The 57,671-nt window shown below is 32.4% G+C and carries 53 protein-coding genes and 1 pseudogene (1 of these 54 cut by a window edge); 41 read left to right on the forward strand and 13 right to left on the reverse strand.

What is annotated here, in order from left to right; translation table 11 throughout:
• From GYW75_RS08720 to ggt, 3 genes are all read left to right on the forward strand, one after another.
• Nucleotides 1–3, forward strand: the 3' portion of a protein-coding gene (locus GYW75_RS08720; protein ID WP_174799076.1) for a hypothetical protein. The gene continues 483 nt to the left of window position 1, outside the view; only the last 3 of its 486 coding nucleotides appear in the window; its start codon lies off the left edge, out of view; it ends in the stop codon at nt 1–3.
• A gap of 14 nt (nt 4–17) precedes the next feature.
• A complete protein-coding gene (celB, locus tag GYW75_RS08725; protein ID WP_065590869.1) occupies nt 18–1,367 on the forward strand; it encodes a PTS cellobiose transporter subunit IIC in 1,350 nt (449 codons plus the stop codon).
• Nucleotides 1,368–2,021: 654 nt separating this feature from the next.
• Entirely contained in the window at nt 2,022–3,683 is a 1,662-nt protein-coding gene (gene ggt, locus GYW75_RS08730) for a gamma-glutamyltransferase (protein ID WP_366940487.1), read from the forward strand.
• 53 nt (nt 3,684–3,736) lie between these two features.
• Here the strand turns inward: ggt and rplI are convergent, their stop codons facing one another.
• Genes rplI through rpsF form a run of 4 tightly spaced genes read right to left on the reverse strand, consistent with a single transcriptional unit; the run spans nt 3,737 to nt 5,116 of the window.
• The gene (rplI, locus tag GYW75_RS08735; RefSeq protein WP_065590871.1) at nt 3,737–4,186 is read right to left on the reverse strand and encodes a 50S ribosomal protein L9; all 450 of its coding nucleotides are present in this window, start codon (nt 4,184–4,186) and stop codon (nt 3,737–3,739) included.
• 22 nt (nt 4,187–4,208) lie between these two features.
• On the reverse strand, nt 4,209–4,436 hold the full coding sequence (gene rpsR, locus GYW75_RS08740) for a 30S ribosomal protein S18 (RefSeq protein ID WP_025314965.1): 228 nt from the start codon (nt 4,434–4,436) through the stop codon (nt 4,209–4,211).
• A 4-nt stretch (nt 4,437–4,440) separates the two neighbouring features.
• Complete coding sequence (gene priB / locus GYW75_RS08745) at nt 4,441–4,749, reverse strand: primosomal replication protein N (protein ID WP_065560729.1); 309 nt, start codon at nt 4,747–4,749, stop codon at nt 4,441–4,443.
• On the reverse strand, nt 4,733–5,116 hold the full coding sequence (rpsF, locus tag GYW75_RS08750) for a 30S ribosomal protein S6 (RefSeq protein WP_034914699.1): 384 nt from the start codon (nt 5,114–5,116) through the stop codon (nt 4,733–4,735). Before rpsF ends, priB begins: the two co-directional genes overlap by 17 nt.
• Nucleotides 5,117–5,517: 401 nt before the next feature.
• Here rpsF and GYW75_RS08755 point away from each other — a divergent pair, with 401 nt between their 5' ends.
• From GYW75_RS08755 to GYW75_RS08770, 4 genes are read left to right on the forward strand one after another with little or no spacing between them, the layout of a single operon-like run.
• Nucleotides 5,518–5,865, forward strand: a complete 348-nt coding sequence (locus tag GYW75_RS08755) for an HIT domain-containing protein (protein ID WP_065560728.1) — start codon at nt 5,518–5,520, stop codon at nt 5,863–5,865.
• A 7-nt stretch (nt 5,866–5,872) separates the two neighbouring features.
• Nucleotides 5,873–6,508, forward strand: a complete 636-nt coding sequence (locus GYW75_RS08760; protein ID WP_174799080.1) for a penicillin-binding protein activator LpoB — start codon at nt 5,873–5,875, stop codon at nt 6,506–6,508.
• Nucleotides 6,508–7,551: a beta-N-acetylhexosaminidase gene (gene nagZ, locus GYW75_RS08765; RefSeq protein ID WP_174799081.1), complete on the forward strand. Its 1,044-nt coding sequence runs from the start codon at nt 6,508–6,510 to the stop codon at nt 7,549–7,551. Before GYW75_RS08760 ends, nagZ begins: the two co-directional genes overlap by 1 nt.
• Nucleotides 7,514–8,773, forward strand: a complete 1,260-nt coding sequence (locus GYW75_RS08770) for a sigma 54-interacting transcriptional regulator (protein ID WP_174799083.1) — start codon at nt 7,514–7,516, stop codon at nt 8,771–8,773. Before nagZ ends, GYW75_RS08770 begins: the two co-directional genes overlap by 38 nt.
• Nucleotides 8,774–8,838: 65 nt before the next feature.
• On the opposite strand, the gene GYW75_RS08775 is transcribed toward GYW75_RS08770, so the two are convergent.
• Together GYW75_RS08775 and GYW75_RS08780 are read right to left on the reverse strand one after the other, a co-directional pair.
• Nucleotides 8,839–9,873 carry a glycosyltransferase family 2 protein gene (locus GYW75_RS08775; RefSeq protein ID WP_174799085.1) on the reverse strand — a complete coding sequence of 345 codons (1,035 nt, stop codon included), beginning with the start codon at nt 9,871–9,873 and terminating at the stop codon, nt 8,839–8,841.
• 13 nt (nt 9,874–9,886) lie between these two features.
• Entirely contained in the window at nt 9,887–10,804 is a 918-nt protein-coding gene (locus GYW75_RS08780) for a hypothetical protein (protein WP_238786448.1), read from the reverse strand.
• A gap of 196 nt (nt 10,805–11,000) precedes the next feature.
• Between GYW75_RS08780 and rfbB the strand changes: the two genes are divergently transcribed.
• Genes rfbB through rfbD form a run of 4 tightly spaced genes read left to right on the forward strand, consistent with a single transcriptional unit; the run spans nt 11,001 to nt 14,360 of the window.
• Nucleotides 11,001–12,062: a dTDP-glucose 4,6-dehydratase gene (gene rfbB / locus GYW75_RS08785; protein ID WP_174799088.1), complete on the forward strand. Its 1,062-nt coding sequence runs from the start codon at nt 11,001–11,003 to the stop codon at nt 12,060–12,062.
• A gap of 13 nt (nt 12,063–12,075) precedes the next feature.
• Nucleotides 12,076–12,942, forward strand: a complete 867-nt coding sequence (gene rfbA, locus GYW75_RS08790; RefSeq protein ID WP_065626154.1) for a glucose-1-phosphate thymidylyltransferase RfbA — start codon at nt 12,076–12,078, stop codon at nt 12,940–12,942.
• A gap of 13 nt (nt 12,943–12,955) precedes the next feature.
• A complete protein-coding gene (rfbC, locus tag GYW75_RS08795) occupies nt 12,956–13,486 on the forward strand; it encodes a dTDP-4-dehydrorhamnose 3,5-epimerase (RefSeq protein WP_174799090.1) in 531 nt (176 codons plus the stop codon).
• Nucleotides 13,487–13,493: 7 nt separating this feature from the next.
• Nucleotides 13,494–14,360: a dTDP-4-dehydrorhamnose reductase gene (gene rfbD / locus GYW75_RS08800; protein ID WP_174799092.1), complete on the forward strand. Its 867-nt coding sequence runs from the start codon at nt 13,494–13,496 to the stop codon at nt 14,358–14,360.
• Here the strand turns inward: rfbD and GYW75_RS08805 are convergent.
• Nucleotides 14,352–15,245 carry a glycosyltransferase family 2 protein gene (locus tag GYW75_RS08805; RefSeq protein WP_065610264.1) on the reverse strand — a complete coding sequence of 298 codons (894 nt, stop codon included), beginning with the start codon at nt 15,243–15,245 and terminating at the stop codon, nt 14,352–14,354. The genes rfbD and GYW75_RS08805 overlap by 9 nt on opposite strands.
• A gap of 494 nt (nt 15,246–15,739) precedes the next feature.
• On the opposite strand from GYW75_RS08805, the gene GYW75_RS08810 reads away from it, so the two are divergent.
• From GYW75_RS08810 to GYW75_RS08820, 3 genes are all read left to right on the forward strand, one after another.
• The gene (locus GYW75_RS08810; protein WP_174799093.1) at nt 15,740–16,690 is read left to right on the forward strand and encodes a UDP-glucuronic acid decarboxylase family protein; all 951 of its coding nucleotides are present in this window, start codon (nt 15,740–15,742) and stop codon (nt 16,688–16,690) included.
• A gap of 15 nt (nt 16,691–16,705) precedes the next feature.
• On the forward strand, nt 16,706–18,004 hold the full coding sequence (locus GYW75_RS08815) for a UDP-glucose dehydrogenase family protein (RefSeq protein WP_174799095.1): 1,299 nt from the start codon (nt 16,706–16,708) through the stop codon (nt 18,002–18,004).
• Between the two features lie 246 nt (nt 18,005–18,250).
• Complete coding sequence (locus GYW75_RS08820) at nt 18,251–19,369, forward strand: glycosyltransferase (RefSeq protein ID WP_174799097.1); 1,119 nt, start codon at nt 18,251–18,253, stop codon at nt 19,367–19,369.
• Between the two features lie 495 nt (nt 19,370–19,864).
• On the opposite strand, the pseudogene GYW75_RS08825 reads toward GYW75_RS08820, so the two are convergent.
• Nucleotides 19,865–21,014, reverse strand: a pseudogene (locus GYW75_RS08825) (IS3 family transposase).
• Between the two features lie 148 nt (nt 21,015–21,162).
• Here GYW75_RS08825 and msbA (GYW75_RS08830) point away from each other — a divergent pair.
• The 9 genes from msbA (GYW75_RS08830) (at nt 21,163) to tsaB (ending at nt 33,123) form a co-directional block, all read left to right on the forward strand.
• Nucleotides 21,163–22,899, forward strand: coding sequence for a lipid A export permease/ATP-binding protein MsbA (gene msbA / locus GYW75_RS08830; protein WP_174799098.1), 1,737 nt, complete (start codon nt 21,163–21,165; stop codon nt 22,897–22,899).
• A gap of 44 nt (nt 22,900–22,943) precedes the next feature.
• Nucleotides 22,944–24,683: a lipid A ABC transporter ATP-binding protein/permease MsbA gene (gene msbA / locus GYW75_RS08835; RefSeq protein WP_174799165.1), complete on the forward strand. Its 1,740-nt coding sequence runs from the start codon at nt 22,944–22,946 to the stop codon at nt 24,681–24,683.
• Nucleotides 24,684–24,766: 83 nt separating this feature from the next.
• A complete protein-coding gene (locus GYW75_RS08840; RefSeq protein WP_174799100.1) occupies nt 24,767–25,843 on the forward strand; it encodes a glycosyltransferase family 10 domain-containing protein in 1,077 nt (358 codons plus the stop codon).
• 23 nt (nt 25,844–25,866) lie between these two features.
• Nucleotides 25,867–26,847: a glycosyltransferase family 8 protein gene (locus GYW75_RS08845; protein WP_174799102.1), complete on the forward strand. Its 981-nt coding sequence runs from the start codon at nt 25,867–25,869 to the stop codon at nt 26,845–26,847.
• 89 nt (nt 26,848–26,936) lie between these two features.
• The gene (locus GYW75_RS08850) at nt 26,937–27,926 is read left to right on the forward strand and encodes a glycosyltransferase family 2 protein (protein ID WP_174799103.1); all 990 of its coding nucleotides are present in this window, start codon (nt 26,937–26,939) and stop codon (nt 27,924–27,926) included.
• Nucleotides 27,927–27,976: 50 nt separating this feature from the next.
• Nucleotides 27,977–28,930 carry a glycosyltransferase family 8 protein gene (locus GYW75_RS08855; RefSeq protein WP_174799105.1) on the forward strand — a complete coding sequence of 318 codons (954 nt, stop codon included), beginning with the start codon at nt 27,977–27,979 and terminating at the stop codon, nt 28,928–28,930.
• A 21-nt stretch (nt 28,931–28,951) separates the two neighbouring features.
• The gene (locus GYW75_RS08860; protein ID WP_174799106.1) at nt 28,952–30,142 is read left to right on the forward strand and encodes a glycosyltransferase family 9 protein; all 1,191 of its coding nucleotides are present in this window, start codon (nt 28,952–28,954) and stop codon (nt 30,140–30,142) included.
• 367 nt (nt 30,143–30,509) lie between these two features.
• A complete protein-coding gene (locus tag GYW75_RS12650) occupies nt 30,510–32,420 on the forward strand; it encodes a helicase C-terminal domain-containing protein (protein ID WP_174799108.1) in 1,911 nt (636 codons plus the stop codon).
• Between the two features lie 22 nt (nt 32,421–32,442).
• Complete coding sequence (gene tsaB, locus GYW75_RS08870) at nt 32,443–33,123, forward strand: tRNA (adenosine(37)-N6)-threonylcarbamoyltransferase complex dimerization subunit type 1 TsaB (RefSeq protein ID WP_174799110.1); 681 nt, start codon at nt 32,443–32,445, stop codon at nt 33,121–33,123.
• A gap of 60 nt (nt 33,124–33,183) precedes the next feature.
• Here tsaB and GYW75_RS08875 read toward each other — a convergent pair whose 3' ends face one another.
• On the reverse strand, nt 33,184–33,450 hold the full coding sequence (locus GYW75_RS08875) for a GrxA family glutaredoxin (protein ID WP_034912061.1): 267 nt from the start codon (nt 33,448–33,450) through the stop codon (nt 33,184–33,186).
• Between the two features lie 511 nt (nt 33,451–33,961).
• Between GYW75_RS08875 and GYW75_RS08880 the strand changes: the two genes are divergently transcribed.
• The 7 genes from GYW75_RS08880 (at nt 33,962) to GYW75_RS08910 (ending at nt 39,787) form a co-directional block, all read left to right on the forward strand.
• The gene (locus tag GYW75_RS08880) at nt 33,962–34,153 is read left to right on the forward strand and encodes a hypothetical protein (protein WP_174799111.1); all 192 of its coding nucleotides are present in this window, start codon (nt 33,962–33,964) and stop codon (nt 34,151–34,153) included.
• Nucleotides 34,143–34,313, forward strand: a complete 171-nt coding sequence (locus GYW75_RS08885; protein ID WP_238786449.1) for a hypothetical protein — start codon at nt 34,143–34,145, stop codon at nt 34,311–34,313. The genes GYW75_RS08880 and GYW75_RS08885 overlap by 11 nt, the downstream gene beginning before the upstream one ends.
• Nucleotides 34,314–34,629: 316 nt before the next feature.
• Nucleotides 34,630–36,234: a hypothetical protein gene (locus GYW75_RS08890; RefSeq protein ID WP_174799115.1), complete on the forward strand. Its 1,605-nt coding sequence runs from the start codon at nt 34,630–34,632 to the stop codon at nt 36,232–36,234.
• Nucleotides 36,235–36,875: 641 nt separating this feature from the next.
• Nucleotides 36,876–37,571: a DUF2884 family protein gene (locus GYW75_RS08895; RefSeq protein ID WP_081296753.1), complete on the forward strand. Its 696-nt coding sequence runs from the start codon at nt 36,876–36,878 to the stop codon at nt 37,569–37,571.
• Between the two features lie 63 nt (nt 37,572–37,634).
• Entirely contained in the window at nt 37,635–38,486 is an 852-nt protein-coding gene (gene folD, locus GYW75_RS08900; RefSeq protein WP_065560709.1) for a bifunctional methylenetetrahydrofolate dehydrogenase/methenyltetrahydrofolate cyclohydrolase FolD, read from the forward strand.
• Between the two features lie 64 nt (nt 38,487–38,550).
• Complete coding sequence (ppiB, locus tag GYW75_RS08905) at nt 38,551–39,042, forward strand: peptidylprolyl isomerase B (protein ID WP_065589345.1); 492 nt, start codon at nt 38,551–38,553, stop codon at nt 39,040–39,042.
• Nucleotides 39,011–39,787, forward strand: coding sequence for a UDP-2,3-diacylglucosamine diphosphatase (locus tag GYW75_RS08910; RefSeq protein WP_065589344.1), 777 nt, complete (start codon nt 39,011–39,013; stop codon nt 39,785–39,787). Before ppiB ends, GYW75_RS08910 begins: the two co-directional genes overlap by 32 nt.
• Here GYW75_RS08910 and modC read toward each other — a convergent pair.
• The 3 genes from modC to modA are packed head-to-tail and all read right to left on the reverse strand — an operon-like array spanning nt 39,766 to nt 41,925.
• Nucleotides 39,766–40,446: a molybdenum ABC transporter ATP-binding protein gene (modC, locus tag GYW75_RS08915; protein ID WP_065589343.1), complete on the reverse strand. Its 681-nt coding sequence runs from the start codon at nt 40,444–40,446 to the stop codon at nt 39,766–39,768. The genes GYW75_RS08910 and modC overlap by 22 nt on opposite strands.
• Before the next feature lie 5 nt (nt 40,447–40,451).
• Nucleotides 40,452–41,141 carry a molybdate ABC transporter permease subunit gene (gene modB, locus GYW75_RS08920; RefSeq protein WP_085163823.1) on the reverse strand — a complete coding sequence of 230 codons (690 nt, stop codon included), beginning with the start codon at nt 41,139–41,141 and terminating at the stop codon, nt 40,452–40,454.
• A gap of 28 nt (nt 41,142–41,169) precedes the next feature.
• On the reverse strand, nt 41,170–41,925 hold the full coding sequence (modA, locus tag GYW75_RS08925; RefSeq protein ID WP_446719042.1) for a molybdate ABC transporter substrate-binding protein: 756 nt from the start codon (nt 41,923–41,925) through the stop codon (nt 41,170–41,172).
• Nucleotides 41,926–42,205: 280 nt separating this feature from the next.
• Between modA and GYW75_RS08930 the strand changes: the two genes are divergently transcribed.
• From GYW75_RS08930 to GYW75_RS08980, 11 genes are all read left to right on the forward strand, one after another.
• On the forward strand, nt 42,206–42,988 hold the full coding sequence (locus GYW75_RS08930) for a TOBE domain-containing protein (RefSeq protein ID WP_174799119.1): 783 nt from the start codon (nt 42,206–42,208) through the stop codon (nt 42,986–42,988).
• 15 nt (nt 42,989–43,003) lie between these two features.
• Complete coding sequence (gene modF, locus GYW75_RS08935) at nt 43,004–44,476, forward strand: molybdate ABC transporter ATP-binding protein ModF (RefSeq protein WP_065560705.1); 1,473 nt, start codon at nt 43,004–43,006, stop codon at nt 44,474–44,476.
• Nucleotides 44,477–44,859: 383 nt separating this feature from the next.
• Nucleotides 44,860–46,863, forward strand: coding sequence for an excinuclease ABC subunit UvrB (gene uvrB, locus GYW75_RS08940; RefSeq protein WP_085163821.1), 2,004 nt, complete (start codon nt 44,860–44,862; stop codon nt 46,861–46,863).
• Nucleotides 46,864–46,888: 25 nt separating this feature from the next.
• The gene (locus GYW75_RS08945) at nt 46,889–47,239 is read left to right on the forward strand and encodes a RidA family protein (protein WP_065589338.1); all 351 of its coding nucleotides are present in this window, start codon (nt 46,889–46,891) and stop codon (nt 47,237–47,239) included.
• Nucleotides 47,240–47,409: 170 nt separating this feature from the next.
• On the forward strand, nt 47,410–47,910 hold the full coding sequence (gene purE, locus GYW75_RS08950; protein WP_034912110.1) for a 5-(carboxyamino)imidazole ribonucleotide mutase: 501 nt from the start codon (nt 47,410–47,412) through the stop codon (nt 47,908–47,910).
• A 1-nt stretch (nt 47,911) separates the two neighbouring features.
• The gene (gene purK, locus GYW75_RS08955; RefSeq protein ID WP_174799120.1) at nt 47,912–48,988 is read left to right on the forward strand and encodes a 5-(carboxyamino)imidazole ribonucleotide synthase; all 1,077 of its coding nucleotides are present in this window, start codon (nt 47,912–47,914) and stop codon (nt 48,986–48,988) included.
• A 41-nt stretch (nt 48,989–49,029) separates the two neighbouring features.
• A complete protein-coding gene (gene dgt / locus GYW75_RS08960; RefSeq protein WP_174799122.1) occupies nt 49,030–50,520 on the forward strand; it encodes a dGTPase in 1,491 nt (496 codons plus the stop codon).
• A 255-nt stretch (nt 50,521–50,775) separates the two neighbouring features.
• Entirely contained in the window at nt 50,776–51,114 is a 339-nt protein-coding gene (gene glnK, locus GYW75_RS08965) for a P-II family nitrogen regulator (protein WP_065560700.1), read from the forward strand.
• Between the two features lie 21 nt (nt 51,115–51,135).
• Nucleotides 51,136–52,416, forward strand: coding sequence for an ammonium transporter AmtB (gene amtB, locus GYW75_RS08970; protein ID WP_174799124.1), 1,281 nt, complete (start codon nt 51,136–51,138; stop codon nt 52,414–52,416).
• Between the two features lie 860 nt (nt 52,417–53,276).
• Nucleotides 53,277–54,209: a hypothetical protein gene (locus GYW75_RS08975; protein WP_238786451.1), complete on the forward strand. Its 933-nt coding sequence runs from the start codon at nt 53,277–53,279 to the stop codon at nt 54,207–54,209.
• Between the two features lie 893 nt (nt 54,210–55,102).
• Nucleotides 55,103–56,551 carry a hypothetical protein gene (locus GYW75_RS08980; RefSeq protein WP_238786452.1) on the forward strand — a complete coding sequence of 483 codons (1,449 nt, stop codon included), beginning with the start codon at nt 55,103–55,105 and terminating at the stop codon, nt 56,549–56,551.
• Between the two features lie 502 nt (nt 56,552–57,053).
• Here GYW75_RS08980 and GYW75_RS08985 read toward each other — a convergent pair.
• Entirely contained in the window at nt 57,054–57,530 is a 477-nt protein-coding gene (locus tag GYW75_RS08985; protein ID WP_065589334.1) for a hypothetical protein, read from the reverse strand.
• Nucleotides 57,531–57,671: the final 141 nt, after the last annotated feature.

Consider the following 57,671-nt stretch of genomic DNA (forward strand, 5'->3'; position numbering starts at 1 on the left):
TAAAAGAGGACAATAAAATGAATACGGGATTTGTTATTTTGCAGAAATATCTGATGACGCCCATGGCTAAAATATCGCAATTTAAAATTGTTCGAGCAGTAATGGCTGCGGGGATGGCGTCTGTACCTTTTTCTATTGTAGGTTCAATGTTTTTAGTATTTAACACATTGCCAATGACATTTACGGGATTAGAAGTTTTTTTTGAAAATACTTTTTTTAGAGTGAGTGATCTTTATATGATTGCTAACACAGCGACAATCGGTATTTTGGCTCTTTATTTTAACTTTGTTGTTGGTTATGAACTAACTAAAATCGAAGCAGAAGAAACAGGCCTTAAAGTTAATGCTCTTAATGGTGCGATGTTATCTGTTTTTGCCTTTTTCATGACTTTGCCTGAACTGATCATGCAAAATGGGGTTATTACCTTACTTAATGATCAAAATAATTTAGTCTTTAATGGGCTACGCTTACAACCATTTATCTTTCGCTTGGGTACATCAGGTATATTTATTGCAATAGTTATGGCCATTGTGGCAACTAACCTCTATTTTTTATGTGTTAGACGAAATTGGGTTGTAAAAATGCCTGAAACAGTGCCATTAGGTGTTTCGCGATCTTTTACCGCACTGATCCCAACTTTTGTAATTGCCTTTTTTGTGATCATTGTTAATGGTATTTTCATCTATTTTGGTACTGATATTTTCAATATTATAGCTGTACCGTTTGCTTTTGTAACCAATCTTACCAAAAGCTGGTTGGGTATTATGGTTATCCTATTTTTAATCCATGCGCTATGGGTGGTTGGGATCCATGGTGCCAGTATTATTGGAGCATTTATTACTCCTATTATGTTAACTAATATGACTGAAAATACAGCGGGAGCACATATTCCTTTTGCTGGTGAATTTAATAATTCACTCGTGATTTTAGGGGGATCAGGTTCTACTTTATTAATGACATTTTTTATTGCGTTTTTTGCTAAGTCTAGCCAACTAAAAATCTTAGGGCGAGCATCTGCAGTACCCGCAATATTCAATATCAACGAACCAGTTATTTTTGGTATGCCGATTGTATACAATCCTTATTTAGCTCTCCCTTTTTTCTTAGCACCTATGGCTTGCGGAACATTAGGTTATTTGGCTATTAATACTGGTTTTATTCATCCAATCATCGCATTAATTCCATGGCCATCCCCAATGGGATTAGGGGCATTTATTAGTACTGGCGGTGATTATAAAGCGGCTATTGTTGCCATATTCTCGGCTATTTTAGCTTTGCTAATCTATATTCCTTTTGTCAAATTATATGACAATAAATTGTATAAAGATGAGCAAGGTAAATCAGAAAACCAAATTCAAACAGCTTAATTTTTATATAAGGGCGTATACCTTTTATTAAAGGTTACGCTCTTTTTTAGTTAAAATCATAAATATCAATTATACTTATTTTCTCTGAGATTCAAGAAATCATCCCTACTAAATTCACTACTGTTTTATACTCAAATTTATACTCAAACGTAGTGTTTCCTGAAAGTTTTTAACAAAAATCAGTTTTATTTAGACGGAGAATATTTTATTCGCTAACTGTGTTAAGAAAATACATCATTGTTGACATTTTCAGTTAATTTTGTAAAAAATTTTTTACACCAAACGAAAGTATTTTTTAAAACTTCTAGATGAAATTTTATAACAAATTTTAATTATCATCGATTGCATTTCACATTTAATCATCAGTCTCTATTGAGTAAATTATAATTGCGTTAATTATTTTTTAGTTCTAGTAATCTTTGCTACTCCATTAAAATGGTAAATTAGAGTAAATATGTACTATATAACTGATCAATATTCGATCAGTATTTTTGTTTTCTATGCTATATTGATGGTTACCCTTAACTTATTGTTGCATGATCTATTAATGCGCTTTATGTATTTGGGGATTATGTGGGTACGATAAATGATACTTTAATTTGGAGGTACAAAATGTTTTCTCTTAAACGTAAATTGATAAAGTATTGCTACTTTATGGTATTTTTACTGATAAGCCAACAAGTACTAGCTGTCGAAAACGTAACACAAAAATTAACAGCTGCCGCAGTTGCTTCGCCCGATTATTATGGTGCAAAGGCAGCCGAAGAAGTGCTCGAAAAAGGTGGAAATGCAGCCGATGCTGCGGTGGCCACCGCATTTGCTCTTGCTGTTACTTATCCTGAAGCGGGTAACATTGGTGGGGGTGGTTTTATGACTCTTTGGATGGACGGTAAGCCTTATTTTATTGATTATCGTGAAGTTGCACCAAGTAAAGCTGATAAAGATATGTATCTTGATGATCATAAAAATGTGATTCCTAATTTGAGTTTATATTCTTACAAAGCATCGGGAGTGCCTGGAACTGTTGCTGGTATGTGGGCGGTTCATCAGCGTTTTGGTAAATTACCTTGGAAAGAGGTTATAGCACCAGCTATTCGATTTGCCAATGAAGGATTTGTTGTAGACAAACAACTAGTTAAACGTTATCAAGAGGCACAAGAACTTGCGCCTGCTAATGGTCACTTTAAGCAATACTTTGGTTCAATGCAAGAAGGGAAAATATTTAAACAACCTGAGCTTGGTAAAGTTTTAGATCGTATTGCCCAGCAAGGTAGCGATGGATTTTATAAAGGTGAAACGGCTAAATTAATTGCACAACAGATGGAGAAAAATGAAGGTTTAATTACTGAAAATGATTTAGCAAATTATAAGGTTAAATGGCGAGATCCTTTAATTGCTAACTGGCATGATATGCAGATTGTTACTGCTCCACCGCCAAGCTCAGGAGGTGTTGGTTTAATTCAATTATTATTAATGAAACAATATTTAGCGAATGATTTCAAAGAGGTAAAAGTAAATTCAGCGCAATATATTCACTTGTTAGCAGAAATAGAAAAACGTGTTTTTGCCGATCGAGCCGAATATATGGGAGATCCTGATTTTATCTCTGTACCTGTCACTGAATTGATTGATACTAATTATTTAGCGCAGAGAGCGAAACAAGTTAATCCAAAAGCGATTTCGATTACTGAAAAAGTTAAACCAGGTTTAGATAATAATCGTGAAAAGTTACAGACTACACATTTTTCGATTGTGGATAAATGGGGCAATGCCGCATCGAATACTTACACACTTAATGGTTGGTTTGGATCTGCTGTTGTAATAGAAGGCACTGGTATCATTCTAAATAATGAAATGGATGATTTTAGTAGTAAACCAGGTGTTGCTAATCAATTTGGTGTCGTGAGCAAAGATGCTAATGCAATAGAACCAAATAAACGTCCTTTATCTTCTATGACACCAAGTATTTTTATTAAAGATAACAAAGTTGCAATGGTCATTGGTACACCAGGTGGTTCAAGGATTTTTACTTCAATCTTTCAAGTTGTGACAAATGTTTTTGATAATCATATGTCATTAAAAGCGGCAATGGATGCTCCGCGTTATCATCATCAACTATTACCAGCGAATCTTATCTTTATTGAGCGTTTTCAAAATAAAGTGCCAGAAAAGTTAAAAGATAAACTTAAACAGATGGGTTATCATTTTAAACAGCAAGATTTTAGCGGTGATATTCAAGCCATAAAAATTACCGACAATAAACCCGAAGCCGTATCAGATATTCGAGGTCGAGGTAAATCAATTATTGTGAAATAGATAATAAAAGACCCGCCATAATGACGGGTCTTTTTGTATTTATTGTTGGATAATTATTCAGGAATAATATCAACAATAAGTTTAGCGAATGCTTCGCTGTGTACTTGGAAGAACACTTCATGTTCACCAGTAGTACGCAGTACACCATTTGGTAAGCGAACTTCGCTTTTTGATACTTGAATACCACGAGCTTTAACAGCATCAGCGATATCACGAGTACCGATTGAACCAAATAATTTGCCTTCATCACCGGCTTTAGAAGTAATAGTTACTTTACCAAGTGCATTGATTTGAGCAACACGCTCTTCAGCTGCTTTCAATGTTTCTGCAAGCTTAGCTTCTAATTCAGCACGACGAGCTTCAAAGAATTCGATATTCTTTTTAGTTGCTGATACAGCTTTACCTTGTGGAATTAAAAAGTTACGTGCGTAACCTGCTTTAACATTAACTTGATCACCTAAGCTGCCTAAATTAGCAACTTTATCGAGTAGAATAATTTGCATTATATGTTCCCTCTGTTGCTAATTACTGATGATTATCAGTATATGGTAATAATGCCAAGTAACGAGCGCGTTTGATTGCGCGAGCTAATTGACGTTGATATTTTGCGCTAGTACCAGTGATACGGCTTGGTACGATTTTACCACTTTCTGTGATATAACTTTTTAATAAAGAAACATCTTTATAATCAATTTCTTTAACGCCTTCTGCAGTAAAACGGCAGAATTTGCGACGACGGAAATAACGTGCCATTTGGCTATTCTCCTAATAGTTTAACTTGGTCAGCATGTAAAACAAGTTGGCTTGTTTGGTTGCGTTTAGTATGTGTGCTTATAAAGCCACTAACTAAAACTTTGCTGCCTTTTTTTATGTAACTTAGCTCTTGTTGTCCACTAACAATCACAGGCATTATGCACCATGCTTGTCTTGTAAGTTCTGCTTCGATTTGTTTAGAAACGTGTTCTAAATAAAATTGACAATGCGAGATCCCACTTGGACTGATTTTTCGTATCGGAGTTTTTTTTACAATACCCGATAACATTAAACGATTATTCGTCGGAATCATCGTCCATGTTTACTTCGTTAAAATCTTCTTCAGAACTACGACGTTCATCTTTGGCTTTTAACATAGGTGAAGCTTCAGTTACAGCGTGTTTTGTGCGCATAATTAAACTGCGAATTACTGCATCATTGAAACGGAAGCTATCTTCAAGCTCGTTAACAGCTTCTTGAGTTGCTTCAACATTCATTAACACGTAATGTGCTTTGTGCAGTTTTTCGATAGGATAGGCTAATTGACGACGACCCCAATCTTCTAAACGATGGATTTTGCCACCATCAGTGGTTAACGTACCAGTATAACGTTCAATCATACTAGGTACTTGTTCACTCTGATCTGGGTGAACCATAAATACTATTTCGTAATGACGCATTATCGCTCCCTACGGATTAATCAGCTTTCTGTCGGGGCAACCGCAACCCATTGAAAGCAAGGAACATGAAAAATAGGCGGTTGAAATCGACGAGGCATTATATATCAAGTTATTGGGTTTGACAAATGAATATGCCAAGATTCTTTGTAAGACAGTGTCACTTTTATTTGATAGGAAGTATCTGTTTTTATGACTGTTTTTTATGAAATTCTTTTGAAAAAACGTCAAAAAAAGCAGGAAAAAACTTCAATAAAATCAATACCTTTCCTGACCGATTTTTGTGGTTGTAAAAATGCATTTTAAAATGTAACGATTTCTATACATTTTTGTTATCAAAATATGCTATGCTTATGAGTACCTATCATTTTTACTTATAGACGTATGTATAAAAGGAGTGTTTGATGGTTCAGGAAACTATTTTTAGCAAAATCATTCGAAAAGAAATCCCAGCTGATATTGTTTTTCAAGATGATAAAGTAACGGCATTTCGTGATATTTCTCCTCAAGCGCCGACACATATTCTAATTATTCCTAACAAACTTATCCCAACGGTTAATGATATTAAGGAAGAAGATGAAACCATTATTGGGCATATGATGGTTGTTGCTGCCAAAATTGCAAAACAAGAAGGTATTGATGAAAGTGGATATCGTTTAATCATGAATTGTAATAAAGATGCAGGGCAAGAGGTTTTTCATCTTCATATGCATTTATTAGGCGGTAAAAATTTAGGTAGATTAATAGGTTAATCATGATATGAAACAGATCAAGCGTATATTTGTTGTTAGCTCATTAGCTTTTTTGTTAGCGGGTTGTCATCTTCTTGGAAACTCTCAAAAAACCGAAGTAAAACCGCCTGTTGATGTTAATCAACCTGATGATACCGGTGTGATTGAAATGCCTCCTGAAATTGCTAAACAGACTGATTGGAATTCGGTATTATCACCATTTATCAAGAAATTAGTTAATGTGCCACTTTCAAATTCAGACAATAAACTTATTTTTATTAGTGATATTCAAAACCGGAGTGGTGATTATATTGCAAATAATCAAATAGATGAAGCATTACATCAGTTAATGCATAAGCAAAATACGTTTACAGTAGTAGATAGACAGACAATAAGCCAAGCTAAACAATCATTGGGGATTTCAGCTGATGATAAGTTGGTATCACGAGGTAAGATGATTGGACTGGCTAAATCGATAAATGCTAGCTATGTTCTTTTCACCACAATATATAAAGTACCAAGTGCAAGCAATGATGTCGATCTGGCAATGGAATTAATTTCAACACAAAGTGGAGAAATCCTAACCAGAGTTGCATCTAAAGATTTTCCTAAGCAGCCTGATATCAATAAGGAAACAAATAAAGTTATTGAGGACAACAAATAATGGGACCATTGTTGATTGATGTTGAAGGTTTAGCATTAACTGAAGAAGATAAAAAACTGTTGCAAAATCCATTGATTGCAGGGGTGATTTTATTTAGTCGTAATTATCAAGATCAAGCTCAATTGATGGCATTGATAAAACAGATTCGATCTGCCTCTTCACAGCGTTTATTAATTTCGGTCGATCATGAAGGTGGGCGAGTTCAGCGATTTAGAGAGGGGTTTACGGCAATTCCTCCTGCGCAATCGTTTGCGGCACTTAATAACCTTGAGCAAGCAAAGTCTTTGGCTTTTGATGCCGGTTGGGTTCTTGCTATGGAACTTATTGCTTTTGATATCGATCTTAGCTATGCGCCCGTTTTAGATTTAGGTCACGATTGTCTTGCTATCGGTACACGTTCTTTTCATCAAGATGTCGATATTGCTTATCAAGTTGCTTCCGCTATGATTGATGGTATGCATGCTGCAGGTATGAAAACTACAGGTAAGCATTTTCCTGGGCATGGTCATGTGATTGCTGATTCACATAAAGAAACGCCTGTAGATCATCGCGAAAAGTCGCTTATTGAACTTGATATGCAAATTTTTGCCAAATTGATTGCGGATAAAAAACTTGATGCAATCATGCCTGCTCATGTTATCTATCCTGCTTTTAATAATAAACCTGCTAGCGGTTCGCCATATTGGCTTAAAACAGTGCTTCGTGAGCAATTACATTTTGATGGTGTAATCTTTTCTGATGATTTATCAATGGAAGGTGCTTCAGTAATGGGGAATCATGCTGAGCGAGCCCAAGCTGCGTTAGCTGCTGGTTGTGATCTGCTTTTGGCTTGTAATAATAGGCAAGGGACATTAGCTATTTTAGACCAATTAGCAGCATTAGATAAGATTCATTCCTTAACATCAGATAAAGCAAAATGTTTATTAACCAATACAAAAATCACCTATGTAGAATTAACAAAAAGTTCTGAGTGGCAACATCGTCGTGATAATTTATTAAAACTTAATGAAAAGTGGACAGAGTATGCAAGCAGCAATCATTGAAATGGATAATGACCAACTTCTGGTTGCCTATAATCATGTAGCTAGAGCACTATTTGCTCAAAACGATTTAGTATTAAATCAACCCTTTAATTATAAAAAGGTCTTCAATCTTGATAATACAATAAATATAGATGGACAAGATGATACGATTATTGTGTTAAATTCTCAGCACGTTTTATTGCAAAAAGTGATGGAATCATCTAAAACAATATTTATTTTACAACCAATTGAGTATTTAAAAAAAAGGTTATCAAAAATAAAGGTTGTTGGTTCTCAAGCTTTTGATATTTTTGCCAGCCAAAGTTTAGTCATGCAAAAACTTATCGCTCAAGCTAAAGCATTCTCAATGCAAAGAGAACCATTGCTTATCTCTGGCGAAACTGGTACAGGTAAAGATTTACTTGCTAATGCTTGTCATCAATACAGTTCACGTGGCGATCAGGCTTTTCTAGCATTAAATTGTGCAGCTATGCCTGATGAGGTTGTTGAAAGTGAATTATACGGGCATGCAGCTGGTGCTTATCCTGGCGCTATTGAAGGTAAAAAAGGCTTTTTTGAACAAGCCAACGGTGGCTCAGTATTGCTTGATGGCATTGATGAAATGTCGTTTCAAATGCAAACTAAATTATTACGTTTTATCAATGATGGCTATTTCCGCCGTGTGGGTGATGATGATGAAGTTTATGTCGATGTTAGAATTATTTGTGCAACAAAGGTCGATTTAGCTGATTTGGTTGAACAAGGTAAATTTAGAAAAGATCTTTATTACCGACTTAACGTACTATCGCTTAATTTACCTTCTTTACAACAGCGTAAAGACGATATTGAATCACTTACGCATATTTTTGTAAATGAATATGCCAATAAACAAGGTATCATACCACCAACAATTGATGATAATGTTATTGATAATTTTACCCGTTACTCATGGCCAGGTAATGTAAGGCAACTTAAAAACATACTTTATTCGGCATTAGCGCAATTGACTTCGCCTAGGTTAACGGTCAAAGACATTGTGTTACCGACTCCAATCACATCGCAATTATCATGGGTCAACAATATTGAAAATAAAACTCTTGATGAAATAACTAAACAGTTTGAAAAAGAGATCTTATTAAAATTATATGATCAATACCCAAGCTCAAGAAAGCTGGCCAAAAGATTAGGTGTGTCGCATACAGCGATTGCAAATAAGTTGCGGGATTATGGGATAGGGCGGTAAGTTTATAAAACAAGCAAGAAATATTTGCTTGCTTTATACTTTATGATAAGAGTTTGTTATTAATGTTAATTTAGCAAGGCATTTATTTTGTTAGTTATAAAATTAATGTCTTTATTCAATGAAGCTCTTATAAATATGATAATGTGTTTTAAAGGTATTTTTTTTCTAATCCCATAACGTATTATATACAATATATTGCTCAGTTTTTTTGCATTATTTTTTATAAATAATCGTGTATATATATGCATGTAAATTTCTATTATTGGTGGTTTTTCTTTATATAAATAATAGATATTGATATTAAAAAGGTAATCAGAACGTAGAAAATTTATGTATTGTGTTTTTGTTTTTGGTAATAGATTGGTTTTTTGTACGTACTTTGTGCACTTATTGATGATTTGAGCATATAGTTCAATATATTGTTTACTTATCTTTTTATTGTTAGTTAATGAGTTAGCTCTTTTTCTATAATAATATAAAGGACTTTTTGAGTAATAAGTTAAATTTGCAGATAATAGTACATCCAATGTTATTAAGTGATCTTCGTGATTTCTTCCTTCAAATCGTAAATTGAGCGCTTCCTTTTTAAAAATATATTTCCAACATGCGCCAGGGTATTTTTTATTTTCAATTATATGCGTAAATAGCTCATTACCAGTGTCAAATCTGATTAAACTATTGTCATTATTATTAAATTCTATATTCTCTAATTTTTCAAAGTTTTGGTTTTCAAAATAGAATAACTCAATAACATTACTAATTTTTAAGACTTTTAAAAATGTTGCAAATAAATTAGGATGTAAAATATCATCAGGATCGACGAATTGAATGTATTGCCCTGTTGCTTGATTAATTCCGATATTTCTAGCTTGGCTAACCCCTTGATTAGTTTGATATATATATTTTACACAAGAAAATTTTTGAGCAAAGGCTTGAATAACATTAGCAGTGTTGTCAGTCGCACCATCGTCTATACATATAATTTCCTTAGGTTGAACAGTTTGTTGAACAATAGAATTGAGACACTGTTCAATGTAATTTTCAACATTATAGCAAGGAATAATGATAGAAAGGTTAAGTATTAATTTTTCATTTTCCATAGTAAAATATCTTTTAAGAAAAAATATTGCTGTTAGTTGGTTTGACATCTTTGCCTATGGATGCGTATGAACGAGGATGTTTTTTTGTTATTACACATTTCAATAATTTTAAAAAGCTTTTAAAACTTAAATTGTCTTTTTTCTTCATTTTATAAGCATAAAATAAATTTCGGCGTACTTCAATTTTAGGATTGCGAGCTCGATACATTCGCATTAACATTTTTGCATAAGCAATTTCAAGCCTTGCTCGTTCGCTAAGTTCATCATAGGAGATTTCACAAGTCATATCATGATACATTTTTCCTATACATAAGCCTTTTAACATCGCAGTTTGTGGTGTTGCATGAATTAAATCAAATAATCGATGATCTGTATGATAGAAAGCAAATTTTTCATCAAAAACATAATGATGATTAACTAGTAATTTATCAATTAAATCTTTTGATAATGCGGTACCAGAATTGATGGTTCTGGTATTGCTTAGGCTGAATTCTCCCAAAGGTACAACTTGCTCTCTTTGTTCAAAATCAGAAGGAAAACATTGCTTGCCAATTTTTTGCTTAGGGAAAATTGCTGGGCAAATAATTGCATATTGGCTATTATGATAGATATTTTGGAAGAAAGAAAAATCAACATTAGAATCTTGATCAAAAATAACAAAAAAATCGTAATCTATTTTATTAATAAAATGATTATAAATTTTACTTAATGATAGGTTTCGAACATCTTGATAAATTGATGTTGTTATTCCTTTTTTTTGAGTTGATTTTAGATAATTATTAATATCTTGTTTTTCAAGTAAAGTTGGTCCATTATTCCAAATAATCATATTTAATTTAGTGGATTCCAAATTTGCTTGTAAAATTGAGTTTAACGTTGCAGAATCAGATAAAGTGCAATTATAAAGCACAGTTAATACATTTATTCTCATGTTGATTTTGAACAAACTAAGCGGCAAAAATATTGTAACAATATAACATATAAAGAATTACGAATACAATGTTTGCAAAATGATGAGAAATTCAGCTCTTTTTTGAAAATGTAACGATTAATACCTAATTCTAAATATTGCTATTTATTGACTTTGTTATTATTATTCCGTGCATAAGATTTTAGAGGATTAATTAATGAAAGTGATTGTTACAGGAGGAGCTGGTTTTATTGGTTCTGCTGTTGTGAGACATATTATTGAACAAACTAATGATGAAGTATTAGTTATTGATAAATTAACTTATGCTGGGAATTTAGAATCATTAGATAGCGTATCTGAGAATAAACGATATCATTTCAAACAAATCGATATTTGTGATAGAAAGGAACTTGATGTTGTCATGGCTAGCTTTTGCCCCGATATTATTATGCACTTAGCTGCCGAAAGTCATGTTGACCGTTCTATTGATAATCCTTCTGCATTTATAGACACCAATATAATAGGTACTTATACTCTATTAGAAGCATCTTTAGCTTATTGGAAAACGCTAGAGGCAACCAAACAATCTATATTTCGTTTTCATCATATTTCAACTGATGAAGTATATGGTGATCTGCATGGAACGAATGATTTATTCACTGAAAAAACACCTTATTCGCCAAGTAGCCCATATTCGGCATCGAAAGCTTCAAGTGATCATTTAGTCCGTGCATGGCATAGAACCTTTGGTTTACCTACAGTTATTACTAATTGCTCAAATAACTATGGCCCATACCATTTTCCAGAAAAACTAATCCCATTAATGATACTTAATGCTCTCGAAGGTAAGCCGTTGCCCATATATGGTAATGGTCTACAAATTAGAGACTGGTTATATGTTGAAGATCATGCAAGAGCACTTTATCTTGTTGCAACTAAAGCAAAAGTAGGTGAGACTTATAATATTGGTGGGCACAATGAACAAAAGAATATTGATGTTGTAAATATCATTTGTGAATTACTTGAAGAACTCGTTCCAAATAAGCCAAATGGTGTTAAGTGTTATAAAGATCTGATTACTTATGTTACCGATAGGCCCGGTCATGATCAACGTTATGCTATTGATGCATCAAAGATCTATCAAGATTTGGGTTGGAAACCACAAGAGACATTCCAAACAGGAATGCGTAAAACAGTAGAGTGGTATCTACAAAACAAACAATGGTGTGATCATATTAAAGATGGCTCATATGCAAGATCACGACAAGGAATTATTTAATATAGGTAACTTTATGAAAGGTATTGTATTAGCTGGTGGGTCAGGAACCCGTCTTTATCCCATAACTCGAGGTATTTCAAAACAGTTGTTACCTGTTTATGATAAACCGATGATTTATTATCCTTTATCTGTACTCATGCTTGCCGGAATTCGTGATATTTTAATAATCACAACACCCGATGATTTACCTATGTTTCAACGATTGCTAGGTGACGGTTCCCGTTTTGGTGTCAAACTAAGTTATGCACAGCAACCTAAGCCAGAAGGTTTGGCACAAGCTTTTTTAATCGGTGAGGAGTTTATTCAAAAACAACGCTGTTCTTTAGTGTTAGGTGATAATTTATTTTTTGGCGAAAGCTTTGGCAAAAAATTGGTAAGAGTTGCAGCTCAAAAAGAAGGTGCAACAATTTTTGGTTATCAGGTAGTGGATCCTGAACGATTTGGGGTTGTTGATTTTGATGAAAACTTTAAAGCATTATCAATTGAAGAAAAACCAATTAAACCAAAATCTAATTGGGCTGTAACGGGGCTTTATTTTTATGATGAAAATGTGGTTGAAATGGCAAAACAAGTCAAACCATCTCATCGTGGTGAGCTAGAAATTACAACTCTTAATCAAATGTATTTGGATGCAGGACTGTTAAATGTTGAGATCCTAGGACGCGGTTTTGCTTGGCTTGATACAGGTACACATGACAGTTTGCTTGAAGCGTCATCGTTTGTTCAAGTAATAGAAAAAAGACAAGGACTCAAAGTTGCTTGCCTTGAAGAGATTGCTTATCGTAATGGCTGGCTCAGCGCTGAACAGGTCAAAGAAGAAGCCATTAGTTCAGGTAAAACATTATATGGACAATATTTAGCAAGATTGATAGAACAATAGAATAGGTGGACAAATGGAAGTTATTTCAACTAATATTGCGGATGTAAAAATTATAAAACCGAAAGTGTTTGGTGATGAACGAGGCTTTTTTCTTGAAACTTTCGAACAAAAACGGTATCAAGAAATGTTAGGTATAGAACTTAATTTTGTTCAAGATAATCATTCGCGTTCACAAAAAGATGTATTAAGAGGATTACATTTTCAAAAGGAAAACCCTCAAGGTAAACTAGTTCGAGTTGTTAGAGGTGAAGTTTTTGATGTGGCTGTCGATATTCGTAAATATTCCCCTACTTATGGAAAGTGGGTTGGCGTTACCTTAACAGAAGAAAATAAAACACAGTTGTGGATTCCACCTGGACTTGCTCATGGTTTTGCTGTACTGTCAGATATTGCTGACTTTGAATATAAATGTACTAACTATTATGATCCTAAGTCAGAAGGGTGTTTATTGTGGAACGATCCTACAGTAAATATCAGTTGGCCGATTTCAAATCCATTACTATCGGCAAAAGATAAGTTAGGCAAAAAACTACAGGAGTTATAGTTAATTGATGAAAGTTTTGTTAACTGGTGCTAATGGTCAGTTAGGCCATTGTTTTAAAAATATCTTTCCTTCAGATTGGCAATTACTTGCCACTGACAGCCAGCAATTAGATATAACTGATGGTTTAGTTGTTGATGATTTTGTTGCCTTGCATAGACCTGATGCCATTGTAAATGCCGCAGCATATACAGCAGTGGATAAAGCGGAAGATGAATATGAATTAGCTTATAAAGTTAATGCTGTCGGTCCTAAGAATTTAGCAACAGTTGCTAAAAAATATCATGCAAAACTAGTTCATGTTTCGACCGATTATGTTTTCGATGGGACTAAACGTTCTCCTTATTTAGAGGATGATTTAACCAATCCAGTTAATGTCTATGGTGAGACTAAACGAGTTGGTGAGTTGTCTGCCTTAGACAATTATTCCACTGCAATTGTAATTAGAACCTCTTGGGTTTTTAGTGAGTATGGCAATAATTTTGTCAAAACGATGTTAAAGCTTAGTCAAACTAGACCTGAATTAACCATTATTGATGATCAGTTAGGATGTCCAACTTATGCTGGTGATATTGCTAAAACGATTTTAGAAATGCTAATGAATGATATTCAAGGTGGTATATATCATTATTGTGGCGATAAGTACGTAAGTTGGTTCCAGTTTGCCTCTAAGATATTTGCAACAGCTCATGAATTAAATCTTATGACTAATAGCAACGTAACAATAAAGCCAATTTTAACCTCAGCATATCCAACTAAGGCTAAAAGGCCATTATACTCTGTTTTAAATATGGATAAAATAAAACAGTTAGATATAAAAGCATCTGATTGGAACAAAGCATTAATGGATGTGATTCCTTGCATCTATTTAGAGTAATTGATTCATTGTTAGAGGTATACAAGAACGAGGGTGTTTTTTCCTAAAAAGACATTTAGCTAATTTGAGAAATTCTGAGCATGAATACTCTCTTCTTGTAAATTTTCTAAGTAGGTACAAAAAGACATTTAAACGACTTTTTTTATCATAAAAAATTTTGTTTAATACTTTTGAATATTCCATTTCTAGTCTTCTCATAGGGCTTATTTTTTTTCGATCTTGTAAATTAAAATCTAAAGAATGGCTAATTTTCCCTACACATATTCCTTTAAATTCGGTTTGTTTTAATTCTATCAAATCAAGGAAAAAACTGGTATCTATAGCATAAAGCGCGTAACGTTCGTTAAAAAACTCTTGTTTGCTTTTACTTATGTACTTTATTAATTGATTAGATAGAGTTAATCCAGATGAGATAGACTCAATTTCTCCCATTGCAAAAACTTTTTTATCAAAAAGTTTCCGATTTTCATGATATATTGGAAAACATAATGAGTTTTCTTTTGAAACCCATCCAGCAGAATAAACTTGAGGAACAATGACATCAAAATCATTATTTATCTTAATATTTTGGAAAAAATCATTATTCAATATCGAGTCTTGATCCAAAATAGTGAAAAAATCAAAACTTACTTGGTTGATAAAAAAATTATAGATTTTACTTAAAGCAATATTGTAAAGATTCTCATAGATAGAAAGGTTAATGTTCTTACTGTCACAAATGGATTTATATTGTCTACATTCTTGTAAGTTAAGTGCTTTTGGGCCATTATTCCATATAATTACATTTAAAGTAATATCACTTCTATCTGAATTTAATAATGATTCGAAAGTTTTAGAATTTTTAATATTTTCATTGTATAAAATGATTATAGCCGTAATTTTCATTTATGTAGTTATGAGTATTTATTATAACTCTATTATATTATAACTTTCTATTTTTAGGAAAGATTACTATACAAATTGATAAGATTATACTATTTTAATAAGCTATTTCCTACTTAAAAAAATGTTGATAGAATTTTTATTGATATTTTTATTTAAATTAAAAGAATTAATTCGTTATTGATAGAAATTAGTTATGGATTTCTATAACACTGTATTACTATTACTATAGGTAATTACAAAAAAATTACAAAAAATATTGTCAAAAATACGATAATATAGTTATACTCCCCAACTTATTAAGTTGAATAAGGTCTCGTTTATTTGAAAGGGCATGAAAATAGATTTATTGTTCATTTCAGAATCTGTTAACTTAAAATAAAAAATGTAATTTTTTTTAATTCGTACTTAATCAGAAAGATAAATCAATTTAAATAAAAGATAGTAATTCATTTTTACTAAAAATCATAACGTCTTTATTCAATTGGAGATTATAAATGGCAAGCATTTTGGTAACAGGTGGGAGCGGTTTTCTTGGATCAAATTTATGTATAAGGTTGATCAATGAAGGGAATAAAGTTATTTGTGTTGATAATAACTATACAGGTCGAATGAAAAACTTGTCAAGTATCATCGATCACCCTAATTTTTCATTTATCAACCATGATGTTATTAATCCTATTGAAATTGATGGATATTTAGATGAAATTTATCATTTAGCCTGTCCTGCCTCGCCTCCTGCTTATCAGGGTAAAGCTGCCATAATGACAACAAAAACTTGTGTTTATGGAGCAATTAATCTACTTGAATTAGCAAAAGAGAAAAATGCCAAAATATTGTTATCCTCCACATCAGAAGTTTATGGTGATCCGTTAGTTCATCCTCAAGTTGAAAGTTATCGTGGCAATGTAAACCCTAATGGTATAAGAGCTTGCTATGATGAAGGAAAACGTTGTGCAGAAAGTTTATTTTTTGATTATTCTCGTGAAGAAAATGTAAGAATAAAAGTTATTCGTATTTTTAATACTTATGGTCCTAGAATGGATCCTAAAGACGGAAGAGTAGTAAGTAATTTTATTTGCCAAGCACTACGTGGAGAGGATATCACTATTTATGGACAAGGCACACAAACTCGATCATTTTGTTATGTAGATGATTTAATTGATGCAATCATTAAAATGATGAAAACTTCAGACGATTTTGTGGGACCAGTAAATACAGGTAACCCAAGTGAATTTACGATAAAAGAATTAGCCGAAAAAGTTATAGCCAAAGTCGGGGGAACTTCAAAAATTATTTATTGTGACTTACCCAAAGATGACCCTACTCAGCGTAAACCAGATATATCTCTAGCAAATGAAAAATTATTATGGAAACCAAAGATTGATTTAGATCATGGTTTAGACAAAACGATTGAATATTTTAAATCTGAAATAATAAATGAATAATAGAGGTGAAAAATAATGCAAATAGGTATTATTGGTACGGGATATGTAGGACTACCTACGGGTGTTGGGCTGGCAGAATTAGGCCATAAAGTTATCTGTATTGATAGAGAAAAGTCAAAAATAGAAAAATTACAAAAAGGTGAAGTTACTCTTTTTGAAGATGGTTTAGAAGAACTATTAAAGAAAAACTTAAAAAATGGAAATATTTCATTTACAACCTCTATGCAAGAAGGGGTTGCGGAGGCAGATATTGTTTTTATTGCAGTGGGAACACCACCACATCCAGTGACTAAAGAAGCCGATATGAAATATGTTCATGCGGCGGCTACTGAACTTGCTCAGTATCTAGATGGTTATACGGTTATTGCAACTAAATCAACCGTTCCTGTTGGTACAGGTGATGATATTGAAATGTTAATATCTAAAAGAAATCCAGAAGCAAAATTTGATGTTGTATCTTTGCCTGAATTTTTGAGAGAAGGTTTTGCTGTCTATGATTTTTTCAATCCTGATCGCATTGTAATAGGAACCGATTCAGATGAAGCTAAAGAAGTATTAACTGAGTTATATAAACCATTCGCTGAAAAATCAAAAATTTTATTTGTAAAAAGAAGATCAAGCGAAACGATCAAATATGCTTCTAATGCATTTTTAGCGATGAAAATCCATTATATTAATGAAATGGCTGACTTTTGTGAAAAGGCGCATGCAGATATAGATGAAGTAGCCAAAGGAATGGGGTTAGATTCTCGTATTGGTAATAAATTTTTAAATCCAGGTCCTGGTTATGGAGGTAGTTGCTTCCCTAAAGATACTCATGCCATGTATTTTATGGCTAAGCAAAATGGTGTGGAGCTTACACTGATCGATGCGGCAATAAAAGGTAATGAAAAACGTAAAAAGAATATTGCCGAAAAAATTATTGCGAAAGTAAGCAATGTCAAAAATGCTAAAATTGCTGTATTAGGGCTTGCTTTTAAAGGTGGTACGGATGATTGCCGAGAAAGTCCTGCAATGGAAATTATTACAGAGTTATTAAAATCTGAGATGAAAATTATTGTCTATGATCCTAAAGGAATGGCAAATGCTAAAGAGTTACTTGACGATAAAATCAGCTATGCTGATGACATGTATTCAGTTGCTCATGGGGCAGATATTTTAGTAATTTTAACTGAATGGGATGATTTTAAAGGTTACGATTTAAACCGTATTGCATCAACAATGAGAAATAAAAACATTTTCGATACTCGTAATCTTCTAAATTGCGATATTGCTAATAAGCTTGGTTTTTCATATTGCAGGATAGGTAACTAAATGAAAAACAATATTATTGATAAGGTGGATTGATATGCGGATTTTTGTAGTTGAATGATTAGTAACATTATAAACTTGTTGTCTTGGATAGCTCTATTATTGCTAATAAGCTTGGTTTTTCATATTGCAGGATAGGTAACTAAATGAAAAACAATATTATTGATATGTATATAGAGGCTCGTTTAATTAATTTGTATAATTAATAATAAAATAATAACCATTTTATTTGAATATTATGAGGCTATAATGTCATTAGATATATCAATTATTGTACCTGTTTACAATTGTGATAAATATTTGAAAAAAAGTATAGATAGTTTGTTAAATCAAACAATATCTAACATAGAAATTATTTGTATTGATGATGGATCCACTGATGAGTCATCTAACATTTTAAAAGATTATGCTAATAAGCATTCACATATCGTTTTGTTAAGTCAAGAAAACAAAGGTCCAGCAATTGCAAGAAATAGAGGTCTAGCTATTGCACGAGGTGAATACATCATGTTTTGTGATAGCGATGATTGGTATGAGCCGACTATGTGCGAAAAAATGTTAGAAACAATAAGACTAAAGAATGTCGACATTGTTATGTGTAATTGTAATATAGTGAAATATGATGAATCATATGATGTACGTGATGATGATATTAGTTATCATAAGCTAAATATTTTTGGGTATCACTCCTTAAATTTTGATCTAAAACATAAAGTTAATAGTGTCCTTTGGAATAAAATCTTCAAAAAAAGTATTATCAATGAATTTAATATTGATTTTCCTTCAGGTCATTATCATGATGATATGGCATTTATTTTACAATATCTTTGTTCATCAAAAAATTTGTATGGAATTGATTGTAATCTATATAATTATGTATTTAGAAGCAATTCGATAATGCATCAAACTTATTTTACAGCAAACCATGAAAAAAAATTATTTGATGTAATTGATGCAATGAAATATTTTTATTTCAAATTACTTGAAACTAATAATTTGGTTGGTCATGAGAAGCTTTTTATTTCAAAGTTAGTTTCTATGGCTCAATGGGTAATATTAAAATGTAATAACAATGAAGAAAAAATGGTTAATTTTTTAAATTATTGTAATGATAAGTTAATATTTGATTTAGACCTAAATATTTTTCCTGAAAGTGATGAACGTTATTACTTAAATATGGCAAAAGATAAAAATTATGATTTTTTTAAACGGCTATATCATTTTGAAAAAGAAAACAATATTCCTCGTTTGAAACAGATTAATAAAAGAACCAAAGTTATTAAAGTAATTTTTGGAAAAATATTAGTTATTATTCGTAGTTATTTATTTTTTCCGTACTATATTTATCGAATATATAAGAAATTATAAGAGATTTTTTTAGGTATCAAGAGTTGTTATAATATGATTATTGCTAAAAATTGAATAACTCTTTATACCTAGAAAAATGAAAGAAAAAAGTTTTAATTGGGTTTTCCTTAGTACGTTATAAATAGCATGACGACTGAACATAAAGCATTTAGCTGAATCTGTGACAGTATTTTTATAAGATATGTGTGATAAGGCGTTAATTTTGTTTCTTGGTATATTCATCACAATAGTTTTTCAAATTACTGTAAACAACCTGAGAAATTTCTACATATTATATTTATAAAAATGCTATTATTTTTTAAATAAATAGTTTGGTCGGTTAATAGTCTAAATATTATGATATAAGAAATAAATAACTGCAGTGTTTTTATTATATTGTAGTTATAAATAAAATTTCATCAATAAAATTTAAAAATTTATATAATTTTAGGAAAGTAAGAGTTTTGTGATTTATAAGAAAGTAGAAAAAGGAAATATTTGATCCTCGCCAAAATATTAGACAGTGCACACCTCTATCATTTTTTCGTTTTGGTAATATTGTTGTTCATATTGTTCAAGTGATACCCAGCCATTGGCTGAATGACGGCGTATCCGATTATAATAGATTTCAATATATTCAAATAGTGCTTTATTAGCCAGTTTCCTCGTTTTGTAGTAACAGTCATGAATAATATGGGTTTTGAGTGTATGAAAAAAACTCTCAACAACCGCATTATCAAAGCAGTTTCCTCTTCGACTCATGCTTTGCCTTAGCCCAATTGTAACAATAATTGCTTGAAATCAGCACTGCGATATTGGCTTCTTTGGTCACTATGAATGAGTACATTTTTAGGAAAGTGACGCCGAAATAAGGCTTGTTTTAATGTATTACACACTAAATGACGGTCTATGTAGCGACTGGTTTGCCTAGCAATCACTTTTCGTCCATATAAATCGATAATCACCGACAAATATAACCAACCTTCACCCGTTTTAATATAAGTAATATCGGTTACCCCTGTTTTATTAGGCTTATCAGGGTTAAATTGCCTATCTAACTTGTTGGGCGCAATATTGCGATGAGCCGTGTCTGTTTTATACTTGAATTTACGTGCTGCTTTACTCCGTAATCCCAATTGTTGCAAAACACGGCTAATTGTCCTTTCTGAAACTTGATAGCCTGCTTCTCTTGCATCATGAAGCAGGCTTGGTGCACCCAGATGGGCTTTATGTTGCCAATACTGCTTTTGGATATACTCGCTGAGTTTAGCTGATTTGTTTGCTCTTTTTAACCAAGCATAATAACCCGATGAACTGACACCAAGTAATGAGCATATCCTAGTAACGGGATAGCAGGTTAAATGATTTTTCATATAAGCGTACTTCATCGACTTGGATTGTTGATGATATGCACATGCGCCTTTTTTAGTATATCATTAGCCATTTTCAGTTCTTTAATCTCTTTTTCTAACGCCATAATCCGCTGTTGCTCAGCGGTTAACTCTCGACGGCTGGTTTTATTCGGGGAAAGTTGCCTAATCCATTTATCTAGGGTTGATTTACCCACACCTAGATGATTGGTAAGTTCGCTGATAGAAAGGTGTGCATTAGATAACGCATAATCCACTGATTGTTGTTTAAATTCGATACTAAATTTTTTGACCATGATATTTGTCTCCTATGATTTTTGTTTATATCATAGAGGCGACTTTTGTCCACTTTTTTGGCGAGGATCAGATAATAGTTCAATAATTTAATCAATACGGCTTTTTTATAGTATAATCTATAAAATTTGTTATTTTGTAAAAATTATTATGCCCAAAAAATATAATTCTTTGACTGCGCTTATACAACTATGGCCATTTGTCAAACAATATAAAAAAGCTTTATTTGTTGCTATACTAGGGCTTTTGTTAAATGCAGCTACAGATTCGACCTTAATATCTCTAACCAAACCGTTGCTAGATAATGGTTTAATGAATAAAAACTACATTTTGTTAGTTTACATTGCTATAGCAATTATTGGTTTGATTGCATTACGTGGATTGTCAAATTATGCTTCTACATACTGTCTTTCATGGTTATCTGGTAAAGTTATAACTAAATTTAGGCAAATGATATTTAATCATTTGCTAAAAAGTCCTGTAAGTTTTCATGATAAACATTCTGTGGGAGATCTTGTTTCCATTATTACCTATAATACTCAGATGCTTTCTAAAGCCTCATCCGATGCTTTAATTATTCTTGTTCGTGAAATAACCTATGCGATTGGTTTATGTTTTGTTATGTTTTATGGCAGTTGGAAATTGGCATTAGTGCTAATTTTTCTTATACCATTAATAATTGGTGTTGCTCAATTTATTGCAAAAAAATTTAGAAAAACATTAATGTCAATGCAAAAAGGTATGGGTGAAATAACAACTTCGGCTGATGAAATGTTAAAAGGCCATAAAGATGTTTTAATTTTTAATGCTAAAGAGTATGAAAAAAATAATTTTAATAAAATTACTAATATTTTTCGGCGAGATATGTTGAAGATTGAAATGGTTTCAAGATTATCAACACCAATCATTCAAATGATTGCAACTTTAGGTCTAGCCTTAATATTATATCTTGTTGCAAGTCGGAGTTTAGATATTACTCCTGGCTCTTTTACTGTCGTTTTTTCAGCAATGATAGCTATAATGCGCCCTTTGCGAGAGTTAACAAGTCTACATGTTGAATTACAAAAAGGTGCTGTAGCGTGTGAATCATTGTTCGGGCTTTTAGAAGCTCCACTTGAAGAAGATAAAGGTACAATTGATGCAAATCATATAACTGGAAATATTGAATTTAGAAATGTGACCTATCAATACCCTACAACCAGTACATCTGTACTTAATAATATTAATTTTAAAATTAAAGCTGGTCAAACGGTTGCTTTAGTAGGGCGATCAGGTGCAGGTAAGTCAACTATTGCAAGTTTGATTCCAAGATTTTATGATTTAGAAAAAGGAGAAATACTTTTAGATGGTATTAATATTAAAGATTATACCTTAAAGTCATTAAGAAATCATATAGGGTATGTTTCTCAACGAGTGCACTTATTTAATGGTACCATTGCAGATAACATTGTTTATGGTGAAAAAGGATTACATAGCCAAGAAGAAATAATTAAGGTTGCTGAATTGGCTAATGCCATGGAATTTATAAATAAACTAGAAAATGGAATAGATACGGAAATAGGTGATAATGGTGTTTTATTATCAGGAGGACAACGGCAACGCATTGCTATTGCGAGAGTTTTGTTACGTAATAATCCAATTTTAATTTTGGATGAAGCGACTTCAGCACTAGATAATGAATCTGAAAGGTTAGTACAAGAAGCCATTGAAGTTTTACAAAAAAATAGGACTTCGATTGTTATTGCTCATAGATTATCAACCATTGAAAAAGCGGATCGAATTTTAGTCATTGATAATGGTGAAATTGTAGAAGATGGTAATCATCATAGCCTTATTGAACAAAATGGTATTTATGCCTTAATGCATAAAATGCAATTCAAATCATAATATATTAAATAATGAATATGAATCAAAATAATCATAAAGAAAGTATCAATATTGATAAGGACTCTTCAACTTGGTGTACTTTTACTAAGTTATGGCCCTATATTGCTCAACATAAATTAGTATTATTTATATCAATAATTTTGTTAATAATTAGTGCATTTGCCGATACTTCATTAATAGGCCTATTACGCCCTTTACTTGATCTTGGTTTTTCAATGAATGACCGAGAGTTTTTATATATGGCACCTATCTATATTTTTGGTTTAGTGTTTATTCGTGGTATTGCTAATTATGGTTATTCTGTATTATTAGCATTGATCTCTGGTAAAATTGTCATGCGCATTCGACAGAGGCTTTTCGCACATTTTGTTGATGCACCTGTAAGTTTTTACGATCAATCCTCAACAGGAAGGTTATTGTCGCGAATAACATATGATACAGATCAGGTCGCAGCGTCTTCATCGGATGCTTTAATTACAATAATTCGTGAATCAGCTTTTATATGTGGGCTATTTTATACAATGTTTTATAATAGTTGGCAATTATCACTATCTTTACTTGTTGTCACTCCTATTGTAATTGGATTAATTTCTTTTATTTCAGTAAAATTTAGAAAATTGGCAAAAAACATGCAAAATTCTATGGGAAATGTCACCATGGCAGTTGAGCAAATGCTAAAGGGATATAGGGAAATTATTGTTTTTGGTGCACAGAATGAAGAATCAAAAAATTTTGAAAAAGTTAGCAATAAATTTCGCCGTGATGGAATGCGTTTAGTTTCTATCTCCGCACTATCAACGCCAATAATACAATTGGTGATCTCATTTGCTATTGCTTTTGTGTTATTAACCGCAAGTGATCCTGATTTAAATATTACAGCTGGAGAATTTACTGTCGTTTTTTCATCGCTAGTAGCATTAATGCAACCTATTAAAAATTTAACCAGTGTTAATGCAAATTTTCAAAAAGGAATGGCTGCTTGTCAAACTTTATTTGCAATCTTTGAACAACCTTTAGAAAAAGATAATGGATCTATTAGTGTTGATCGTGTAAAAGGAAATATTGTATTTGATCACGTTACTTTTAGTTATGAAACTAGAAAAGAGCCAGCTCTTAAAGACATTAGTTTTTCTGTCCCTTCAGGAAAAACAATAGCTTTAGTTGGTCGCTCCGGTTCAGGAAAAACGACAATAGCAAGCTTACTTACTCGTTTCTATGATGTACCTAAAGGACAAATTTTAATTGATGGACATAACATTAATGATTTTACATTACATTGTTTACGTGATCAAATAGGTTTAGTATCACAAAACATTCATCTTTTTAACGATACAATTGCTAATAACATTGCCTATGGAAGAATTGGTGAATATACACAACAACAAATAGAAGAAGCTGCAAAAAAAGCCTACGCTTATGATTTTATAATGCAAAGTGAGCATGGATTTAATACTAAAGTGGGAGAAAGTGGAATACTATTATCTGGAGGGCAAAGGCAAAGAATAGCAATTGCTCGAGCGCTATTACGTGATAATCCTATATTGATTTTAGATGAAGCAACATCAGCCTTAGATACTGAATCGGAATATGCAATACAACAAGCGCTTTCTGAACTACAAAAAGGGCGTACTTCAATTGTTATTGCACATCGATTATCAACCATTGAGAATGCTGATGAAATACTAGTTATTGATGCCGGAGAGATTATAGAACAGGGAACACATCATGAATTACTTCTAAAAGATGGTGTTTATAATAAATTATATCAAGCAAATCATTTATAAGCTGTAATGTTGTTATAAGAAATAGTTCATTAATCATTATTAAACTCAATAGAATATAGGCAATTTAGGAGATAAGATATTACATGAGTTTTAAAAGAATTGTTACAGATTGTGCTTGTTTATTTGTGAAAGATAAAAAAAAGAAATATTTTCTAACCAAAAAGTATGGTAGCACTCCACCGTATATTTTGTCTAAAAAGAAAGCTAAAGTATATCAAGATATTTATATTCCTATTTATAAGCATAATGTTCGATTATGTCCTGTTGAGCCTGAAATTTATAATAAAAAGGGAGAAAGATTAAGAGTTATTTTTTTAAGGGATAATTACAAACCGAATGCATCTTCACAAACAAGTAATCTGATATATTGGGATAAATATAATTTTGAACTTCCATTGCATCTTTATACTCATGGACGTATGTTGGAGACAATGGGATCTCCAACAGGCCGTTTTGGTGCTTTGGTTGAAACTAAAGGTATAAAGCCTGATAGTTATGAGATATTTCAAAAATATAGTGGATTAGAAAAAGATTTTGATTTGATTTTTACTTATGATGAACAACTTCTAAATGAAATACCTAATGCAAGATTTGTTCCTTTTTGTGCCGATATAAAGCTTTTTTCTGGTGATTTTGTAATGCTACCGAACTTAGATGAGATATTTCAACAAAATTTGTTTTATGAAAAAAATAAAGATATCTCAATATTATCGTCAAATAAAAAATTATGTGAATTGCATCTAAAAAGAATTTTAACTGCGATTAAATTAAAAAATCATCCTAAGGTTGATACTTTTGGAACTTTTGATGGTGGAGAGTTTGTTAATCCTTATGAAACATTGAAAGATTACCGTTATTCTATTGTGTTTGAAAATGAAATATCTGGGTATTGTTTTACTGAAAAGTTGACAAATTGTTTTGCCACACAAACTGTGCCTATTTATATAGGTGCTAGTAAAATAAATCAATTTTTCGATGAAGATGGTATCATTAGAGTTAAAGAAAGCGAAATTGATAACATCGAAAATATTATTAAACAATGTTCAGAAGCTGATTATATATCCAGAAAAAACGCAATTATGAAAAATTTCATGACTGTTCAACAATTTAGTAATAATGAAGACTATATGTACAAAACATATATAGAAGGTTATTTTTAAATAATTCAAAGTGGTTATTATAGATGATAGATGTAACTAAGTTCATAGAAGGTAAAAAAACTATTATTGATAATGAAAGTAATGATACTAATACACAATGGCATATTTTGCTATGCTTTGATGATAATTATGCTTTACCAGCTGGCGTTAATATGTATTCTATTATTAGCAATAATCCAAATAAAAAATTACATTTTCATTTATTTATGCAAAACGTATCAAATGATAATAAATGTAAAATAGAACAGCTTTCATCAAATCATGTTTCAATAACGCAATACTATCTGAATGATAAATTTAAGATTCACGCTAACAATACAAAATATTTTCCTATTTCTGCTTGTTTGCGAATTATTGCTCCATTAGTTATTCCTAAAGAAGTTACTAAATTACTTTATGTTGATAGTGATACTTTATGTTTGGCATCATTGGATGAACTATTTAGTTTAAATATAGCTGGTAAAGTTATTGCTGCAGTACCTGATGTTGAAAATACACAAAATTCCCAATGTAAAAAATTTCAAATTGAGTATGGTAGTTATTTTAATTCTGGAGTTTTGTTATACAACTTGAAAAAGTGGAATGAGGCTAATATCACAGAAAAAGCACTTAATTTATTAAATGAAGGGATTGCTTATAAATTTCCCGATCAGGATGTGCTAAATATTTTATTAAGTAATAATATTTATTACTTACCCACAAAATATAATTGTCTTACTTTGTTAAGTGTTGGCGGCCATGAGGATCAGCAAAAAGCTGAAAAGGGTGCAGTTTTTATACATTATACTTCGGGAAGTAAACCTTGGTTTAAACTCTATTTGACATCAATTTATCAAAATTTTATTGATGGCTCACCTTGGTATCAAGCCAAGCTAGCCTTAGCAAATAATCTTTCCCCATCTACAACCAGACGTTATGCTAAATTTTTAATCACTCAAAGAAAATATATCTGTGCTTTTCTTTACTACTTGTTATATTTAAAACATAAATTATTTAAAAAATAATCAAACAATGATCATTTTTTTATATTTATCCTAATAAGTAGTTTTAGATAATCAATATATTTATAATTAAAAAGTTACTAAAGGCATATATGAATAATACTCCTCTTATATCCGTAATTATACCAGCATACAATACAAGAGATGTTATTGAAAAAACATTAAAATCAATAGAAGAGCAAACGTATCAAAATTATCAAATAATCATTATAGATGATGGTTCAACTGATGACACAGGTATATTTATAGATGAATACCAACAAAAAAATGCTAAAATTATTGTTTATCATCAGAATAACAGTGGTGTGTCTGCTGCCAGAAATAATGCTCTTAAATATGCGTCAGGTGAGTTTATCTGTTTTTTAGATAGTGATGATACTTATGAATCTTCTTTTTTTGAGAAAATGTTAATTCGCCAACAACAAACCAATTTTAACATTGTTTATTGTGGTTTTTATCGAGTAAAAAAGAATGAAAGTATTAAAGAATATTTACCTTTTGAAGAGGGAAATATACTTAATAGTTTTATCAAAAAAAGTTTTCATATTTCAGGCATGCTAATTAAGCGTTCTTTTTTAATCGATAAAAATATTACTTTTGATACTGATCTTAAAATTTGTGAAGATATTTTTTTTACTATTAAAGCTATAAGCCAATGCGAAGTTGCTGTAGTTAAAGAACATTTATTCAACTATTTATATAGAGAAAAATCAGTAACAAATTCAATTGCTACTATTGAATTATATTTACAGAATATAGTAACTTGGGAACGAATTGAGTTTTATTTGAAGCATAATTACAATAAAAACGACAAAGAAGAGATTCACCAGCGAGTTCAATCTATAGTAATTAAATTAAAAGTAAGACTTCTTATTGAATATTTAAAAAAATTTAATTATAAAAAAATTTATTATTATTTAAATAAAGATCTTAAATTTACTAGTGATATGAAATTGGTAAATAAAAAGTACTTACCAAAAAGTGATATCAAAAAAATGAATATAATAAAAAGTAATTGTCTAGTTATTTGGTTTTGGGGTAGTTTGTACTATCGATATATCAGGCGTGAAACTGGAAAATAACTCAATATATAAACAGTAATTTATTGTTAATGCTATAACAAGGAATTTATATGAAAAATGAAGTGATAAATATAGCCTTTTGTACTGATGGTAATTATCTCGAATATGTAGCTATAGCAATAAAATCAATTCAATTAAATAATTTAGGTAACCATCTTCAATTTCATGTATTTCTTTATGATGTTCCAAAAGAAGCTGTTCATAAATTACAACAATTGAATGTTTCTATTAAAAGTTATTTTATTGAAAACAATGAATTAGATAAATACCAAACTGAACACCAATTACAGCATATCAATCGATCAATGTATATTCGACTTCTTGTGCCTCGATTACTGAAGAATGAAGTTGATAAATTTATATATTTGGATGCTGATATATTATGTTTTCGTGATATATCATTAATTAATCAGATTGATATTGATTCAGTGGTTTGTGCTGTTGTCTCTGACTCTCTAATTTCAAAAAATATTGAAAAAAATATTACTCGTTTGGAGTTAAGTTCAGATAATTATTTTAATTCCGGTTTTCTCTATATTAATACAAAAAATTGGTGTGATTCTGACATAGAAAATAAAGTTAATTTAGTTTTGTTAAATCCGCAACAATATAGACTTGTTTACCCTGATCAGGATGCCTTAAATCTTATTCTTCAAAATAAAGTTAAGTATATTGATTGTAGATGGAATTATTTATTTACATGGATGACTGAAACAGAAAAGAATAAAATCTTTGATAATGAAGATATTCTACCATTTTTTATCCACTTTACTGGTGCTAGAAAACCTTGGTATCAAGAACATAAAGGAATAGCACAAAATTTATATGTATTTTATAAGCATTTTACACCATGGGCTAATAAACCTTTAGAAAGTTATCTACCTAGAATGAGAGTTAATGACTATCGTATATATGCGAAATCATTCTTTAGAAAAGGTGACTTTTATAAAGGAATAAAATTTTTCATTCAATACTTATTATTAAAATACAGAAAAAAGAAATAAAATATCATAGGAATTCTAGTTATGAGTCATTTTTCTTGGCAATTAAAGTTTATTCGAAAAAAAATAAAACTATATTTTTTTAACTTTTTAAATAAAATTCTAATGTGTTTCTTTCCTAAAAGAAAAACGATATTTGAACTGTCAAAAATAAAAACTATTTTAATAGCTCGTAATGATAAAATTGGCGACATGGTTGTAACTACCGCTTTAATAAAAAATCTTGCTCAAGCTGGTTATGATGTTTATGTTTCTTCGCAACAATCAAGTTTAGAAATTCTTAAAAATAATCCTAATGTTATAGAAACATTTAGTTATAATGATTATTCATTAAAGGATTTATTTAAAACTATACAAAAAATCAGAAAGCATCATTTTGATTTAGTAATTGATACAAGACCATTTTATTCATTTGAAATGCGTAAAATTATATTTTGTGCATTTACTAACTCAACTCATTTGATGGGGTTTAATAAAAGTAATGTAAAATCATATAATATTTCAATTCCTTATTATAATAATGTTCATATTACTAATCAATTAAATAAAATATATGAGTATATGAACATTAAAAATTATGGTGAAAACTATGATCTTTATACTTTAGATAATAATAAAAAAAATGTTGATGATTTTATATTAGAAAATAATATAGATAAATTTGTTATTATTAACCCTTTTGGTGGAGCAAGAAAGCGTGAATTGTCTCAATGGCAAATGGAGCATATTGTTTCACTCATGAAAAAAAACAAACCAGATCATAAAATTATTTTTATTGGTGAACCCAATAAACTTAAAAATGTTAAACTTGACTTAGGATTAATATTTAAATCAAACACCATTTTAGATGTCATTGCTTTAATCAAAAAAGCTGAATATGTTATTACTGTTGATACTTCTATAGTGCATATTACAGCAGCATTCAATAAACCATGTTTAACCATTTATTCAGAATCAAATCTATTTGAACAAACAGACGATTTTAATTTAATAATGCGTAAAAAATGGAAAGACTATTACCGACAAACGTGTAATAATTTGGTAGATAGTTCCTATTTGAAAAAAAATAATCTATTAGTAGAAATACCATATTGTTATGATCAAATTTGGTCTCCTAATAATCCGAATGCGAAACAAATTGTATTTTATAAAACTTTTTTAGCAAAAGTAGACAATGATGAATTTAGCAGATGTATATCACCTTATTTAGGATAAATTCACTTAATTAATATACAAAATAGTAATATTGTGATGATCATAATTGTAAAAGAGGATGATGCAATAATTTATTTTTAATTAACTGTTAATAAAATTGGTAATAAATAAAAACTCAAATTTTAATTCTTATGCTATATCTGGCAGTTTCAAGTAGTTAATATACTATGCTTTGTAGATACCTATATTTTGAAAATATTAATTGATATAGTATATTAAGTTTTTTTAATTATTCAATTCAGCAATAATAAATTCATCTCATTTTTGAAATGAGTCATTATATTTTCATAACATTTTATTTTTCTTAGAATATATTTTCTTAATTTTATTGGTGTGTTGAACTTAGCTTTTTATTGGGTATATTTAAGTGATTGATGATTTTGCAGAGGATGGTTTACTTGCTAAGGCTATAGATGGGTTTGTGGCAAGAGAGCCACAACGCAATATGGCAAGTAAAGTCTCTGAATCAATAAAAAAACAGCATGCTCTTGTTGTTGAGGCTGGAACTGGAACAGGTAAAACTTTTGCTTATTTAGTACCCGCACTGCGTAGTGATAAAAAAGTAATACTTTCAACTGGCTCTAAAAATTTACAGGAACAGTTATTCAGCAAAGACTTACCAATAATAAAAAAAGCATTAAATTACACTGGCAAGATATCTCTTCTTAAAGGTAGGTCGAATTATCTTTGTTTAGAACGATTGTATAATCAATATGCAGCTGCAGGAGATCTTGATAAAGATTTACGTGTTGATTTAGTTCGTGTCAAAAATTGGTCAATTAAAACCAAAGATGGAGATATTAGCAAATGTATAACTGTCACGGAAGAAAACCCAATTTGGCCAGTATTGACCAGTACAAACGAAAGCTGTCTAGGAAGTGACTGCGAACATTATAATGATTGTTATGTTGTTAAGGCTCGTAAGCGTGCTTTAAATGCGGATATTGTGGTTGTTAATCACCATCTATTTTTAGCCGATGTTGTGGTAAAAGATACAGGTTTTGGTGAGCTTATTCCTAAGGCTGATGTAATGATTTTTGACGAAGCCCATCAGTTACCAGATCTGGCTTGTCACTATTTTGGACAACAGTTAACTAGTCGTCAGCTACTAGAACTTGCAAAAGAGATAACGCTTAGCTATCGTACTGAAGTAAAAGATATGTCTCAGCTACAGCAGTGTGCAGATAAATTGCAAAAAAGTGTTCAAGATTTGCGTATTGCAATTAATCAGCAACCACCTAAAGGTAATTTGCGAGTGTTATTCAAACAGCAAGCAATAAAAAAAGAGTTATCTTATCTTTTTGATGCATTAGATTTTTGTCGTGAGGTTTTAATGTTGGCAATAGGGCGATCTACAGCATTAGATAATTGCTTTGAACGAGTAAATCAATACATCAGCTTATTAAAAAAATTAAGTGAAACATATGTAACTGGGTTTAGTTATTGGTATGAATGTACTTATAATTATTTTGTTTTTGCGATAACACCATTATCAGTGGCCGATAAATTTTCTGAACTATTAGCACAACGTAAAGGTAGTTGGATTTTTACCTCGGCAACTTTGTCTGTTGATAATAAATTAGATTATTTTACTAAGCGCCTTGGTCTTACAAATGCCGAGTCCCTTATTTTAGAAAGCCCATTTGATTATTTACATCAAACTGTCATGTGTGTTCCGCGTTATATTCCTTCTCCTAATGAACAAGGTAATGCTGAAAAATTGGTCGATATATTATTGCCAGTTATTGAAGCAAACAATGGTCGTTGTTTCTTCCTATGTACTTCTTATGCCATGATGAATGCTTTAGCAAAACAGTTTAAAGAACTCACCAAATTACCAGTATTAGTACAAGGTGAAACAAGCAAAGTAAAATTACTTGAGCAATTTATACATAGCGGAAACGCCTTATTAATTGCTACCAGTAGTTTTTGGGAAGGTATTGATGTTCGGGGCGATACCTTATCTTGTGTTATTATAGATAAATTACCATTTACATCTCCAGACGATCCTTTAATAAAAGCTCGTATGGAGGATTGCCAAATGCAAGGTGGAGATGCATTTAATGATGTGCAATTACCTGAAGCTGTTATTACTTTAAAACAAGGTGTAGGTCGATTAATTCGCCATCATAATGACCGCGGAGCAATTATTATTTGTGACAATCGCTTGGTTATGAGACCTTACGGCGCAACCTTTATTAATAGTTTACCTCCATCGCCAAGAACACGAGATGTAAATAAAGTTATTAATTTTTTATTATCTAAAACTAACTTATAAAATTAAATATTTTGGAAAAGAAATGAGTACTATCTTAGCTATTGATACCTCAACAGAAGCATGTTCGGTAGCTTTACTTTACCGTAATGAAATCACTCATGATTTCATTATATCAGCACGCGATCATACTAAGCAAATATTACCAATGGTGGATAAACTTCTTGCACTTTCAGATTGTTCACTTGCTCAAGTTGATGCCATAGCCTTTGGGCAAGGGCCTGGTAGTTTTACTGGCGTTAGAATTGGCATTGGTGTTGCACAAGGTTTAGCATTAGGCATTGACAAACCAATGATAGGAGTTTCAACGTTGATGACCTTGGCTCAAGGTGTATATCGAACACAAAAAGCCACAAAAGTCATTGCTACAATTGATGCCAGAATGGGTGAAGTCTATTTAGGACAATACTCTTACAGCAATAATCAATGGCAAACAGTTATTTCAGAATGTGTTATTGCACCTGAAAAAGTAATAGAAAAAGTGGAAAATATAGGTAATGATAGTTATTGTGCTGGCACTGGTTGGCAAACTTATCCAGATATGATTAAAGGAATAAGACAGAGTGATATCTTATTACCTCACGCACAGGATCTAGTCGTTCTTGCTAAGAATAAATGGTTAAAGAATGAAGTAGTTAATGTTGAGCAAGTAGAACCAACTTATTTACGTAACGAGGTAACTTGGAAAAAACTACCAGGTCGTTAATAACAAGTAAATATTAAAAAGCCACCAAATGGTGGCTTGAATTTAATACACTCGTTTACATTATTCTTTAAATAAACCTAAATGCTCTTTTGCATAAGCTTCAAAATCGGTACAACCACCGATTGGTTTTTCATCAATAAAGATTTGAGGTACTGTTTCAACAGGTTTACCTACACTTTTAGACAGATCTTCTTTAGTAATGCCTTCTGCGTTAATATCAACATAACGATAAGAAAAATCATCACGTTCTTGAGAAAGTTTTTCAGCTAGTTCTTTAGCTCGAACACAATAAGGACAACCTTGACGCCCAAAAATTACAGTATACATTTTCACCTCGAATAAGTTTTTTACATATAAATACTATACGTTACTTTAAATTAAAGAAAAGTTGTTAAATATAGTTAATTAAATAGATTATATCTATTAATAATGAAATTGAAAAGCTAACGTGGCTACAAGACTTTACAAAAAGTTGGGGAAAGAAGTTTATTGTAAAATAGTCTAGTATCGTTACATGCTATAAAACTATTTAAAAAATCGCAAAATTGATATTAACCGACTTATTTATATTAATAAATTGGTAGAAATAAGTATAAGGAATAATGAAGTTATGATAGAATATAGACTGAAATCATGCACCTTAGAATACTGACGATTTTGTAGATCATTATTTTTTAAAATTACCACGAAATGCTTTATATGCAGTATTTCCTTTTAATGTTAAATCCTTCAATTGTAAATCTAACTTTATTACCAAAATAGCTGTATTCCCCGTTAGTATAAAACTAAAATTCATAAAAACTAGCTTAATCTTACTATCACAATTGGCTATAATTAGTTGCAGCTTGCAATACTAACAGCGACGTCAAGTCGGGTTATTACAGGGAATGCACCGCAAATGGTGGCATTATCGAGTGCAGATAAACATGGTTTTACTGTCAACGATGTTTTTTATAATGAGGTGAGTGGTACTATAAAATCTAGTGAAGTGAAAGGATTTGATAGTAATTTAACGCTTAATGAATTTTAAAGTGGTAATTTATACATCAAACAATTTAGATAGGATTGAGAATTATAATAATATAGATAATGCTGATCCACAGCATCCGTTTAAAGTTGAATCGACTTATTATTGGTGGTATGACAATAGCGGAAGACGCATAACTGATGATGATAAGAAAAAATTATAGGTTGTGACAGCGGCATTTCAATGCCATTAAAACTTACCATAAAAACCAATGTATGTAGCATCAATACCTTACCAATTCTATAAACAGAGGAAAAGTTAACCACACATACAGTGGTTCGATTGGTTAAGGATTTTTATATGCTTAACAAAACTTTACAAAAAAGTAGGTGAAAAATGAAATTTTTATTCTAAAATAAAGTTGAATTATTATACATTATAGTTCCATTTTGGAATTACCAAAAATGATGTTAATTGTTTATTTTATAATAATAAATCAATAAAAATAAGTATGAGGAATAATAAAGTTATGATAAAATATGGACTTAATCGGGCATCGGGCATCGGGCATCGGGCATCGGGCATCGGGCATCGGGCATCGGGCATCGGGCATCGGGCATCGGGCATCGGGCATCGGGCATTTTGTTAATCGTTTTATTTCACCTTTAATATTACGGCAAAACGTTTTATTTTTACTGTTATCTTTTTGTTTTAAACACTTCCGTTGCAAATCTCACTTTGTTGTCAAAATAACGACACTCATAGCTCACTCAAAACCGAAACTTACTCAAATAATGGGTTTAATCTTATTATCACAATGGATACTCGTTGGCTCAGCTAATGCAATACTAACAGCAACTTCGAGTCAGATTATTACAGGAAATGCTCCGCAAGTGCTGGCGTTATCGAGTGCAGATAAACATGGTTTTACTGTCAACGGTGTTTTTTACAGTGAGGCGAGTGGCACTATAAAATCTAGTGAAGTGAAAAAATTTGATGGTAATTTAACGCTTAACGATTTTAAAGTGGCGATTTATACTTCAAAAAACTTAGATAAAGTTGAAAATTACAGCGATATAGATGGTGATAGTGCCGATCCACAGGAGCCGTTTAAAGTTGAATCGACTAATTATTGGTGGTATGACAATAATGGTGTAAGAATAATAGGTAATGATAAGAAAAAAATGATAGGTTGTGGTAGTGGCTTTTCAATGCCATTAAAGCTCATCATAAAAACCAATGTTAGTGCCCATTCAGCATACGGAATACCTGATGTAGGTAAGCAAATTACCCTAGCTAAGACCTACCAAATAGCACCAAAATCGCAAATTTGTTATGCAAAACCGAATGATGTGATTGTTTCACCTAATCTACAATGGCGATCATATGATCCTAATTTGGCATCTAACCCAATTTCAGGACCTTGGGCTTGGAATGGTACGAATATAAGCCGACATCCTAACGCTGGTGGAGGGTATAGCGCTGATTATGTTTATAACTGGGGATTTAAAGCTAATCCAATAGAATCAGGTAAAACATTTCCAACAACTGGCTTTCCTGGAGCTAAATTTCAATTAGTGATGATAGGTGCACAAGATGATTATCGTTATCAAATACTCAATAACCCAGGTGGAGGTGTTTCTGTTGATCAAAATGGGGTGGTAGAACTTAATAGTAAGCCGTCAGGAAATGTTACGGTGAGGACAACGTTAAAAAGAGATACTTCAATCATTCATGATTATATATTTAACCCAACTTCTGTGTGGTTAGAACCTAAAAATAACGACAATATAACTTTATCTAATGCAATCAATTTATGTGGAGGAATGGATAATATACCTTTACGTAAAGATTATACTAATTCTCCAGCTATTAATGTTGCAGAAAATCAGAATTGGAAAATTTATCCCAATAGTTTTACGCGATCAATTGGCGGTTCAGTTATGGGGGAATGGGGCTGGCTATCGAATAAAAACTATCCTAAATCAAATTGGCCTAAAGATAATACTTACTATGTTCTTTTTTGGACTAGAGAAATAGATTACGCTAAGTATAATATTTATTTTACAGTTAACTTATCTGGTTATGTTTCTACACGTGAAGCTGAAAAGGGTGACAATAGTAAAATAGCGTGTAAACGTTAATGATTCTACAATATATGATAATATCGAGTTATATAAAACTCAGGTTAACTGAAACGTAACTCTCTGAATCAGTGACGGCTATTTTTATGATTTTAGCGCCATATTGCCTTCTGGTGATAAGGCGCTATTTTTTTATGTTTTCCATTACCATTGTTTCTCAAATTACGATAAATAACACAACAAGTAGTTCCTACATATTACTCAGTAAACTCACCTCTTTTAAGAACATTAGTTGTATAAAGAATTCACACACTATCATGAAATACTATCTATCATATAACTGTACCATCGGGCGCTAGTCTGCACTTTTTTAATGGTCAAGGCTCGCATATTCATATGAATATCCTTACTGTATTAGTTCTCTAGCCTACTACTCTTTACCATTTAACTTGCGGTGTATAATTTAAGCAAAAACTATGGAGGATGAATTCGATTTTTGTTCAATAGGATAAAAATTGTTTGTCAAAAACTTTCAGATAACTATGTGTTTTAGTATAAAACTACTTATAATTAATTTTGATATCATATAAAGTAATTAAACCGTTTGGCGAGTATTGTTTTTAAAATTATAGTACTTATTTAATTTTATTATGTTTATTTCTTAGTAGACGTTATAATCTTCATGAATTAACTAGCTGGATATGAATATGTTAAAAAAATTGATATTGATTGCTTTGTTGTTACCTATCACCGTATTTGCTGCTAAAAAAGAGTGTGGGATTAAGCCCAGTTATGACATTACGATAAATAGAGAAAGTGTACATATTTTTGATAAAAAAAATGATTTAATTATCATGCCAAATGGTAATGTCATTTTAAATAAAGAAACGATATCACTTAATCCATCATTACAAAAAGAACTGATTCAATTTCAGCAAGATTTACGTCAACAGTTACCGCTACTAGAACAACAATCATTAAGCCTTTTAACTGAAGTTAAAGAAACTTTTGAAAAAGCAATAAAAAATCAATTGGGCGATGATAATGAGCTAAAAAGCGAGTTAAACAAATTATATAAACGTTTAGTCAAGTTGTTACATGCATCAATTATTACTGAAAATGGTAATACGCGATTTTCTTACCGACATTTTAATAATATCAAAAAAGATGGAGAAGATATTGGTCAACGCATTTTTTATAATGTTGTGGGCGGAAGTATTTTGCATTTCGAATTTTTTAAAAATTATGGAGCAATTAAACAAATTTCTAAAAATGAATGGAAGGCTCAAAAACCTAAATTAAAAGCTTTTGATGCTCATATTTGTTCAGTTATTACAGATATTGATGCTCAATACAAACAAATATTGAATCAACTTAATCAATCAATTCATAACTAAATAGACATTAATAAAAACTTTTGCGAAAATGATACCTCTAATAAGATAGTTAAACGGAAGCTTATGACTGCACATATAATTGATGGGAAAGTATTAGCACAACAAATACGAACTGAAATTGCTAATAAAGTCAAAATGCGTATTGAAAAAGGTCTATCAGTCCCAGGATTAGCTGTAATTCAAGTCGGTTCAGACCCTGCATCAAAAATCTATGTTAAAAATAAGCAAAAGGCTTGTGATGATGTTGGTTTTGTTTCATTTGCTTATGACTTTACCTCGACGACCACCGATGAATTATTAGCATTAATTGATGAACTAAATCAACGTTTAGATGTGCATGGTATTTTAGTACAACTGCCTTTACCTGATAATATTGATAAAACAAAGGTTCTTGAACGTATTGATCCAAGTAAAGATGTTGATGGTTTTCACCCATATAATATTGGACACTTGCTACAGCGTGATCCAATCTTGCGACCATGTACTCCTTATGGCGTAGTCAAAATGCTAGAATCCACCGGCATAAATCTGTCAGGTTTAAATGCTACCGTTGTAGGAGCATCAAGCATTGTGGGTCGTCCAATGGCATTAGAGTTATTATTATTAGGTTGCACAACAACCATTACCCATAGTCGTACTATTGATTTAGCAAAACATGTTAGCAATGCAGATATTGTTGTTGCGGGAGTAGGCATTGCTAATTATGTTAAGGGTGAGTGGATAAAGCCAGGTGCAATCGTCATTGATGTTGGTATCAATCGTTTGCCAGATGGTAAACTTGCAGGTGATGTAGAGTTTGATGTTGCTGTTAAAAGAGCTGGATGGATCACACCTGTTCCTGGTGGTGTTGGTCCAATGACTGTTGCTATGTTAATGAGCAATACACTAGAAGCATGTGAAAAATTTGGTAAATAATTTATATTAATCAAGATTTACTAAATTTTATTCAAAAGATATATATTAAAAAAAGGATTATGCAATGATTATATTTCACACTAATTTAGGTGATATTAAAATCAAAACTTTTGATGATAAGGCGCCAGAAACTGTTAAAAATTTTGTTGAATATTGCAAAGAAGGCTTTTATAACAACACAATATTTCATCGTGTTATTAATAATTTCATGATTCAAGGTGGTGGTTTTGAGCCTGGAATGAACCAAAAAAAGACAAAATCACCAATTAAAAACGAAGCAAATAACGGTCTAAAAAATGAACGTGGTACTTTAGCAATGGCACGTACATCAGATCCTCATTCGGCAACTGCGCAATTTTTTATCAACGTGGTTGATAATGATTATCTCAACTTTCGCTCTGCGGACATTAATGGTTATGGCTATTGTGTTTTTGCACAAGTTGTTGATGGGCTTGATGTGGTTGATAAAATAAAAGCTGTTAAAACAGGACGCAGTGGTATGCATTCTGATGTTCCTGTTGAAGATGTTATTATTACGAGTGTCACGGTTGAATAATCCTGTTCGTTATTTTATTGCTGATATCCATTTAGCAGATAATGAGCCTGCTTCAGGTTATATTAATATAACCGCAGGCTTTTTGTCTTTTTTGGATACTTTGCCCGACAACTGCGAGCTTTATATTCTAGGCGACCTTTTTGATTACTGGGTTGGGGATGATGTAAAAACAAACTTACATTATCAAATTGCGCAGGCTTTACAAGCCTTATCAAAACGTAATATAAGAAAATATTTCGTCCATGGTAATCGTGATTTTTTATTGGGAAAAAAGTATGCACAACAATGCGAAATGACCTTACTGCCTGAGATTAATTGCCTTTCTAATCAAGGAAAAAACATCATTTTTTTACATGGTGATTTACTGTGTATTGACGACCATCAATATCAAAATTTCCGAAAAGTTATGCATAATAAATGGCTTCAAAAATTATTTTTATTTTTACCACTTTTTATTCGGTTGAAAATTGCAGCTAAGTTACGAAAAAAAAGTAGTCAACATAATCAACTCAAATCTGAAAATATCATGGATGTGAATCAGCAAGCAGTTATTGAAATGATGGTTAAACATAATGCAGATATTATGGTGCACGGTCATACACATAAACCTGCTGTACATCATTTTCAAATTGAAGGCAACACTGCAACTCGTGCGGTGCTTGGTGCTTGGCATGATGGCGTGACATATATTAAACAAGCGGAAAATAGTAATACTTTAGAACTTTATAACCATTCTTTTAAATAGTCACTTTGTAAAACATGTTCGGTCTTACCAAACTCAATCAGCTTGCCTTGATCTAAAATTGCAACATTATCGGCTATTTGTTTAACTTCATTAATATTATGTGTTACATAAATAATGGGTATATTTAGCTCATTAGTTAATTTATTAATATAAGTTAACAATTCTTTTTTTCTTGGCATATCTAGAGCTGAAAGCGGTTCGTCCATTAATAGTAGTAAAGGGTTGGTTAATAGTGCTCGACCAATTGCTACTCGCTGTTTTTCTCCACCAGATAACATAGCAGGATAACGATTTAATAATGGTCGGACATTAAGTACATTAACTATTTCATCAAATCTTGATTGCTTGAAATTTTTAGCACCATAAATCAGATTTTTAATAACTTTATAATGAGGGAAAAGTAATGCATCTTGAAAAACGGTACCAATATGCCGATTTTCAGGAGTAACAAAAAGGTGTTTATCGCAATCAACTAGTGGTAAGCCATTCAACTGGATTTGGCCTTGATCAGGTTTAATTAATCCATTAACAAGGTTTACTAGTGTGGATTTTCCTGAGCCAGAAACGCCTAAAATAGCAGTAACCCCTTGGCAGGCTATCTCATGATTGAATTGGAACGAAAACGAAGCAAGTTGTTTGCGAACATCTATTTTTAACATATTGATTATCCTGCTAACTTCTTTTTATGCCATCGATTTAACAATTCGGATAAAAAAAGTGCGATTAGCGATAACACAATCGAAATAATACACAGTCGCAATGCACCTTGTTCACCATTGGGAATTTGTAACAACGTATACATTGCTAATGGTAAGGTGCGAGTTTCATCTTGAATATTTGACACAAAAGTGATTGTTGCACCAAATTCCCCTAAGCAACGGGCAAAACCCAATACAATTCCCATAAGAATACCAGGAAAGGCTAATGGTAAAGTAATAGTTATAAAAACTCGCCACTTATGGGCTCCAAGAGTCCGAGCAACGTTTTCAAGGCGTGTATCAATTGATTCAATGGCTAAACGAATTGAACGCACCATTAATGGAAATGCAACTACAGCCGAAGCTAAAGCTGCACCTTGCCAATTGAAGCTAAAACTAATATTTAAATGGCTACTCAACCACTCGCCAATAACGCTACGTCGTCCCATGGTTATTAACAACAAATAACCTAAAACAACTGGTGGTAAAACAAGAGGAAGATGTACGATGCTATCAAATAGCGATTTACCAAAAAATTGACAGCGTGCCAATATCCAAGCGGTTAAAATTCCTATTGGCAAACTAAAACCAATTGCTGTGGCGGCTATCTTTACACTAAGTAGTAAGGTTCGCCATTCAAATTCAGTTAATAACATAGTTTTATAAAATTATTTACTTATTAAATTACTTTGTTATAAATCCATATTTTTCAAAAATAACTTTAGCTTGTGGTGAATTTAAATATTGATAAAAATCAGTTGCTTTCGGATTTAACAAAGTGATGGGATATTCGATAGACTTAAATGTATCTTCAGGAAAGGATCCAATTATTTTTACTTTATTGCTTATTTTTGCATCGGTACTATATACAATACCAAGCGTAGCTTCATTACGTTCAACTAGTACCAAAGCGTCTCTTACATTGCTCGCTGGGGCAAATTGTGGCGATAATTTATTAAATACCCCTAAATTAGTTAATGATTCTTTTGCATACATTCCTGCTGGTACATGATCAGGATCACCAATAGCTATTCTTTCACCTTTAGGTAAAATAATTTCCCAATTGGTATTTTTATTAATTGAAACATTCTCTAAATGTGAATTTTGAGGAGCAATAAGCACCAATGTATTTTTTAATAAATCGTGTTTATTTTTAGTTAAATTATGCTCAATAAGATAAGTCATCCACTTTTGATCAGCTGACATAAATATATCCGCAGGTGCACCTTGTTCAATCTGTTTAGCTAATACTGATGATGAAGCAAATGAGAATACAATATTTGTATCTTTATGTTCTGTTTTATAAGCTGCAGCGATATCTTGCATAGCATTAGTCAATGAGGCAGCGGCAAATATAGTCATTTTTTCAGCAGCTGAAACTGAAAAAGTTATTGCCATCATTAAGATAATTCCAATAATTTTTTTCATTCTGTTCCTCACAATAAAATTGAGTTAATTTTAACTGTTAATATTATTTATCTAATTGATTATTATGGTTTATTAAGTTATTTTGGACATTATTAAATAACCGATATATAAAATATAACATATCGATGCTAGCAGAATTTATATATAAAGTACAATTAAAATTCATTTAAGCTGATACGATATGACAATCAACAAAATTTTTACCAAGTTTTGAAGGAATGCCAAAAAGGGTCTACAATAATCACTATTATCTCTTCCAAATTGATTAGTCGGTTCTTCATGGTGTTAAATTATGTTTTCTCCTGAAATTTTATTAACGTTAAATATAAAACAGCAGTTATTTACTGATCCAAGGCGTATTGCGTTATTAAAAGCAATTGAACAGACGGGGTCATTAAGTCAGGCTGCCAAGCAAATTGGTATTAGCTATAAAACCGCTTGGGATGCCATTAATGAAATAAATAAATTAGCACCTAAACCTTTTTTAATTACCGCAATTGGTGGTAAAAATGGAGGAGGCACTAAACTGAGTGCTTATGCAGTTAGATTTATTCAACTCTATGATCTATTAACTCAACTACAACAAAATGCTTTTAACATACTAAATGATGACAAAGTACCTTTAGATGATATTTTAAAAGCAACAGCTAGACTATCATTACAAACTAGTGCACGAAATCAATTATATGGTACGGTTAAGCAGATTCAAACAAACGATGTCGCTGGTTTTATTACAGTGCTACTTAGTGATAATCAAACTGAGTTAAAAGTTTACATTACTCAGTCAAGTATTGAACGGCTAAAGTTGAGTACGGACAAAACAGTATTGCTGTTAATTAAAGCTCCATTAATTGAATTAAAAAATGAAATCGAGAACGAAAACTGCTTGTCGGTTACCGTTGAAAAAATCACTACTGATGGCAATTGGAGTGAAATTGCTTTTACACTATCTTCTGGCATAGTGCTTTATGCTAACAAATTAGCCAGTGAAGTAAAAAAGTCGGCTTTAGCTACAGGCAAACAATCAAAACTATTTATTAATCCACAAAATATTATTGTTGCGACATTAGTTTAGCAATATGAGGTTATCATGCTACAAATAGAAAACGCACATTTTAAAATTAGTGACTACCTAGTTTTTACCATTGAATCACTTACAATAAATCAAGGAAGTAATGTTGCATTTGTGGGGCGTAATGGCAGCGGTAAATCTATATTAGTTAAAGCATTGGCTGGTGAGCAAACATTATTATCAGGCAAAGTAATTAATCAATTTAACTCCATAGCACACATATCGTTTGAACAGCTACAAAAACTAATTGATGATGAATGGAAACGCAATAATACAGATATGCTAAGCGAAGGTGAAAACGATACAGGATTAACCACTCAGCAAATTATACAAGAAAATAATTTTAATCAAGTACTTTGCCAAAAATTAGCAACACAATTTGGAATTGAACACCTATTAACGAAACGCTTTAAATACCTTTCAACTGGTGAAACACGCAAAGCCTTAATCTGTCGAGTTTTGATGCAGCAACCTGATTTTCTGATATTAGATGAGCCTTTTGATGGCTTAGATGTGACATCACGTGAAAACTTAGCCGAAATACTAGCAGATCTTGCTAAGCAAGGTATCACAATTGTCCTTGTTTTAAATCGATTTAATGAAATTCCTACTTTTATTGAAAATATTGGCATATTAGCCGATTGCCAACTATTGAAAATTGATACAAAAGATACAATCTTAAACGATACAACTGTTAAGCAATTAGCTGATTTGGAAAATATTTCCAATATGCCATTACCAGAAGCCGACGAACCACCAACTCAATTAGCGGATCAATTAGATCGAGTCATATTAAATAATGGTTATGTATATTATGATGATAAAGCAATCATTAATGGATTAACTTGGCGAGTAAAAGCCAAACAAAATTGGCAAATAGTTGGACCTAATGGCGCAGGTAAATCAACGTTATTAAGTTTAATAACTGGCGATCATCCGCAAGGGTATAGCAATGATCTCACTTTATTTGGTCGTAAACGAGGTTCGGGTGAAACGATTTGGGATATTAAACGCCATATTGGTTATGTTAGTAGCAGCTTACATTTGGCTTATCGAGTTAGTTCTAGCGTTAAAACTGTGTTATTGTCAGGCTATTTTGATTCGATTGGTGTCTACCAAGCTACCAGTGATAAACAAGCTAAATTGGCTGATGAATGGCTACAATTACTAGGGTTACAAACGCAGGCGGATAAACCCTTTCAATCGCTTTCTTGGGGACAGCAAAGATTAGTATTGATTGCCAGAGCGTTGGTTAAACATCCGACACTGCTTATTTTAGATGAGCCGTTGCAAGGGCTCGATCATCTTAATCGAGAATTAGTAAAACGTTGGATAGATCGTTTAATTAGTGAAGGGTACACGCAGTTGCTATTCGTGTCTCATCACGCAGAAGATGCGCCAAAATGCATCACTCACCGATTGACTTTCATCCAAAACTTGGATCATAGCTATCAATATCAAATCGAACAGTTAAATCGAATGATTAGTTAAAACTATCAAAAGTAGCGTTAAAGATAGGAATAAACATTAAAATAAAAGGGATTTTTTTTTGAAATTTTATCTTGATAATTGAAAAAAGTTTATAAAGACTATATTTATAAAGTTATCCCCGTTGCCTGTGGATAACTCTGTGAGTATTTTATTGAAAAAAGCGCTAACCTCAGTAACTATCAGGATTTTTCTTAATTTGATTGTAACTTAATCATGAAATATTTTTTTGTTTTATATCAACATGTTATCGTAAATCAAGTTATAAATTAGTTGTCTTTTTTATAAATGAAAATGTTAATTGAACAAAAAATAGTAAATTTTAAAAGGTCAAGTCCTTTTGGGGATAATTTTTATTAATAGGTAAAATATTAGGTTGCGATGTAATGAAAAAATTTAAATTATGTTCCGAATTTAAGCCAGCGGGTGATCAGCCAGAAGCAATAAAAAGGATTAATCAAAATCTTGATGATGGGATTGCGCATCAAACACTATTAGGCGTAACTGGATCAGGTAAAACATTTACCATGGCAAATGTTATTGCTAAACATAATCGCCCTACAATTATTTTAGCACCAAATAAAACATTAGCCGCTCAGCTATATGGCGAAATGAAAGCCTTTTTCCCTGAAAATGCGGTTGAATACTTTGTATCTTATTATGATTACTATCAACCTGAATCTTATGTACCGTCAACCGATACATTTATTGAAAAAGATGCATCAATCAATGAACATATAGAACAAATGCGTCTTTCTGCCACTAAATCACTACTAGAACGACGTGATGTTGTAATTGTTGCTTCGGTGTCGGCAATTTATGGTTTAGGAGCACCAGAAACCTATATGTCGATGATATTACACCTAACAAAAGGCACCATAACCGATCAGCGTTCAATCTTAACTCGATTAGCTGAATTGCAATACACTCGTAATGAAATAGGTTTTAGTCGTGGTACATTCCGTGTTCGAGGAGATGTTATAGATATTTTTCCAGCTGATTCAGACGATCTTGCTGTGCGCGTTGAGTTATTTGATGATGAAGTCGATCGAATTGTTATGTTTGATCCGCTTACAGGTAATAGCATAAATGAAGTATCGCGGATAACAATTTATCCAAAAACGCACTACGTCACACCAAGAAACATTATGGAAAACGCTATTGCCCAAATAAAGCAGGAACTTAAAGAGCGTCAAAAAGTATTGTTAGACAATAATCGTCTATTAGAGGAGCAACGTTTAACTCAGCGGACATTATTTGATATCGAAATGATGACCGAATTGGGGTATTGCTCTGGGATTGAAAACTATTCACGCTTTTTAGCTCAGCGTAATCCAGGCGATCCGCCAGCAACCTTATTTGATTATTTGCCACCTGATGGATTACTGTTTATTGACGAATCTCACGTGGCTATTCCACAATTAGGGGCAATGTATAATGGTGACCGTTCACGTAAACTTAATCTGGTTGAATATGGCTTTCGTTTGCCATCAGCACTAGACAATCGACCGCTAAAATTTGCTGAATTTGAAAACATCATGCCACAAACGATTTATGTGTCAGCAACACCAGCTAAATACGAAATTGAAAAATCAGGTAATGAAATTATTGAACAAGTAGTTAGACCTACAGGTTTATTAGATCCTATTATCGAAGTTCGACCAGTTACGACGCAGGTTGATGATCTATTATCAGAAATCAAAATTCGTATTAATAACGAAGAGCGTGTTTTAGTGACCACATTAACTAAACGTATGGCAGAAAACTTAACTGATTATCTGTCAGAACATAATGTAACTGTAAAATATTTGCATTCAGACATCAATACGGTCGAACGTATGGAAATTATTCGTGACCTACGTTTAGGTAAAGTTGATGTACTTGTGGGCATTAACTTATTGCGAGAAGGTTTAGATATACCTGAAGTCTCACTAATAGCAATATTGGATGCTGATCGCGAAGGTTTTTTACGTTCAGAAAGTTCACTAATTCAAACCGTAGGGCGTGCAGCTCGTAATGTAAATGGTAAAGCCATATTATATGCTGATAGAATAACCCCTGCTATGCAAAAAACGATTGATGAAACTGCCCGTCGTCGTAAAAAACAGGAAGACTTTAATACAGCACACGGCATTACACCAAAATCAGTACGCAAAGAAATTAAAGACGTATTAGAGGCAGGTTTAAGTACCAAAAAATCAACAGCCAAAGTACAAGCATTTGAACCAGGCAAACCTTATCAGTATGTTTCAGTTAAAGAAGTACAGGCAAGAGTCAAAGAGCTTGAAGCAATGATGTACGAAGCGGCTAAGAATCTTGAATTTGAAAAAGCTGGTGTATTGCGTGATGAAATAAAAAAATTGCGTGCTGATTTTATTAAAGTATCTTAATAACTCATCTAACAAGGAAAATATGATGACAATAACACGAATTGATCCAGATAACCGCTGGTCTGAAGCAGTGATCCATAATAACGTTATTTATTACACAAGTGTTCCAGCTGATCTTGAAAATGACGCTTATGTACAGACCAAAAGTGCATTATCTGAAATTGACAAAATATTGGCTCGAGCTAACAGTGATAAATCACGTATATTAGATGTAACATTATTTTTAGTTAATAAAAGTGACTTTGCCGCTATGAATAAAGCATGGGACGAATGGGTAGCTAAAGGTAGTGCACCAGTACGTTGTACAGTGCAAGCTGGATTAATGAAAAAAGAATATTTGATAGAAATTAAAATCGTGGCAGCAGTAAAAGGCTAACTCTTTCTTCACCGCCGATACTATATCGGCGGTATTACTTTGTTTATCATCTTCATTTTTCTGGGAACATGTGTTTTAATTGCTAACAGATAAAATCCTTACTATCCCCATTAATTAAATTTTAGTGTATACTTCGCATACATCTTATTTTAATTATTCATACATTTGCCATGCATACTCAACCTAGAATTGCCATTGTAATGGGTTCCAAAAGCGATTGGACTACTATGCAACACGCAGCCGACATCCTTGATGCGTTAACAATTCCTTATCATGTTGAAATCGTTTCTGCTCACCGTACCCCTGATAAATTATTTTGTTTTGCTGAAGATGCTAAACAAAAAGGCTTTGATGTAATCATAGCTGGTGCTGGCGGTGCGGCTCATTTGCCAGGTATGTTAGCTGCTAAAACGCTGATTCCTGTATTAGGTGTTCCGGTGCAAAGTGCTGCATTAAGTGGAGTAGATAGTCTCTATTCTATTGTTCAAATGCCTAAAGGTATTCCTGTTGGTACTTTAGCAATAGGTAAATCTGGTGCAGCGAATGCGGCATTACTTGCTGCACAGATTCTAGCTCTACATGATAAAGAAATATATCAACGTTTATCAACATGGCGATTAACTCAAACTGATGAGGTACTAAATAACCCAGATCCAAGAGTGAATGCATAATATGAAACTTCAATCTGTTTGTGTACTAGGTAACGGGCAATTAGGGCGAATGCTTAAGCAAGCAGGCGAACCAATAGGTATAAAAGTTTATCCAGTTGGATTAGATGTAGATCCTACCGCCATTCCATATCAACAGTCAGTAATAACAGCTGAAATTGAGCGATGGTCAGATACTCCGTTTACACAAATTTTAGCTAAACATCCGCATTTTGTTAATCGAGATGTCTTTCCTATTATTGCCGACCGTTTAACGCAAAAACAGCTACTTGACGAACTTGGTTTACCGACAGCGAAATGGTTTTCGCTTGATCACCCTCAAGATTGGTCAACGTTATTTACTGAACTTGGCGATCGATTAATTGTTAAACGTCGAACTGGCGGTTATGATGGGCGAGGGCAATGGCGAATTGCTATTAATGGTCCAATAACTGTACCTGATGATATCTATCAACAAGCTATCGTTGAACAGGCTATCCCTTTCGAAAAAGAGATGTCATTAATAGGCGCTCGTAATGCAAAAGGTGAAACAGTATTTTATCCCCTTACCAATAACTTCCACCAAGACGGCATCTTAAAAATAAGTGTTGTACAACCTAACGAATCTCATTCATTACAAATAAAAGCGGAGCAAATGCTATCTGCTATTATGCATAAATTGAATTATATTGGCGTAATGGCTATGGAATGCTTTATTGTTGGTAATGAACTACTGATCAACGAACTTGCTCCACGGGTACATAATAGTGGTCATTGGACGCAAAATGGAGCTTCAATTAGCCAATTTGAATTACATCTTCGGGCTATATTGGGACTTCCTTTGCCTAAGCCAGATGTATTTACGCCATCAGTTATGGTTAACTTAATTGGCACAGAATTAAATTTAAATTGGTTATCAATTGATTTGGTACATCTTCATTGGTATGAAAAAGAAGTTAGAGTTGGACGTAAAGTAGGGCATTTAAATTTAACCCATAACCAAACAAACAAATTGTTAAAAGCGTTAGAGAATTTAATACCGTTATTACCTAATGATTATCAAAAAAGTATTGAATGGGCAAAACAAACATTAGCAATTTGAAAACTTAAAACAATTTGAGTGATTAAATTAAGGATGAAACCATGATCAACTTTAACCAAAAAATTAATTATCAGCGTTATGCTAGCAAACAGCGTGAAGCTCTGTCTGATGAGTACTCAATAGTACGCTGTTTTGAAAGTGATCGTGGACGCATCATAAACTCAGCCGCTATTCGTCGCCTACAGCAAAAAACGCAAGTTTTTCCATTAGAACGAAACTCAGTAGTTAGAACAAGACTTACTCACTCTATGGAAGTGCAACAAGTTGGGCGATACATAGTCAAAGAAATCGTTAATCGCCTTGGCAATGCTGGAAAATTAAAAAAATATGGGCTTGATAATTGTATAATGGCGATTGAAAGCCTAGTTGAAATGGCTTGTTTAATGCATGATATTGGTAATCCTCCATTTGGTCATTTTGGTGAGGCCGCCATTAATAAATGGTTTACTCTACGTTTAGGTCTTGGCAAAGCAACAAATTATCGACTTCTTGAAATAAATGTTAGTGATAAAGAAGAAATAAAAGAACTTAAAACCAAAATCCGCCAAGATTTATCAAGTTTCGAAGGTAATGCACAAGCAATTCGTTTAGTGCATACAATATTACGGCTCAATTTAACTTACTCTCAGATTGCTTCAATTATGAAATATTCTAAACCAGCTTATTGGTCTAAGCCGGTACTGCCAGAATTTTCATATTTAATGAAAAAAGCAGGTTATTATTTATCAGAAGAACCATTTATTGAGTCGCTATCCAAACAGCTTGATATCAAACCATTTCATCGTTATCCATTTACCTATATTATGGAAGCAGCCGACGATATCTCATATTGCATTGCCGATCTAGAAGATGCGGTTGAAAAGAAAATTCTAACGGTAAAACAGCTTTATACTTACTTAGCAGAGGCATGGGGACCGATTAAAAAAGGTGATCTGTTTGATACTGTTGTCAATCGCCCTTATGAAAATCTAAATCAAAATGGATTTGATGCGATAGGCATTGATCAATTTTTTATGTACCTACGTGTCAACACTATTGGCAAATTGGTACCACATGCTGCTGAACGTTTTATTGAAAATATTGAAGAAATTTATCACGGCTCATTTAATCATGCCTTACTTGAAGATCATGGCGCAGAATATAAATTACTTAATATTTTTAAAACAGTTGGACTTGAACATATATTTAATCATGAATCGGTTGAAAATATTGAACTTCAAGGGTACCGAATTATTAGTGGATTGCTCGATATTTATAGCCCATTGCTTGATATGCCTACCAACGACTTTTTGAAATTGGTTGAGGATAAACATCACAAAAATTATCCTATTGAAACTCGCTTATATCATAAATTATCCTCAAAACATTGTGTCGCTTATAAACAAGCAGTTAACAAACTAAATTCAAATAAAGCAGAAAGTTTTGCGTGTATGGAATTCTATTATCGATGTCGCTTATTGCAGGATTATATTAGTGGCATGACAGATCACTTTGCTTATGACGAATATCGCAAGTTAATGGTAACATTCTAAATCCAAGTAATTTTTATAACAGCTAAGCACCACTAATATGCATTGGCACCATATTAGTGCGCTGTTAAATAATAAATCTAATTAACTATTTGTTATCTTTTGTTTTAACCTTCCAATCAAAACAACCGAACTTTAATTTTATGATAGCTATATTTTTATAAATTAAGTTGCAGTAGCAAATTCAATTCAAGTTAATTTTTTTGGCACACTCTTTGCATAATTTAATCTGTAACTCATAATTTTTAGGAGCGATTGATGAAATTAGTTACTGTAGTTATAAAACCTTTCAAATTAGAAGAAGTTCGAGAAGCCTTATCCAATATAGGTGTTACAGGATTAACTGTTACCGAAGTTAAAGGTTTTGGACGACAAAAAGGTCATGCCGAACTTTACCGTGGTGCAGAATATAATGTCAATTTTCTACCAAAAGTTAAAATTGATTTAGCTATTCGTGATGATGAACTTGACCAAGTTATTAGTACAGTTACTAAAGCAGCATATACGGGCAAAATTGGTGATGGAAAGATTTTTGTCACTTCACTTGAACATGTAGTGCGTATACGTACTGGTGAAACCGATGACTCGGCATTGTAATTGATTGTTAAGGAAATCATTATGTTGAAAAAAATTATACCCTTTTTAGTTATTTTATTCTCAAGTTCAGCTTTTGCCGAAGAAGCTGCTGTAGTTGATAAAGCGGATAACGGCTTTATGATGATCTGTACCGCCCTAGTACTTTTTATGTCGGTGCCAGGGATTGCTTTGTTTTATGGTGGATTATTACGTTCTAAAAATGTGTTATCGATGTTAACACAAGTACTAGTAACTTTTTCGTTAATAGCGGTGCTATGGATTGTTTACGGTTATACACTTGCTTTTGGTGAAGGGAACTGGTTTTATGGCAACTTTAACCATTTTCTATTAACAGGGATAGGTATTACAGATGTGTCAGGATCGATTTACGAGCTAATTTGGATAGCATTCCAAGGATCATTTGCTTGCATTACTTGTTGCTTAATTCCAGGTGCTTTTGCTGAACGAATTCGTTTTTCAGCAGTATTAATATTTATGGTGTTATGGTTTACATTTTCATATATTCCCATGGCGCACATGGTATGGGGAGGCGGAATTTTAGGTGATGAAGGAGCACTTGATTTTGCTGGTGGTACGGTAGTACATATTAATGCTGCGATTGCAGGACTAGTGGGTGCTTATCTGATTAGAAATCGTATAGGCTATAATCGTGAACCACTAAAACCATTTAACTTACCTTATGTCTACCTTGGAGCTGCTATTCTTTATATTGGTTGGTTTGGCTTTAATGCAGGATCATCAACGCATGCAGATGAAATCGCAGGTTTAGCCTTTATTAACACTGTTGCAGCAACAGCAGCCGCGGTTTTGGCATGGACGTTCGCAGAATGGTTTTTACGAGGTAAACCATCTTGCCTTGGTTCGGCATCAGGAGTGATAGCGGGATTAGTTGGTGTAACACCAGCGGCAGGTCTTGTTGGTGTAGGTGGTGCTATGTTAATAGGGCTTGTTTGTGGTTTTGCTGGTGTCTGGGGAGTATCAACACTCAAAAGAATTCTAAAAGTTGATGATACATGTGATGTATTTGGTGTACACGGCGTATGTGGAATTGTGGGTTGTATATTAACTGGTATATTTACATCAGAATCGTTAGGAGGTATTGGTTATGCCGAAGGCATTACAATGGCAACTCAAGTAGGAATACAATTGATGAGTGTTATTACCTGCGTAGTTTGGACAACAGTGGTTGCTTATATTGCTTATAAAATTGCAGATATCATTGTTGGCTTAAGAGTATCAGAAGAACATGAAAGAGAAGGTCTGGATATTAATAGCCATGGTGAAAGTGCTTTCAATAGTTAATCACTAACCGAAACAGTCATTAATTAAAAATTAGATATAAAAACAGATTTAAACTCAAAATAATTTACAGGAATTACTCGTGATGTTTACATTAATTTAAGAAACTACTGTAACAAAATAGACATAAAAACAAAATTAACGTCATATCACAAATAAGTGATATGGCGCTTATATTATAAAGAAAAAATAACAGTCACTAATTTTGTTAAATGCTTTATGGTTAGTTATTCAATCATTTATAGCGTGTAAGAATGCCTTGTTGAAGTTTTTTGTTTCCTTAACCAGCAGAACGTTATGTTAGAGCGTGTAATAGCATCGAATCAATCACAAATTTACTAAACCACTTAATCCACAAGCGAATGACAAAGTGGAAAAAGTGATACAAACTTTGAATTGAGATATGACATAATCAGCAAATATTTATCAATTTAAAAGATAAAATGCAAAATCTTAAGCGATTTCGGGAAAGGAACCTTATGAGTTTTTAGAGGATTATTTTAACTATAAAGTATAAACACCTCAGTGTTTTTCTAAAATTTACATTTCTTCACAAAAAATTCCGCCAAAAAACTAGCCAACAATTTTTAAAATGGTTATACTTTTATCGCTATAGGAAAACAAGCTTATTAAATAAGCAAATAATTATAAAAATCCAAATAAAACAAATCACTACTTGACAGGTAAACCATAATGCATTATCATTTTAGACACCAGACACCAGACACCAGACATGGCAAACCTATGTCTTAAATTTATTAAATAATCTTATTCGACGAGTTTTTACACGAAACTTATTTATATCTTCGAAATTATCTCTCAAAGCATTATCGAAATTATCGCTCAAATCACCTAAAACAGCTTTGCTAGTATTAGCATTGTTATTATTGTCATCGTCATGGGATGTACAGGCGAATGGTAAAAAGGCTCGAGCGGGTAATCGTAGTGATGCAATAATAATACCGTCGGCAGTTATCAATTATGTAAGGCCAAATCTATATGTGGGTGAGGGAACATTTGCAGGCCAAGCTGACATATGGAATCCTGATAAGGGCTTTTTAGTTCAATCAATCAATCCTGAATCATACTATCTCAATTTCCCGACCACGGGTGCGCATAATTTATATTTTGATTTACTCATAAGTGGAGTAGATATAAATAAATTGACATGGGAACCGGTCACGCATGAGGGAATCATTGCGACAGTAACAAATGTTGTAGCTAATGATTGGTGGCTTTCTTATGAGGATAGGATAAAAGTTGTTCGCGTAACGCTAACAGGTCCTAGGGCGAGTGATGCTCAGATATATTCAGATAATCCTAGTTCACTTACACGTCCATCTTTGCCGCAGACCTTTGAGTTAGTGGGGAAAGATAGAGATGATGTTGAGGTAGTAAAATATGGATTTGTGTTGAGGCAGTGGTTTGTTAACCGAGGAGGTAAATTCGATACAGCTCCAGCTCACACAACATGGTGTAATAGTCTGGGGTATCGTATGCCTAGGGTAAGGGATTTAACAAATGCGAAGTGTGGTGTAGAACGTTGGTTTCCTTGTATGTATGGCGTATATGGCGCCATGCCGTCGTCTGATTGGAATGGTTATAGGCGTCACATAGGTGCTGGATTTTTTACGGAGTGGGGCGTCATGAACTACTACTCTGGTGCTGGCTTTGCCATGCTCGGCTACTGGACGAGTGACGAAGCAGGTAGCAACCAGTTCCGTGTTTACTCGGACGACGGCTACGCCGACAGCTACACTGTTCGAGACAACTTTGTTGTTTGCACCACACCTTAGTTTCTAGCGTTTAGTTCTGAATCCTTGGGCTGCGGGGTTGGTTATGGTGCTTGAGGGGATAATATAAAAAAGAATAAAGCCCCCGCGTAGTTGGGGCGCTGAGCAGGCAAAGTCTGTGAGCCTTGTGCTTTAATGACAGAAAATCAAAATAGCACCCCGACCGATACGACTTAAAAGCTTGCGCTTTTGTTATTAACTGGCTGTTATTAACAAGTTATTATTAACTAACTATTATCAAATAACAAAAGCGCTTTTATTAAAAAGCCAAATTCAACGTAATAAAAAAATAGCTAGCCTATAAGTGTTTGATTTTATTTAAAAATAAAAAATAAAAACTTCAATAAAATCAATAGTCTACCTGAGCGATTTTAGAGTAAAAACACGCTTATAGCACCACAATGCTAATATGCCTGCCTTATCACAGCATCAAAATATACCGATAACAAAGTAAAGCTAGCACGTCAAACTGGGCTGTTGGGCGTGTTTGTGTTTTAGATGTTATTAGCAATATTAATCATTCCGTAAAAGTCAAAAAGTCCTAAAGGTAACACCCTATTTTAATTATAAAATTAACCTATCTCTAAAACCGAATCGTTTTCATCTTTACATTTCTTTACAAAAAAGTCCGCTAAAAAACTAGCCAACTATTTTTTAAACGGCTATACTCTTATTGCTATAGGAAAATAAGCGAATAATTATAAAAAATTCAAATAAAACAAAATATTACTTGACACGAGGAACGTAATGCAGTATCATTTTTGGCACAAGGCACAAGGCACAAGCACTGGCTAACCTACGTCTTAAATTTATCAAATAATCCTATTCGAAGAGTTTTTGCACGAAACTCATTTATATCTTCGAAATTATCCATAAAATTATTTTCAAAAGTTCCATTGGTATTAGCGCTATTGTTGTTATTGCCATACTCTTTTGAATCGCAGGCATTATCGGCCACGACTTCTAATTACATTCAGGGTACTGCGCCTTATTTAACCTTTGATGGCGGTGCGACTCATGCCGATTCAGTTAGTCCCTTATTATCAGTAACATTGCCCGGAAACAAAATTATTACTGTATCAAATGATAGCTCAAGCATGGAAAACCCATTAGTGTTAGATAAACTTTCGGCCACTTTTGCAGATATTAAGACATTAGTACCTCATGGGGATTATCCAGAAGTATTGGCAGATAAAGTGATTGCTGATAATGGTTATTGGAAGGATGATGATGGCGATACACTTCATCGTGTCAATTCAAGTAAATTAAAAATTAAATGGCAGAATTTATATGGTCAAGATATTACTAATTATGTGAAAGATAACTCAGATAAAGCATTAAATGGCTGTGATGCACCTTATCAATTGACGTTAGAAGTGGAAGATGTGAGCATTAAGACAGAATATGGTATTCCTTCTGAAAGTGATAAATTTACTGGAAATAGGCATACCTATTATCTTTATCCCAAAATGGATAAACCACAATTTTGTTATGCTATGCCTAATTTAGAATATGATTGGCATTCAAATGATATACCTTACGATGGGGCTGTTTCTTCTCTTAACGATCCGAATGGCGAGTGGAATAAATATAGAGGATTTTATGCCTATAATCCAGCGAATCCTGGAGCAAACTTTCCAACCACAGGCTCTCATAATTTATTTTTTTACTTGAGTGTTGCAGGAATGAAAGCACAAGATATCGTTAATACGAATGGTCGAACAATTTCGACAGGAGGGGTAACATTAACGTTAAATGCTGAAAATACGCTACCTACAGGGCTTGTAAAAATTAACTTAACGGGTCCTAAGGAGAGTAATCCTGGTTCTTTTATTCCTTCAACATTTTATTTACACGATAAAAACAATGACCCATTGTATAATTTTAGATTAGAGCGTTGGTATGTAGCTAAAAAAGGTGGTGCAGGCGGTTATCAAAATGCCGTAGCGTTTTGTAATAACTTTAATGGTGGTGGGTATCGTATACCCAAAGTACTTGATTTTACCAATGCAAATAGAAATGATGGTATGCCAAATTGGCAAAATGGTATAATAGACGGAAGCTATTTACGAAAAATTAGTTATAAAGTGAATGGTTATTGGATGGGAGGATTACTTAGCGAATGGGGACGTATGACACAGCTTTACTATAAAGACAGTGATTGGGAGTTTTTTAGGGTAGGAGATCCCGATTGGAATAACATTAATTTGGCGCATTATTGGACTTCAGACCAACGAGTGGACAATGGCATTGTAGAAAATTATGTTGTAGAAGCTAATGTCGGTGTAGTTGGCAGTAGGTTTCATTCGGATCAATACTATAGAGTGGCTTGTGTTACACCTTGATTCCTTACCTTCAAAAATAATTATTTAAAACAAAATACTTAGTATTTTGTTTTAAATAGTAGATTGAACCCTTCTGCTATAAACTCTTTAGATTAATTTAGCTGTAAAAGGTTATGCCCATCCATGGTGAGTAATTCTTACAATTTAGCTATTCAAAAGATAGAGAACAAGAACTTAAGCTATTTATTAACTACTATAATACGATTAAATCGCATAAAGTAATTTCAGAGGAAATCCTTATGCGTTTTTAGAGGATTAATCCAACATTAAGTTTTAATTAACAATATTCCCGATAAACACGTTTGTGATATCCATTGATAGCCTAGCTTTTGAATACGATGAAAACATTTAGAAAAAAATCAGGGTAATGTTTTTTGGCTATCTTGCTAAATATTAAAGTAATTATTGGATCATCTAATAATTTAGGTCGATAATAGTAAGCATAACAGCTTAATTTTACAATAGCACATCACGGCAATTGATTTTTTGTTAACAGCTTTATTTAATCATCCCAAAGCATAATTGCATGATCTTCAGTTAATATTAACGGCGGTGCAAAAAGATACTCTTTGACTTTAGCTGGTAAAACCTGCATGTCATTAAAGTTAAATTGTAACTCAGGATAAACATTAGCAATTTCTTTTATACGGGAATCAAGTAATTCCTTTATTTTATTCGATTCTTTTGTAATAGCTATTTCGTCTTTTAGCATGCCAATTTGTTTTTTATGATGCTCTGACTCAAATATTTCATGAAAAACAAAAGAAAATCCCTTTTTGTTATTGGTTCTGTCACAATTGGGGCATTCTCTATATTCAGGATGATGCAATTTAAGTTCTTTAACACGCAAAGCAATAATTTCGTCGATATGATCGGTATAATAATTTAATGTGGGATCTAAATAAGCTAGCGTTCTGTGTTCAGGTATTGCGCTATTACTATGCACTAAGGTAAATAAAGGTTTTTTTAATATCTTCATTTTTGTAACTTCCTTTTAATTAAAATAAAAAGATAACAAGACCTTAATAAAGAAAATAGGCTGTTAATTTTATGTAAAAAAGTTTTTGGTTGACATAATACTTAAATAGAAAAAACAACAAAAATTAAAATAACTCATTAT

This window comes from Gilliamella sp. ESL0232 (assembly GCF_013346885.1).
GTDB lineage: Bacteria > Pseudomonadota > Gammaproteobacteria > Enterobacterales > Orbaceae > Gilliamella > Gilliamella bombi.

Coding starts and splice junctions, on each gene's coding strand:
- celB (WP_065590869.1), top strand. CDS start 18: ATGAATACGGGATTTGTTATTTTGCAGAAATATCTGATGACGCCCATG.
- ggt (WP_366940487.1), top strand. CDS start 2,022: ATGGTATTTTTACTGATAAGCCAACAAGTACTAGCTGTCGAAAACGTA.
- rplI (WP_065590871.1), bottom strand. CDS start 4,186: ATGCAAATTATTCTACTCGATAAAGTTGCTAATTTAGGCAGCTTAGGT.
- rpsR (WP_025314965.1), bottom strand. CDS start 4,436: ATGGCACGTTATTTCCGTCGTCGCAAATTCTGCCGTTTTACTGCAGAA.
- priB (WP_065560729.1), bottom strand. CDS start 4,749: ATGATTCCGACGAATAATCGTTTAATGTTATCGGGTATTGTAAAAAAA.
- rpsF (WP_034914699.1), bottom strand. CDS start 5,116: ATGCGTCATTACGAAATAGTATTTATGGTTCACCCAGATCAGAGTGAA.
- GYW75_RS08755 (WP_065560728.1), top strand. CDS start 5,518: ATGGTTCAGGAAACTATTTTTAGCAAAATCATTCGAAAAGAAATCCCA.
- GYW75_RS08760 (WP_174799080.1), top strand. CDS start 5,873: ATGAAACAGATCAAGCGTATATTTGTTGTTAGCTCATTAGCTTTTTTG.
- nagZ (WP_174799081.1), top strand. CDS start 6,508: ATGGGACCATTGTTGATTGATGTTGAAGGTTTAGCATTAACTGAAGAA.
- GYW75_RS08770 (WP_174799083.1), top strand. CDS start 7,514: ATGAAAAGTGGACAGAGTATGCAAGCAGCAATCATTGAAATGGATAAT.
- GYW75_RS08775 (WP_174799085.1), bottom strand. CDS start 9,873: ATGGAAAATGAAAAATTAATACTTAACCTTTCTATCATTATTCCTTGC.
- GYW75_RS08780 (WP_238786448.1), bottom strand. CDS start 10,804: ATGAGAATAAATGTATTAACTGTGCTTTATAATTGCACTTTATCTGAT.
- rfbB (WP_174799088.1), top strand. CDS start 11,001: ATGAAAGTGATTGTTACAGGAGGAGCTGGTTTTATTGGTTCTGCTGTT.
- rfbA (WP_065626154.1), top strand. CDS start 12,076: ATGAAAGGTATTGTATTAGCTGGTGGGTCAGGAACCCGTCTTTATCCC.
- rfbC (WP_174799090.1), top strand. CDS start 12,956: ATGGAAGTTATTTCAACTAATATTGCGGATGTAAAAATTATAAAACCG.
- rfbD (WP_174799092.1), top strand. CDS start 13,494: ATGAAAGTTTTGTTAACTGGTGCTAATGGTCAGTTAGGCCATTGTTTT.
- GYW75_RS08805 (WP_065610264.1), bottom strand. CDS start 15,245: ATGAAAATTACGGCTATAATCATTTTATACAATGAAAATATTAAAAAT.
- GYW75_RS08810 (WP_174799093.1), top strand. CDS start 15,740: ATGGCAAGCATTTTGGTAACAGGTGGGAGCGGTTTTCTTGGATCAAAT.
- GYW75_RS08815 (WP_174799095.1), top strand. CDS start 16,706: ATGCAAATAGGTATTATTGGTACGGGATATGTAGGACTACCTACGGGT.
- GYW75_RS08820 (WP_174799097.1), top strand. CDS start 18,251: ATGTCATTAGATATATCAATTATTGTACCTGTTTACAATTGTGATAAA.
- msbA (WP_174799098.1), top strand. CDS start 21,163: ATGCCCAAAAAATATAATTCTTTGACTGCGCTTATACAACTATGGCCA.
- GYW75_RS08840 (WP_174799100.1), top strand. CDS start 24,767: ATGAGTTTTAAAAGAATTGTTACAGATTGTGCTTGTTTATTTGTGAAA.
- GYW75_RS08845 (WP_174799102.1), top strand. CDS start 25,867: ATGATAGATGTAACTAAGTTCATAGAAGGTAAAAAAACTATTATTGAT.
- GYW75_RS08850 (WP_174799103.1), top strand. CDS start 26,937: ATGAATAATACTCCTCTTATATCCGTAATTATACCAGCATACAATACA.
- GYW75_RS08855 (WP_174799105.1), top strand. CDS start 27,977: ATGAAAAATGAAGTGATAAATATAGCCTTTTGTACTGATGGTAATTAT.
- GYW75_RS08860 (WP_174799106.1), top strand. CDS start 28,952: ATGAGTCATTTTTCTTGGCAATTAAAGTTTATTCGAAAAAAAATAAAA.
- tsaB (WP_174799110.1), top strand. CDS start 32,443: ATGAGTACTATCTTAGCTATTGATACCTCAACAGAAGCATGTTCGGTA.
- GYW75_RS08875 (WP_034912061.1), bottom strand. CDS start 33,450: ATGTATACTGTAATTTTTGGGCGTCAAGGTTGTCCTTATTGTGTTCGA.
- GYW75_RS08885 (WP_238786449.1), top strand. CDS start 34,143: ATGAATTTTAAAGTGGTAATTTATACATCAAACAATTTAGATAGGATT.
- GYW75_RS08890 (WP_174799115.1), top strand. CDS start 34,630: ATGGACTTAATCGGGCATCGGGCATCGGGCATCGGGCATCGGGCATCG.
- GYW75_RS08895 (WP_081296753.1), top strand. CDS start 36,876: ATGAATATGTTAAAAAAATTGATATTGATTGCTTTGTTGTTACCTATC.
- folD (WP_065560709.1), top strand. CDS start 37,635: ATGACTGCACATATAATTGATGGGAAAGTATTAGCACAACAAATACGA.
- ppiB (WP_065589345.1), top strand. CDS start 38,551: ATGATTATATTTCACACTAATTTAGGTGATATTAAAATCAAAACTTTT.
- GYW75_RS08910 (WP_065589344.1), top strand. CDS start 39,011: ATGTTATTATTACGAGTGTCACGGTTGAATAATCCTGTTCGTTATTTT.
- modC (WP_065589343.1), bottom strand. CDS start 40,446: ATGTTAAAAATAGATGTTCGCAAACAACTTGCTTCGTTTTCGTTCCAA.
- modB (WP_085163823.1), bottom strand. CDS start 41,141: ATGTTATTAACTGAATTTGAATGGCGAACCTTACTACTTAGTGTAAAG.
- GYW75_RS08930 (WP_174799119.1), top strand. CDS start 42,206: ATGTTTTCTCCTGAAATTTTATTAACGTTAAATATAAAACAGCAGTTA.
- modF (WP_065560705.1), top strand. CDS start 43,004: ATGCTACAAATAGAAAACGCACATTTTAAAATTAGTGACTACCTAGTT.
- uvrB (WP_085163821.1), top strand. CDS start 44,860: ATGAAAAAATTTAAATTATGTTCCGAATTTAAGCCAGCGGGTGATCAG.
- GYW75_RS08945 (WP_065589338.1), top strand. CDS start 46,889: ATGACAATAACACGAATTGATCCAGATAACCGCTGGTCTGAAGCAGTG.
- purE (WP_034912110.1), top strand. CDS start 47,410: ATGCATACTCAACCTAGAATTGCCATTGTAATGGGTTCCAAAAGCGAT.
- purK (WP_174799120.1), top strand. CDS start 47,912: ATGAAACTTCAATCTGTTTGTGTACTAGGTAACGGGCAATTAGGGCGA.
- dgt (WP_174799122.1), top strand. CDS start 49,030: ATGATCAACTTTAACCAAAAAATTAATTATCAGCGTTATGCTAGCAAA.
- glnK (WP_065560700.1), top strand. CDS start 50,776: ATGAAATTAGTTACTGTAGTTATAAAACCTTTCAAATTAGAAGAAGTT.
- amtB (WP_174799124.1), top strand. CDS start 51,136: ATGTTGAAAAAAATTATACCCTTTTTAGTTATTTTATTCTCAAGTTCA.
- GYW75_RS08985 (WP_065589334.1), bottom strand. CDS start 57,530: ATGAAGATATTAAAAAAACCTTTATTTACCTTAGTGCATAGTAATAGC.